This is a genomic window from Enterobacter sp. 01-M-03-SI-ECC (assembly GCF_047530215.1).
GTDB classification, from domain to species: Bacteria; Pseudomonadota; Gammaproteobacteria; order Enterobacterales; family Enterobacteriaceae; genus Enterobacter; species Enterobacter chengduensis.
In genome coordinates this window covers 112,335-167,879 of the sequence record NZ_JBLKDA010000005.1, presented here as the reverse complement: position 1 = coordinate 167,879, position 55,545 = coordinate 112,335, and the positions used below count along the sequence as shown (strand labels likewise).

The following is a 55,545-nucleotide window of genomic DNA, read 5'->3' as shown; positions in this document are numbered from 1 at the left end:
CGGCGCATTCTGACCAGCGTTTCATAGCTGACCTGCGCATATTTATCACCGACGGGGGCTTTCTCCAGCGCATGCGCCATTGCCTGGTCGATATCCGCAAAGCGAACGCTGTTCTCCTCACCGGCAGAAATGTGCACCACTTCCCCCGGACGCGCGTTGCTGTTAAGCAGCATCAACAGCGCATCGGCGCAATAATCCACCGGAACAACGTCGATCCGGTCTTCCATAGAGCACATAAATTTCTGCAGCATCAGGCCCATGCTAAAGACCCAGAAAATGCTGCTCGACGGCGTGCAGCCGTGGCGGGTATGGCCGACAACGATGGACGGGCGGGCGATGAGCAGCGGCAGGTTCGGACACTCCTGGCGCATCAGCTGTTCGATGGTTGACTTCGAAAACGTGTATTCCACCAGGTGTTCAGCATTCTCTCTGAATTCCGCGCTTTCAGCGACCAGTGAATCCTGCTCCGGCGTGCATGACATCGCGGTGCCAACGTGGAGGAAACGCTGCAGTCCTGCGACCTGCTCCATACGGCGCGCGAGCGCGAGCGTACCCTCAACGTTGACCTTCCAGATGAGCGGGTTATTGCCAAATGAGGCAACCGCCGCACTGTTCACGACGTGCGTGACCCGATCCAGACGGGGATCGTTCAGGAAGGCTTCAGGCTGGCTGAGGTCGCCAATCAGAATATTATCCACGTTCAGAGAGGCCAGTTTCTCCTCGGGAACGTTGAACTTACGCATGTTCTCCAGCACGCGCTCCAGCCCGCTCTGCGGGTCGCCGGCACGCGCGAGCAAAAGGAGTTTAACGGATTGATCGCTGGTCAGGATTTTTTCAAGTACTGCACCGCCCAGAAATCCGGTCACGCCTGTAATCAATAGCATCTTCATTAATACCGTCTCATTATGATTGATGAGGCGGATTGTAGGCGCGCAAAAGTAAACGGCGTTTAAATAATAAATCGCCGGAATCAATGGCATCTTAAGCTTATTTTAAGGAAAGGAAATCGGCTGGATATTTTGGACAATATCGGAAAGACAAAAATTCACTTTATTAAAAATTAAATTCTAACTTTTTGAATGTAATGGTTTTTATGGAAGGCTATCCAAATAGCTCACGTAATACAAAATGTAATAAATATAATAATTTGTTACACCAAACATTTACCAAATAAATGCGTTAAACCTCACTTAACAAAAATCAGACGACAGACGTCGCAGGCTATTTTATTTAGCCTGCGAAGGGTTTTCTTAAAGTAACAGGGGAAGCGTGGCGCTGGCTGTTTGTTGGCTAACGTCGCCGTAATGCCCGTCCAGCGCAATCATAGAGGTGGTCAGCAGCTCGACCAGCAGCATGACTCCAACCTTAGCATTGAGCGCACCCGCGCTGAGGGGCCCCTCTGGTTTGGCGGCAACCAGCTGCATGTCGCTCAGGGACGCCAGCGGGCTGCGGGGCGTATTGCTGAGCGCCAGAACCTTGACGCCGCGCTTGCGGGCAAGCTTTACCACGTGGAGTAAATCCCGCGTTGAACCCGAACTGGAGATGGCCACAACCAGCGTCTCTTTTGAAAGCGTTGTCGCGTTCATGGCCGCGCGGTGCATATCGCTAAACAGCTGGGCAGGCTTACCCAGACGCAACAGCTTGTAGTGCAAATACTCCCCGAGGATCGCGCTGGCCGCAACGCCATAAATCTGCACGGACTGCGCCTGATGAAGCGCCAGTGCGGCCTTTTCAAGCAGCGTGCGGTCGAGGAGCCGGGCGGTATCCTGCAAAGCCTGCACCGACTCATCCACCACGCTATCAATTTCATCCCCCGCCTGGCGGACGGGCTGACCCTGCTGAATATCCAGCGCAAGCGCCATTTTAAATTCGTTATAGCCTTTGCAGCCCAGCGTGCGGCAAAGACGCGTGACGCTGGCCTCGCTGGTGTGGCTCTCGCGCGCCAGCTCGGTGATCGTCAGGTAGAGCACCCGGGCTGGATCGCTGAGGACAAACTCACCAAGTTTTTGTTGCGTTGGGCTGTACCCGGAAGCCTCCTGGCGTAGCTTCAGCAGCAGGTTTTCATGGTCTGACATGCTCGATCCTTAATGCGTTTCTCTGCGACTAGTGTGGCGGAAAGCGGGGGAGAGATGCCAGTCATTTTGAAAAAGTATGATCGTCGTCCTGGTTTTTGATGATAATTTTCACTATTAAGTATTTATGTGGTAAAAATTTTCATCTAATTATGGGGAGATGAAAAAATGATGCAAATGTTCAGTGGCGCTTCTTCAGGGGGATGGTTTGAAAAAGCGCAGCGCTTTGGCAAATCCTTTATGTTGCCCATCGCCGTGCTGCCGGCGGCGGGTCTGCTGCTGGGGATAGGCGGCGCGTTATCCAATCCCAATACGCTGGCGGCTTATCCGTTTTTAGACGTAGGCTGGCTGCAGGCCATTTTCACCATCATGAGCAGTGCGGGTTCGATCGTGTTTGCGAACCTCTCGGTGCTGTTTGCGGTGGGTGTTGCCGTCGGGCTGGCAAAAAGCGATAAGGGGACGGCTGGGCTGGCGGCGCTGCTCGCATTTCTGGTGATGAATGCCACCATTAACGCGCTGCTGATCCTTACCGGCACGCTGGCGCATGAGAACCCTGGCGCCGTGGGGCAGGGCATGACGCTGGGCATTCAGACGCTGGAAACCGGCGTGTTTGGCGGCGTGGTGATTGGGCTGGTGACCTGCGCGCTCCATCATCGGTTTAATAAAATTGCGCTTCCGCAGTTCCTCGGGTTCTTTGGCGGCTCGCGCTTTGTCCCGATTATCAGCTCGCTGGCGGCGATCCTCGTCGGCGCGCTCATGACCGTGGTCTGGCCGCATTTTCAGAAGCTGATTTTTGGTCTGGGCGGGCTGGTGGACGCCACCGGCTATCTGGGTACCCTGCTGTACGGCTTTATTCTCCGCATGCTGGGCCCGTTTGGTTTGCACCACATCTTCTACCTGCCGTTCTGGACCACCGCGCTTGGCGGGAGTGAAATCGTCAACGGACACCTCGTGGAAGGTACGCAGCGGATTTTCTTCGCCCAGCTAGCCGACCCGACAACGCGTCAGTTTTATGAAGGCACGTCGCGCTTCATGTCAGGGCGCTTTATTACGATGATGTTTGGCCTGCTCGGCGCGTGCCTGGCGATGTACCACACCGCCAGGCCCGAGAACAAAAAGCGCGTTGCCGGGCTGCTGCTCTCTGCGGCGTTAACCTCGTTCCTGACCGGGATTACCGAGCCTATCGAGTTCTCGTTCCTGTTTATTGCGCCGGTGCTCTACGTCATTCATGCGCTGTTTGACGGGCTGGCCTTCATGCTTGCGCACATGCTGCATATCACCATCGGACAAACCTTCTCCGGCGGCTTCATCGACTTCGTGCTGTTCGGCATTTTGCAGGGCGAAGCCAAAACCCACTGGATGTTCGTTCCGCTGGTCGGCGTACCGTGGTTCTTCCTTTACTACTTCACCTTCCGCTACCTGATTAACCGCTTTGATTTCGCCACGCCGGGCCGTGAAAAGACGGCGATGGTTGATGAAGTGAGCCTGCCGCAAAGCGAGCGCGCTGCGGCGGTGATCGCCGGATTAGGCGGAAAGGACAATCTGGACGAGGTGGACTGCTGCGCCACGCGCCTTCGCGTTACGGTCAAAGACGGCAGCAAGGTGAATGAGGTGGCACTGAAAGCGACCGGCGCGCGCGGCGTTATCGTGCGCGGCAACGGTGTTCAGGTCATTTATGGCCCGCACGTCACCATTATCAAAAATGAAGTGGAAGAGAGCTTATCGTAATGAAAACTGTACTGGATAACCTGAAGGGAAAGCTGGTCGTCTCCTGTCAGGCGCTGGAAAATGAACCGCTGCACAGCCCGTTTATTATGTCGCGAATGGCGCTCGCTGCCGCGCAGGGCGGGGCCGCGGCTATCCGCGCTAACAGCGTGGTGGATATTGTGGCCATTAAGGAGCGGGTGTCTTTGCCGGTTATCGGCATCATCAAGCGTGACTATCCCGGTAGCGACGTGTTCATCACCGCGACGATGAAAGAGGTGGATGAGCTCATGACGGTTGCGCCGGAAATCATTGCCCTTGATGCCACGGCGCGGGAACGTCCCGGTGGGGAATACCTTGAAGCACTGGTCAGGCGGATCCGCTCACGCTATCCCGCGGTATTGCTGATGGCGGATATTGCCACGGTCGAAGAGGCCGTGACGGCGCAGGCGCTGGGCTTTGACTGCGTCGGCACCACGCTCTACGGCTATACGGCGGGAACGGCGGGCCATTCGCTTCCGGAGAATGACTGCGCGTTCCTGAAGGCAGTGCTCGCTGCCGTGACGGTGCCAGTGGTGGCCGAAGGCAACGTCGATACGCCTGAACGCGCGGCCAGATGTCTGGCGCTGGGCGCGCATACGGTCGTTGTCGGCGGGGCGATCACCCGTCCGCAGCAAATCACTGAACGGTTTATGGCGGCGATTGGCGCGCAAAGCACCGATGGAGCATGACCATCCGGCGGGGATCTGCGATACTTATCGTTTATCCCCTTAACTGAGATGACTATGCAGTACCCGATTAACGAGATGTTCCAGACCCTGCAAGGCGAGGGTTACTTTACCGGCGTTCCCGCTATTTTCATTCGCTTACAGGGATGCCCGGTTGGCTGTGCCTGGTGTGATACCAAACATACGTGGGATAAGCTCGCAGATCGGGAAGTGTCGCTGTTTAGCATTCTGGCGAAAACCAAAGAGAGCGATAAGTGGGGCGCGGGCAGTTCAGAAGATCTGCTGGCCATTATTGGCCGTCAGGGCTGGACGGCTCGCCACGTCGTGATCACCGGCGGTGAACCCTGCATTCACGACCTGACGCCGCTGACCGAGCTGCTTGAAAAGAACGGCTACAGCTGCCAGATTGAAACCAGCGGGACCCATGAAGTGCGCTGTTCGCACGCGACCTGGGTGACGGTATCACCAAAAGTGAATATGCGCGGCGGGTATGACGTGCTGTCTCAGGCGCTGGAGCGCGCGGATGAGATCAAGCACCCGGTAGGGCGCGTGCGCGATATCGAAGCGCTGGATGAACTGCTGGCCACGCTGACGGATGAAAAGCAGCGGGTGATTGCCCTGCAGCCGATCAGCCAGAAAGAGGATGCAACGCGTCTGTGCATTGAAACCTGCATAGCGCGCAACTGGCGCCTGTCGATGCAGACGCACAAGTATCTGAATATTGCATAAAAAAAAGCCCGGTGGCGCGAGCGCTTACCGGGCGTACGGTTCTGGGCACTTGTAGGCCGGGTAAGCGTCAGCGCCACCCGGCAAGCATCACTCTCCGCGATACACGCAGCCCGCGGTGCAGGTCTCTTTGATCATCACCGCGCTCAGCAGCGGTACCAGCGGCTTCATCTGATCCCAAATCCATTTTGCCAGCACTTCGCTGGTCGGGTTTTCAAGACCCGGGATCTCATTCAGGTAATAGTGATCCAGACGATCGTAGGTCGGCTTAAACGCCGCCTTCAGCTCGGCAAAATCCATGATCCAACCGGTATGCGGATCAACTTCACCGGTGATCTCAAGACGCACCATGAACGAATGCCCGTGCAGACGGCCGCATTTGTGCCCTTCTGGTACATGCGGAAGGTGGTGGGCGGCTTCGAAGGTGAAATCTTTAAACAGTGTGGTGGACATGATCGCTCTCAGTAATGCGGAAAAAACCGCCGCATAGTACCGGAAAGCACAATTTTTAGCATTAACTAAAACGGCTCTGAAGCCTGGCGTCTCGTTAATGGGCGTTTTTTGGTGCTTTTAGTGATATTTTTCAGTGGGTTAATTAATCGGTTTTATCGCTAAGCGTGACAACCAAAACAGGTTAGTCCATTTGGTTATTTATTATTTCCATCCCTTCTTTAATTGTTATTATCCTCGCCGTTAACCTTATCTTCAGTTTGGATTTATTCGCTTAAAGTCCGCTTGGCTACTGGAACATAACGACGCATGACAACACAGGCCCCACCTTCAAATTTGCTTCCCCTGAACCCGGAGCAACTGGCGCGCCTTCAGGCTGCCACCTCTGATTTTTCGCCCACTCAGCTTGCCTGGGTCTCCGGTTATTTCTGGGGAATGCTCAATCAGCAGCCTGGCGCTGTGGCGGGCGCACCGGCAACGGCTGTGGAAATTCCGGCCATTACCCTGATTTCCGCCTCGCAGACGGGCAATGCCCGCCGCGTGGCCGAGCGGCTTCGCGATGACCTGCTGGCCGCCAAACTGAACGTGAACCTCGTCAACGCCGGGGATTATAAATTCAAGCAAATCGCGTCGGAAAAACTGCTGGTGGTGGTGGCCTCCACGCAGGGTGAAGGTGAACCTGCTGAAGAAGCGGTGGCGCTGCACAAGTTTCTGTTCTCGAAAAAAGCGCCGAAGCTGGACGGTACGGCGTTTGCCGTGTTTGGCCTGGGCGATACCTCCTATGAATTCTTCTGCCAGTCCGGCAAAGACTTCGACAGCAGGCTGGCGGAGCTGGGCGCAGAGCGCCTGCTGGATCGCGTTGACGCGGATGTCGAATACCAGGCCGCCGCCGATGAATGGCGTGCGCGCATCGTTGAGGTACTGAAAGCGCGCGTGCCGAAAGAGACGTCGGCGCAGGCCGCGTTCACCGCAACGGGAGCCGTCAACGATATCCACACCAGCCCGTACACCAAAGAGGCGCCGCTGACGGCGAGCCTGTCGGTGAACCAGAAAATTACCGGCCGCGACTCCGAAAAAGACGTCCGCCATATCGAAATCGATCTCGGCGACTCCGGCCTGCGCTATCAGCCCGGCGATGCGCTCGGCGTCTGGTATCAGAACGATCCGGCGCTGGTGAAAGAGCTGGTTGAGCTGCTGTGGCTGAAGGGCGACGAGCCCGTCACCGTCGACGGCAAAACCCAGCCGCTTTCCGACGCGCTGCAGTGGCACTTCGAGCTGACGGTGAACACCCCGAATATCGTTGAAAATTATGCCACCCTCACGCGCAGCGAATCCCTGCTGCCGCTGGTGGGCGACAAAGCGAAGCTGCAGCATTACGCCGCGACGACGCCGATTGTCGATATGGTGCGCTTCTCTCCGGCGCAGCTGGATGCCGACGCGCTGGTCGGCCTGCTGCGTCCGCTGACCCCGCGCCTGTACTCCATTGCTTCTTCTCAGGCCGAGGCGGAAAGCGAAGTGCATATCACCGTGGGCGTGGTGCGCTACGACATCGAAGGCCGCGCCCGTACGGGTGGGGCGTCAGGTTTCCTGGCGGACCGCGTGGAGGAAGAGGGCGAAGTGCGCGTCTTTATCGAGCACAACGATAACTTCCGCCTGCCGACAAACCCGGAAACCCCGGTCATTATGATTGGCCCGGGCACCGGCATTGCGCCGTTCCGCGCCTTTATGCAGCAGCGTGCGGCAGACGAGGCGCCGGGTAAAAACTGGCTGTTCTTCGGCAACCCGCACTTCACCGAAGATTTCCTCTACCAGGTTGAGTGGCAGCGCTATGTGAAAGAAGGCGTGCTGACCCGCATCGATCTGGCCTGGTCCCGCGACCAGAAAGAAAAAGTCTACGTACAAGACAAACTGCGCGAACAGGGCGCAGAGCTGTGGCGCTGGATCAATGACGGTGCCCACATTTATGTCTGCGGCGACGCTAATCGCATGGCGAAAGACGTTGAGCAGGCACTGCTGGAAGTGATTGCCGAATTCGGCGGTATGGATGCCGAAGCGGCGGACGAATTTTTAAGTGAGCTGCGCGTTGAGCGCCGTTATCAGCGAGATGTCTACTAATGAGCGAAAAACATCCAGGGCCACTGGTGGTCGAAGGTAAACTGACAGACGCCGAGCGCATGAAGCTGGAAAGCAACTACCTGCGCGGCACCATTGCTGAAGATCTGAATGACGGTCTCACCGGCGGCTTCAAAGGCGACAACTTCCTGCTGATCCGCTTCCACGGCATGTACCAGCAGGACGATCGCGACATCCGCGCCGAGCGTGCGGAACAGAAGCTGGAGCCGCGTCATGCGATGCTGCTGCGCTGCCGCCTGCCGGGCGGGGTGATCACCACGAAGCAGTGGCAGGCCATCGACAAGTTCGCGGGTGAAAACACGATTTACGGCAGCATCCGCCTGACCAACCGTCAGACCTTCCAGTTCCACGGCATTCTGAAGAAGAACGTGAAGCCGGTGCACCAGATGCTGCACTCCGTCGGGCTGGACGCGCTGGCGACCGCCAACGACATGAACCGTAACGTGCTCTGCACCTCGAACCCGTACGAGTCCGAGCTGCACGCCGAAGCGTACGAGTGGGCGAAGAAGATCTCCGAGCACCTGCTGCCGCGCACTCGCGCCTACGCAGAGATTTGGCTCGATCAGGAGAAAGTCGCGACCACCGACGAAGAGCCGATTCTCGGCCAGACCTATCTGCCGCGTAAGTTTAAAACCACGGTCGTGATCCCGCCGCAAAACGATATCGACCTGCACGCCAACGACATGAACTTCGTGGCGATTGCCGAAAACGGCAAACTGGTCGGCTTTAACCTGCTGGTAGGCGGCGGCCTGTCCATCGAGCACGGTAACAAGAAAACCTACGCCCGCACCGCGAGCGAGTTCGGCTTCCTGCCGCTGGAGCACACGCTGGCCGTGGCCGAAGCGGTCGTGACCACGCAGCGCGACTGGGGCAACCGCACCGACCGTAAAAACGCGAAGACCAAATACACCCTGGAGCGCGTGGGCGTCGAGACGTTCAAAGAAGAAGTGGAGCGTCGTGCGGGCATCAAGTTTGAGCCGATCCGTCCTTACGAATTCACCGGCCGCGGCGATCGCATTGGCTGGGTGAAAGGCATCGACAATAAGTGGCACCTGACGCTGTTTATCGAAAACGGCCGTATTCTGGACTATCCGGGCCGTCCGCTGAAAACCGGCCTGCTGGAAATCGCGAAGATCCACAAAGGCGAGTTTCGCATTACCGCCAACCAGAACCTGATTATTGCCGGCGTGCCCGAGAGCCAGAAGGCGAAAATCGAGAAGCTGGCGCGCGATCATGGGTTGATGAACGCGGTGAAGCCGCAGCGTGAAAACTCGATGGCCTGCGTGTCGTTCCCGACCTGCCCGCTGGCGATGGCCGAAGCGGAACGTTTCCTGCCGTCATTCACTGACAAAGTGGAAGCGATTCTGGAAAAACACGGTATTCCGGACGAGCATATAGTGATGCGCGTTACCGGCTGCCCGAACGGCTGCGGTCGCGCGATGCTGGCCGAGCTGGGGCTGGTAGGGAAAGCCCCGGGTCGCTACAACGTACACCTCGGCGGTAACCGTATGGGGACGCGCATTCCGCGGATGTATCGCGAAAATATCACGGAACCGGAAATTCTCGATTCCATCGACGAGCTTGTCGGGCGCTGGGCGAAAGAGCGCGAAGCGGGTGAAGGCTTCGGCGACTTTACGGTGCGTGCGGGCATCATTCGCCCGGTGCTCGATCCCGCCAGGGATTTCTGGGAGTAACATCCCGACGGTTTTACAGGTGTTGTAGGCCGGGCAAACGCAGTGCCGCCCGGCAAAACTGGCAAACGAGGTTCTTATGTCCGTACTCGATCTAAACGCGCTTAACGCATTGCCAAAAGTCGAACGCATTCTCGCACTCGCAGAAACCAATGCACGCCTTGAAAAGCTGGACGCGGAAGGGCGCGTGGCGTGGGCGCTGGAAAACCTGCCGGGAGACTATGTGCTCTCGTCGAGCTTTGGTATTCAGGCGGCGGTCAGCCTGCATCTGGTGAATCAGATCCGTCCGGACATTCCGGTGATCCTCACCGACACCGGCTACCTGTTCCCGGAAACCTACCAGTTTATTGACGAGCTGACGGACAAGCTTAAGCTGAACCTCAAGGTCTTCCGCGCGACGGAAAGCGCGGCCTGGCAGGAGGCGCGCTACGGCAAGCTGTGGGAGCAGGGCGTTGAGGGCATTGAGAAATACAATGAGATCAACAAAGTTGAGCCGATGAACCGAGCGCTGAAGGAGCTTAACGCGCAGACGTGGTTTGCGGGGCTACGCCGCGAGCAGTCCGGCAGCCGCGCCACGCTGCCGGTGCTGGCAGTTCAGCGCGGGGTCTTCAAAGTGCTGCCGATTATCGATTGGGATAACCGGACGGTGTATCAGTACCTGCAAAAACACGGGCTGAAGTACCATCCGCTGTGGGAGCAGGGCTACCTGTCGGTGGGCGACACCCACACCACGCGCAAATGGGAACCGGGAATGGCGGAAGAAGAGACGCGATTCTTTGGGCTGAAGCGCGAGTGCGGATTGCACGAAGGGTAATACGCTCGTTTTTATTATTGTGTCTTTCCACTCGCCCGGTTCAACCGGGCGAGTGTTTTTTTATTACCGTAAATCATCGCCTTTAATGAAAGATATTTTCTATCCTTGTTTGAGTTTTGCTCTGAAATATAAATAAAGGAAATGATCAATAATAAATTATTGATGGCATTTATTTTATATTCCTCAGGCGATATTAGCTTTGTGATAGCTATCACCGAATAGCATATAAATGCGTGTGATGATTTCTCCTGAAACATGAAGTGTTCTGCTGTCACTTTATTGATGGAGTTTCTGGGCATGTTTAAATACTGGGGAAAGAGTCGTCTCTCTGATAAAGAAGGTGGCGATGACTACCATTTACTTTGCTGGCACGCATTAGATGTTGCCGCATGTGGTTACTGGATAGTGCAGCAAAATGTTTATGGTGTCGCTAATCTCTTTTGCCAGTCAGGCTTGCCGAATCGCGAGCAGGCAGCACAATTTTTTGCGTGGTTATTATGCTGGCATGATACCGGTAAATTCGCGCATTCTTTTCAGCAACGCTACGTTCATCCGGCACTCAATAATCACAGTGAGAAGCCCCACTATTACGAAGATATTCATCATACGACGCTAGGCTACTGGTTATGGCAAAATACACTGCGGGAAAAGTATGAATTATTTCCCGCGTCTGCATTAACGCCACGAAAGTTGCGCAGAGTACTTGAGCGATGGATGCCGCTAACGCTTGGGCACCATGGCCTGCCGCCCGGTATGGCTGACGAACTGATTCATTTCCGTCAGGAGGATAAAAATGCCGCCTGTGATTTTTTGCAGAGCATCAAGACACTCTTTCCACTGCTCAATATTCCGAAACGTTGGGATCGCGAAGCCGAAAGCGCGCGGTTTCCTTCATTATCCTGGAGCTTTTCTGGCGTTATTGTTCTCGCCGACTGGCTGGGGTCTTCCACTCATTATTTTCCGCGCATCGCCAGTGAAATGCCGCTCGATAGTTATTGGCGGCAGGCGCTCGCTAAAGCCGAACGTGCAGTAAAGTCTTTACCCACATCGGCAAAGGTTGCCCCCTTTGGCGGTATAAATCGTCTATTCCCCTTTATTCAACATCCGACCCCTTTACAGCAAAAAGCGCTCGAACTGGATATCAGCGCCGAGGGGCCACAGCTGTTTATTCTGGAAGACATTACCGGCGCGGGGAAAACGGAAGCCGCGATGATTCTGACCCATCGGCTAATGGCGGCCGGAAAGGCGCAGGGTATCTATTTTGGTTTGCCAACGATGGCAACAGCGAATGCGATGTTCAGACGTATGTCTGAATCCTGCCTTGCGTTATATCAGCCCGGCTCGCGCCCGAGCCTGATGCTGGCGCACAGTGCCCGAAATCTGGTCTCCGAATTCAATTCGTCATTATGGTCTGTTGATGCTTCAAATGAAGAAGACAGGGACGGTAGCCAAAGCCAGGGCTGCGCGGCCTGGTTTGCAGACAGTAATAAAAAAGCGCTGCTGGCGGATATTGGTGTGGGCACGCTGGATCAGGCGATGATGGCCGTGATGCCCTTCAAACATAACAACCTGCGCCTGCTGGGGCTTCACCGTAAAGTGTTGTTGGCCGATGAGATCCACGCTTGCGATGCCTACATGTCGTTCATTCTGGAGTGTTTAATCGAAAAGCAAGCTCGCGACGGCAACCCCACTATTTTGCTTTCGGCAACGCTTTCGCAACAGCAGCGTGAACGGCTGGTGACCGCGTTTCTTCGCGGCACGGGCGGTGCAGGTGAGGCACCGCGGCTGGGGCATGATGACTATCCCTGGCTGACGCAGGCAACCGCCGCAGAGGTGATCTCCACCCGCGTGGGCGCGCGGAAGGAGGTAGAACGCAGCGTCTCCGTGGCGTGGCTGTATAGCGAGCAGGATTGCATCACCCTGATTCAACAGGCCGTGCGCAATCGAAAATGCGTGGCCTGTGTGCGCAACTCGGTGGATGATGCCATTCGCTCACGGCGTCAGCTTATTGCCAGTGGCGCGCGAGAGGACGATACGCTGCTGTTTCATAGCCGCTTCGCCTTCCACGATCGTCAGCGGATTGAAAACCAGACGCTGGACTTCTTTGGTAAACACAGCGGCCCGGAACGGGCGGGTAAAGTCATTATTGCCACCCAGGTTATTGAGCAGAGTCTTGATATTGATGTTGATCTGATGATTTCGGATCTGGCTCCCGTCGATTTACTGATCCAGCGGGCGGGGCGATTGCAAAGGCATATCCGTGATTGTCACGGAAGAATAAAAGAGACGGGGCGTGACGAGCGCCCCGCACCGGAACTGTTTATTTTGGCCCCTGAGTGGAATGACAACCCCACCGAAACATGGTTTTCGGGCGCGATGCGCAACAGCGCTTACGTCTATCCCGATCACGGCAAACTGTGGCTAACCCAGCGCATTTTACGCACGCTGGGTGAAATCCGTATGCCTCAGGCTGCCCGGCAGCTTATTGAATCGGTGTATGGAGACGAGACAGACATACCCGATGGCCTGGTGAACACCAGCGACCGTTCGCTGGGGAAATATTACTGCGATCGCGCCATCGCTTCTCAACGCACGCTTAATCTTGCCGCCGGGTATCTGCCCGGTATTCATGACTATCTCCCGGAAAAACTCTCCACCCGGCTGGCGGAAGAGTCTGTCCTTCTGTGGCTGGCAAAAAAGGCTGATGACGAGGTTGTTCCCTATGCACCCGGAGAAAACGGCTGGGAGATGAGTGCATTAAAGGTACGTGAAAGCTGGTGGAGAAAGCACCGCAGCCAGTTCAGCCTGCTTGAGGGTGAGGAGCTGCAGGCATGGTGCGCAGGGCAGCGCAAAGACCCTGAGTTTGCCGTCGTGATTGTGGTGTCAGATTCACCCGCATGCGGCTACTCGTCGCATGAGGGGCTGACGTTTGAAATATGACGGGATGCCCGGAGCCTATTGGCTCCGGGGCTTATCCCCGCTGTCGCGGGGAACGCTGTACCCATTGAACGCAGGCACTAGCTCGGTTTATCCCATCAAGGGAACTTTGAGATTTTACCAAAAGCGAGAGTTGATGAAAATTTATGAAAACATAAGAGCTAATGCCTTTGTTCATAATCAGGCTTGTTGGAGCGGTTAACGAAGCGTATCCTTTGATTTCCACATTAATGACAAGGATAAATTGGAATGATTGTTGGCACTGTTTTGATGACTTTGCTTCAACGTGTAAGCAATTTTTTTAAGTTAAATCGAACATTGGATTGTCTTCTGAGGTTCCAGTTCTGCTTCATAGGAAGAATGAAATTCTCATTCCATATTCGTGTGAAAATGTCATGACAGATCGTATGCCATGTATGACTGCCTGAGAAAGGAGCTGTAAAATTGTTTTCACTCTTAACCACACCCTGGCTGCCCGTCCGTTTTAAGGACGGTTCTACCGGGAAGTTTGCGCCAGCCGATCTGGCTGACGAAAACGTGATAGATATTGCTGCAACGCGCCCCGATTTACAGGGCGCGGCCTGGCAGTTTCTGCTGGGGCTGCTGCAAAGCAGCCTCGCGTCCAGCAATCGCGAGAGCTGGGAGGACATCTGGGAAGACGGGCTAACGCCGGAGGCGGTGCAAAAGGCTTTCGCTCCGCTGGATGCAGCGTTCCAGTTCGGCAGCGAGTCGCCCTCTTTCATGCAGGATTTTGCCGCCCTCGACGGTGAAAAAATCGCTATTGCTTCACTGCTGCCGGAGATCCCCGGTGCGCAAACGCTCCGGCTCAACAAAGATCTGTTCATCAAACGCAACGTCACTCAGCGTTTCTGCCCACACTGCGCCGCGCTGGCACTGTTCTCGTTACAGCTGAATGCGCCTTCCGGTGGTAAAGGTTACCGCACCGGGCTGCGCGGCGGTGGCCCCCTGACCACGCTGATTGAACTGCAGTCATATAGGGGAGAGCGGCAAACGCCGCTGTGGCGAAAGCTGTGGCTGAACGTGATGCCGCAACTGGAGTCTGGTCTGCCACTGCCAACACGGTTCGATGACGCTATTTTTCCCTGGCTCGCGCCTACGCGAACCAGCGAGCGGGCAAGCGCGCTGGTGACCGAGGAGCAGGCGAACAAGCTTCAGGCGTACTGGGGGATGCCGCGCCGCATTCGTCTGGATTTTAGCGCCGTGCAGTCTGGGTATTGCGATCTTTGTCTGGCGCCGAGTGATGAACTGCTGCATTCGATGACGGTAAAAAACTACGGCGTTAACTATGCCGGATGGGTGCACCCGCTTACGCCTTATCGGCTCGCGTTAAAAGGTGAGGCGGAAAAGTACTCTGTCAAACCCCAGCCCGGTGGGCTGATATGGCGAGACTGGCTGGGGCTATCTCAGCATATTGCCGGCGAGAGTAATAACGAATTTCCTGCTCAGGTGGTGAGCCTGTTCTCTCTTTATCGTCCGGCACACACCGTTACCGGAATGTGGGGCTTTGGCTTTGATTTCGACAACATGAAAGCACGCTGCTGGTATGAACACCATCTGCCGCTGTTATTAAACGCAGAAATCAAGCCCCATTTACGACAGGCTGCCCAGACCGCCTCCCGCATCCTTAGCCAGCTTCGAAGCGCATTGAAAGAAGCCTGGTTTTCCGACGCCAGGGGAGATTTCAGCTTTATCGACAGTGATTTCTGGAATCAGACCCAGGGGAAATTCCTGACATTTATCAGCGAAATCGAGAACGGTGCAGATCATGACAGCACGCAACGCGAGTGGCGCGCCATGCTCTGGCGGTATGCGCGGGATGAATTCGATCGCCGCGTATTCACTCACCCTCAGGAGAGCGCGGATCTGAAGCGCTGCATGTCCGCGCGCAAAAAATACTTTACCTCATCGGCGGGCCGGTAATCCACGAATGCCGCCAGAACATCAAGCAGGAGGCTGCGAATGAATATAGTGAAGGACGACCATCACGCAACGCTTAGCGCGTGGCATCAAATGCTGCAGGAAAAGCGTGGCCTGCGCGCCAGCCTGCGGCGCTGCGTAGCCGTTAATGAAATTTGCCTCAGCGACGGGTTCCGATCGTTGCTCATGCAAACCCATACGCTCTGGAAAAGAGAACATCAGGAATGGCGTTTTACCGCGCTGGCGATCGTAGCGGGTCTGGCTGCCCATATTCGGCCTAATGATGAAAAGCTGAATTTTGCTGCACAGCTTGGCCAGTTATCGGGCAACAACCCGGCGATGTCAGTGCTGCGATTTAAACGTCTTTCTGCCACCCGAACGCCGGATGACCTCCTGCGCCAACTGCGTCGTGCCATCAGGCTGCTTGATGGCAAAGCCAATCTGCAGTCGCTGGCTGAGGATATCTTCGTCTGGTGTCGCGAACAGGATGAACTGAAAAACCATATTCGCCGCCCGCAGCAGCCAACCGAATTTATTCGTGTTCGCTGGGCGATGGACTATTACCAGGCGGGAAGCGTGGATGAACAGCACTCTACCGAAAAAGAAAAAGGATGATCCTATGACAACATTTATTCAGCTTCACTTACTGACAGCATACCCGGCAGCCAACCTTAACCGCGACGATACAGGCGCACCGAAAACGGTGATGCTGGGCGGTGCAACGCGTTTGCGTATCTCATCACAAAGCCTGAAGCGCGCGTGGCGCACGTCGGAACTTTTCGAAGCGGCGCTCGCGGGGCATATCGGTACGCGAAGCGGGCGTATTGGACGCGAGGCGGCGCAAATTCTGAAAGACAGCGGCATTGACGAGAAAAAAGCGATTGAATGGGCGAAGGATATCGCTGCCTGTTTCGGCAAAGTCAAAAGTGAAAAGAAACCCAGGGATGTGCTGATCAACACCGAAACAGAGCAACTGGTGCATGTCAGTCCGGCGGAGCTTGAGGCGGTGAGAGCGCTGGCGCATAAGTTAGCGGAAGAAAAACGCCCGCCAACGGAAGACGAGGTCGCGTTGCTCCGCCGCGATCGCATGGCGGTGGATATTGCCATGTTTGGGCGCATGCTGGCCGATAAGCCTGAGTATAACGTTGAAGCAGCCTGCCAGGTCGCCCACGCATTTGGCGTAGGGGAAACCCTCGTCGAAGATGATTTTTTTACCGCCGTTGATGATTTGCGACAGGCGGCAGAAGATGCTGGCGCGGGCCATCTGGGCGAGGCGGGATTTGGGTCAGGCCTGTTCTATACCTACATTTGCATTGACCGCGATCTGCTGCTGAAAAATCTCAACGGTGATGACGCGCTGGTCAATCGCACGCTGCGAGCGTTTACCGAATCGGCACTGAAGGTTTCCCCGACCGGCAAACAGAACAGCTTTGCCAGTCGCGCCTTCGCCAGCTGGGCGCTGGTGGAAAAGGGCGAAGAGCAGCCGCGCTCCCTGGCAACCGCGTTTTACAATCCGATCAACGGTACCGATCAGCTCGGCGTTGCTATCAGCCGTATCACAACGCTGCGGGAGAACATGAACAAGGTCTACGATCAGAACGCGGCGTTCACCGGGTTTAACGTGTTGAGCGGACAGGGCAGCATCAATGACGTGCTTGATTTTATCTGCGCGTAAGGGGCGGATATGAGCCAATACCTGGTGTTTCAGTTACACGGGCCGATGGCCTCCTGGGGCGTAGATGCACCTGGCGAAGTGCGTCACACCCATGCGTTACCCTCGCGCTCAGCCCTGCTAGGGCTGTTGGCTGCGGCGCTGGGTATCCGTCGTGAAGAAGAGGCGCGCCTGAATCAGTTTAATGAGCATTACGCTTTTGTGGTTTGCGCCAGCAAACATTCGCACTGGGCAAGAGATTTCCATACCGTCCAGATGCCCAAAGAAGCGCGAAAAATACGCTATTTCAGCCGTCGGGAGGAGCTGGGCAATCCCAACCGTTTGGGTACCTTAATTTCGCGCCGAGACTATTACACCGATGGCTGGTGGATGGTGGCGCTGAAGGCTACGCCGGGCGCGCCGGTTGCGCTGGATACGTTACGTGATGCCTTATGCCGTCCCGTTTTCCCGCTCTGTTTAGGCCGTAAGAGTCATCCACTGGCGCTCCCGGTTTTGCCGTTGCTGCTGGAGGGCCCTTGTCCGGAAGTGCTGCATGCTGCGCATGGTTTTTACCGTGAAAAGCTGGCGGCGTTGGGCAAGGGAAACGAAAAATTGGCAGCGCTCCAGCCTGAATGCTGTTGGGAAGGGGAACACGACGGGCTGCATGAAACGAAGGTACACCGTCGTCGCGACAGACCTTTAAGCCGCCAGCACTGGCTTTTTGGCGAGCGTATCGTTAGTCAGGGACCGCTTCCCCTGCTCAAGGAGGAATCATGTATCTCTCAAAAATAACGTTAGATACCACCAGGCTTGCTCCAGAGCAGCTACTCCAGCTCGTGGAGCAAGGTGAATATGCCATGCATCAGTGGTTGTGGCGGTTATTCCCCGGTACAGAACAACGGTCGTTTCTTTACCGTCGTGAGGAGCTTCAGGGGGCGTTTCGTTTTTTTGTGCTTTCGCCTCATATACCGGCCAGCCAGGACATTTTTACGGTGGAGTCTCGTCCGTTTGAACCTGTTTTCAGCCCAGGATTACGCTTGCGCTTTACCCTGCGGGCTAATCCGACTCTGTGTAAGGAAGGGAAACGCCACGATCTTCTCATGGAGGCGAAACTCAGGGTGAAAAATAAGGTAGAGAAAGCGGAAATCTGGCCTGTTCAACAACAGGCGGCGCTGGAATGGTTACAACGGCAGGGGGAGCGTAGCGGTTTTTCGCTGGTCACTGCGCAGGTTGAGGGCTATCGGCAACAGCTGATTGTCAGAGCGAAAAATCGGCAACGTATCCAGTTTAGCACCGTCGATTATTCCGGCGTCATTGACGTTCGCGATCCTGCACGCTTTCACGAGCAGCTAACTCTGGGCTTCGGTAAAAGCCGCGCTTTTGGTTGTGGATTGATGCTCATAAAGCCGGAGATCGCTGCATGAGCTTTGTGCCGTTAGGACCGATTCCGTTAAAAGATCGTACCTCGATGATTTTTCTCCAGTACGGTCAATTGGATGTTCTGGACGGTGCATTTGTGCTGATCGATAAGACCGGGGTACGCACACATATCCCGGTTGGCAGCGTAGCCTGCATTATGCTGGAGCCAGGAACACGAATTTCCCATGCAGCAGTCAGGCTTGCCTCGACGGTAGGGACGCTTCTGGTGTGGGTAGGAGAAGCTGGAGTGCGTCTTTATGCGTCGGGTCAGCCCGGCGGCGCGCGCGCGGACAAGCTGTTGTATCAGGCAAAACTGGCGCTGGATGACGATCTGCGGCTAAAGGTGGTGCCCAAAATTTATGAGCTACGTTTTTGTGAGCCACCTCCAGCGCGCCGCTCGGTCGAACAATTACGGGGAATTGAAGGCGCACGAGTTCGCCAGACTTACGCTCTGCTCGCACAACGCTATGGCGTGAAATGGCATGGACGAAAGTACGATCCTAAAGACTGGGAAAAGGGCGACGTGGTGAATCAATGCATCAGTGCGGCAACCTCGTGTCTGTATGGCATAACGGAGGCGGCGGTGTTAGCCGCGGGCTATGCGCCCGCGATTGGCTTTATTCACAGCGGTAAGCCTCTCTCGTTTGTTTATGACATCGCCGACATCATCAAATTTGATACGGTGGTGCCAAAAGCATTCGACATTGCTGCCCGCAACCCCTCCGCGCCGGACAGAGACGTTCGGCTGGCCTGCCGGGATATTTTTCGCACCACTAAAATGACCGGCAAACTGATTCCACTCATAGAGGAGGTTCTTGCTGCCGGAGAGATTGCGCCGCCGCAGCCCGCAGCGGACATGCTTCCGCCTGCCATTCCGGAGCCGCAGGCGCTCGGAGATGAGGGGCATCGGGGAGGTGGAGGATGAGCATGGTCGTGGTGGTTACCGAGAATGTACCGCCTCGTTTGCGTGGCAGGCTGGCCATTTGGCTACTGGAGATCCGCGCAGGGGTATATGTCGGTGATGTTTCGAAACGGATACGTGAAATGATCTGGCAGCAAGTGACGCTACTGGGTGGTGAAGGCAATGTCGCAATGGCCTGGGCCACGAATACCGAATCTGGTTTTGAGTTCCAGACCTGGGGGGAAAACCGTCGTATTCCGGTAGATTTGGATGGTCTTCGATTAGTGTCTTTCTTTCCTGTTACTATTCAATAGGTTACCTGCTCTTTAACATTGTATATTTGTGATCGATATGTTGGTAGGATGTTTTTTCTGTGTAAGTTGTTGATTTATAAGATTGTATATTTAGGGTGTTCCCCGCGTGAGCGGGGATAAACCGAAGATATCTCGTTTTGCTCATAGCGTAGGTGGGTGTTCCCCGCGTGAGCGGGGATAAACCGGGTGGCTGGGAGACTGCAAGCGACGAAGATATGTGTTCCCCGCGTGAGCGGGGATAAACCGATCTGCGCGCTGCCGGTGGCGACACGCGTCACGTGTTCCCCGCGTGAGCGGGGATAAACCGTCAGGCTTTAACATTTATATAGTTTCCCTATTGTGTTCCCCGCGCGAGCGGGGATAAACCGGGGTCGTCTAAGCCGCTGGTCATGACCGGGATGTGTTCCCCGCGCGAGCGGGGATAAACCGGGATTACCTGTGCCGCAATCCAGCCCTGGTGGGTGTTCCCCGCGTGAGCGGGGATAAACCGTTGTTTTAATGGAGGCGAATCCCGATAACTGGGTGTTCCCCGCGTGAGCGGGGATAAACCGTCTCCGCGCCTCCATGCGCTTACAGCGCATCTGTGTTCCCCGCGTGAGCGGGGATAAACCGTGCCAGCGGTTCATTGTCAGCTTGTCGCGCGGGTGTTCCCCGCGTGAGCGGGGATAAACCGTGAGTTGTTTGGCATATAAAGACCCTATCATTGTGTTCCCCGCGTGAGCGGGGATAAACCGGATTTACTCATTTCAATTATTGAAATGGTAGGGTGTTCCCCGCGTGAGCGGGGATAAACCGAGAAACCGTATATCGCAGCCGCGGCCGCTGGAGTGTTCCCCGCGCGAGCGGGGATAAACCGGGATTACCCCTGAAGTGCTGAATTTCATCAAGGTGTTCCCCGCGCGAGCGGGGATAAACCGGGTGTGCCGTCCAGCTGGCGCCAGCTGGTCAAGTGTTCCCCGCACGAGCGGGGATAAACCGTCAGCAAATCGTTCGTTGCAGCGCTTCTGCGCGTGTTCCCCGCGCGAGCGGGGATAAACCGTTCCCTCCTCGTTTTCCTGTTTTTTACAACAAGTGTTCCCCGCGCGAGCGGGGATAAACCGGTGAGGAGTTCAGATTGTGTTCGAATTTAAGTATGTTCCCCACATCAGCGGGGAAAGCCCGCTATTTCCCCGCTTTTGCCAGCTCCTTCACCAGCGGCAGCATCACCTTCACCACATCACGGCTGCGGTGCTCAATTCGCTGCGGCAGTGCGCTGTCGATGTGCTGCTGATTATCCAGCATCACGTTGTGCCAGCTTGTCCCGTCCGGGAAGGCCTTCGTTTTCGCCCGCTGCTGGTAGCCATCTTTATTGCCCAGCGCCCAGTTTGTCGCTTCCACGTACAGCACCGGAATGCCCGCCTTATCGAACACTTCGCCGTCGTTGCAGCAGCCGGTGCCTCGCGGATAATCCGGGTTCCCGCCGGGATTACTGGTGGCATAAACGCCATGGCTGCGGGCAATGGCCAGCGCCCGGTCGCGCGTCAGTTTTCGCACGGTACCCGGCGTACTCTGCCCGCTGTTGAAATAGAGCTTGTCGCCGACGATCAGGTTATCGAGGTTGATCACCAGCAGCGTATTTTTCTTCTCCTCTGCGCTCATGCGCTTAAGGAGATTCTCAGCGCCGAGCTTGCCCTCTTCTTCACCGCTGGTGGCTACAAAACGAATGCCATATTGGGTGGGGACATTTTTCATCCGCTCTGCCAGTTCGAGCATCACGCCCAGGCCTGCCGCGTTATCGTCCATGCCCTGCAGCGTCAGCCCGCCAAGATTGTTGTCCGTATCGGCATCGCTCAGCGGGGCGTAGGTATCAAGGTGCGCCATAATAATAATTTGCTCTTTTGCGCTACCTTCGTGCGCCGCAATCACCGTACTGCCGGTCACGTTATGCCAGTTTTTCGTTTTATTTCGTGAGGTATACACGTAGCGGCTGTGAAACGACCGGATGTCGCTCTGGTAACCCATGTCGGCAAACTGCTGGCGAAGATAGTCGGCGGAGAGCATTTCCGCAGGCGAGCCGGTCATGCGGCCAGGGAAGACGGTGGCAATATGCCGAGCCTGCATATTGGCGATGTCACCATAAGGTGGGTTTTTTGCCTGAGCGGGAAGAATAAAGCAAACGCCGAGCGCCAGGGCAGCAATACGGTGGCGCATTGCGGAAAACATAGTGAGTCCTTAAAAACAGAGCAAAATAATAACCCGTCTAGTATGAAACTGTGATCGTCCATACACAATTTGAATTGTTCTTAAATGCCCGAAATGTCGCGCGTTAAGCACTTTTTGGTATTAGCATTTTCAGGGCGTTATTCCATTGAGTAACTACTCATTCCAATTCGTAATTTCATTCGATCTAAGCCGCCCCCTATAGTCCCTTTATTCCTCGTTGTTAGTGAGTTGTTGCTTGTGGACTATCTGCCCTTATTTGCCGCGATAAAAGAGAAGCCGGTGCTGGTTGTTGGCACGGGTGAAATCGCCGATCGCAAAATCGCGTTTCTTCATCGCGCAGGGGCGCAGGTGCGGGTAGTTGCAGAGGCGGATTTTGACGAATCACACATCGACAGCGTCGTGCTGGTCATTGCGGCGACCGAAGACCGCGAACTGAACCGGCGGATCTCCGACGCCGCTCAGGCCCGTTACCGCCTGGTGAACGTGGTGGACGACCAGCCTTTATGCTCGTTTATCTTTCCGTCGATCGTTGACCGTTCGCCGCTGCTGGTGGCCATCTCCTCCGGCGGTACCGCGCCGGTGCTGGCGCGCGTGCTGCGGGAAAAAATCGAAGCGCTGCTGCCGACCAGCCTCGGACGCATGGCGGAGAAGGCCAGCTACTGGCGCAACCACCTGAAAACCCGCCTGACCAGCGTGACGGAACGCCGTCGCTTCTGGGAACGCGTGTTTCGCGGCCGCTTTGCCAGCCTGATGCAGGCCGGCAATGAGACCGCGGCGCAGAAAATCCTCGAGGACGAACTGGATAACCCCGGCAGCACGGGCGGGGAGATCATTCTGGTGGGCGCGGGGCCGGGCGATGCCGGGCTCCTGACGCTGCGCGGCCTGCAGGTGCTGCAGGACGCGGACGTGGTGTTTTACGATCATCTGGTCACCGACGGCGTGCGCGAGCTGATCCGTCGCGACGCGGAGCAAATCTGCGTCGGAAAACGGGCTGGCGAGCACTCTGTGCCGCAGCACGACACCAACCAGATGCTGGTTGACGCCGCCAAAGCGGGTAAAACCGTGGTGCGCCTGAAGGGGGGCGATCCGTTCATTTTCGGTCGCGGCGGCGAAGAGCTGCAGGCGGCAGCCGAAGCGGGCGTACCGTTCCAGGTGGTGCCCGGCATTACGGCGGCTTCTGCGGTAACGGCCTATGCCGGTATCCCGCTCACCCATCGCGATTATGCTCAAAGCGTCACCTTTGTGACCGGCCACTACAAGGCCGACAGCGCGCCGTTTGACTGGTCGCATCTCGCCCAGAGCCGCCAGACGCTGGCGATATACATGGGCACGATGAAGGCGGCAGACATTAGTGAACAGCTTATTCAGCACGGCCGCGAGGCGACGACGCCCGTTGCCGTCATTTCTCGCGGCACCCGCGTCGATCAGCACGTTGCGACGGGCACCCTGGAACATCTTGCAGCCCTGGCGAAAGACGCCCCGATGCCCGCCCTGATCGTGGTGGGGGAAGTGGTGCATCTGCACAGCACGCTCGCCTGGTTTCAGCACACAACCGATACAGAAGGCTTTGGTTCTTCTGTTGTAAATTTGGCTTAAGGAACGGTTATGGACCAAAAACGTCTTACACACCTGCGGCAGCTCGAAGCGGAAAGTATCCATATTATCCGCGAAGTGGCCGCCGAGTTTTCTAACCCGGTGATGATGTACTCCATCGGTAAAGATTCCAGCGTCATGCTGCATCTGGCGCGTAAAGCGTTTTATCCGGGTACGCTGCCGTTCCCGCTGCTGCACGTGGACACCGGCTGGAAATTCCGCGAAATGTACGAGTTCCGCGACCGTACCGCGAAAGCCTACGGCTGCGAGCTGCTGGTGCATAAAAACCCGGAAGGGGTGGCGATGGGCATTAACCCGTTCGTGCACGGCAGCGCCAAGCACACCGATATCATGAAAACCGAAGGGCTGAAGCAGGCCCTGAATAAATACGGTTTTGACGCGGCCTTCGGCGGCGCGCGTCGTGACGAAGAGAAGTCCCGTGCCAAAGAGCGTATCTACTCCTTCCGCGACCGCTTCCACCGCTGGGATCCGAAAAACCAGCGTCCGGAGCTGTGGCACAACTACAACGGCCAGATTAACAAGGGCGAAAGTATCCGCGTCTTCCCGCTCTCCAACTGGACCGAGCTGGATATCTGGCAGTACATCTATCTGGAAAACATCGAGATCGTTCCGCTGTACCTGGCCGCCGAGCGTCCGGTGCTGGAGCGCGACGGCATGCTGATGATGATCGACGACGATCGCATCGACCTGCAGCCGGGCGAAGTGATTAAAAAACAGATGGTGCGTTTCCGTACTCTCGGCTGCTGGCCGTTGACCGGCGCGGTGGAATCCAGCGCGCAGACGCTGCCGGAGATCATTGAAGAGATGCTGGTGTCCACCACCAGCGAGCGACAGGGGCGCGTGATTGACCGCGACCAGGCAGGCTCCATGGAGCTGAAGAAACGTCAGGGTTATTTCTAAGGAGCCGCCATGAACACCACTATTGCTGAACAAATTGCCAACGAAGGCGGCGTGGAAGCGTACCTGCACGCGCAACAACACAAAAGCCTGCTGCGTTTTCTGACCTGCGGCAGCGTGGATGACGGGAAAAGTACCCTGATTGGCCGCCTGCTGCACGATACGCGCCAGATTTACGAAGATCAGCTCTCTTCTCTGCACAACGACAGCAAGCGTCACGGCACCCAGGGTGAAAAGCTCGACCTGGCCCTGCTGGTGGACGGCCTGCAGGCGGAGCGCGAGCAGGGCATCACCATCGACGTGGCCTACCGCTACTTCTCTACCGAGAAGCGCAAATTTATTATCGCCGACACCCCGGGGCACGAGCAGTACACCCGTAACATGGCGACCGGCGCGTCCACCTGCGACCTGGCGATCCTGCTGATGGACGCGCGTAAAGGCGTGCTGGATCAGACCCGTCGTCACAGCTTTATCTCGACGCTGCTGGGGATCAAGCACCTGGTGGTGGCGGTCAACAAGATGGATCTGGTGAACTTCAGCGAAGAGACGTTCGAGGAGATCCGCCAGAGCTACCTGACCTTTGCCGAACAGCTGCCGGGCAACCTGGATATTCGCTTTGTGCCGCTCTCGGCGCTGGAAGGGGATAACGTCGCCTCCCAGAGCGCGAACATGCCGTGGTACAGCGGCCCGACGCTGCTGGAGGTGCTGGAAACCGTTGAGATCCAGCGCGTGGTCGACACCCAGCCGATGCGCTTCCCGGTGCAGTACGTGAATCGTCCAAACCTCGATTTCCGCGGCTTCTCGGGCACCCTTGCGTCAGGCTCCGTGAAGGTCGGCCAGCGCGTTAAGGTGCTGCCGTCCGGCGTGGAATCGACCATTGCCCGCATCGTCACCTTCGACGGTGACCTGCAGGAAGCGGGCGCCGGTGAAGCGGTTACGCTGGTGCTGAAAGACGAAATTGATATCAGCCGGGGCGACCTGCTGGTCGACGCGCAGGAAACGCTGGCGGCGGTTCAGGGCGCTTCCGTGGACGTGGTGTGGATGGCGGAACAGCCGCTGACCGCTGGCCAAAGCTACGACATCAAAATTGCGGGCAAGAAAACCCGCGCCCGCGTGGACGGCATTCAGTTCCAGGTGGACATCAACAACCTGACCCACCGTGACGTGAGCGAGCTGCCGCTGAACGGTATTGGTCTGGTCGATCTGACCTTCGACGAACCGCTGGTGCTGGACCCGTATCAGCAGAACCCGGTCACGGGCGGGCTGATTTTTATCGACCGTCTGACTAACGTTACCGTCGGCGCGGGGATGGTTCGTGAGCCAAACGAGCAGGCGACCGCTGCTTCTGAATTCAGCGCCTTTGAGCTGGAGCTGAACGCGCTGGTGCGTAAACACTTCCCGCACTGGGGCGCGCGCGATCTGCTGGAGGGCAAGTAATGGCCGCCCATGATGAGAACGTCGTCTGGCATCCTCATCCGGTCACCGTCGCCCAGCGCGAAAAGCTCCACGGTCACCGTGGGGTGGTGCTGTGGTTTACCGGGCTGTCCGGCTCGGGTAAATCAACGGTGGCGGGCGCGCTGGAAGAGGCGCTCTATCAGCAGGGCGTCAGTACCTACCTGCTGGATGGCGACAACGTGCGCCACGGCCTGTGCAGCGATTTAGGGTTTAGCGACGACGACCGCAAAGAGAACATTCGTCGGGTGGGCGAAGTCGCCAGCCTGATGGCTGACGCGGGGCTGGTGGTGCTGACCGCGTTTATCTCTCCGCACCGCGCCGAGCGCCAGATGGTGCGCGAACGCGTGGGCCAGGATCGCTTTATCGAGGTGTTTGTCGATACGCCGCTGGAAATTTGTGAAGCGCGCGACCCGAAAGGGCTGTACAAGAAAGCGCGGGCCGGAGAACTGCGCAACTTCACCGGCATTGACGCGGTATACGAAGCGCCTGAATCGCCTGAAATTCACCTGGAGGGTCAACAATTGGTAACAAATTTAGTAAGCCAATTATTAGACCTGCTCAGACGGGACGATATTATCAGATCCTGAGGCGGTATCGTTCGGGAGCTGTCTTCCCGAACGATGAGTCACGGTCACAGGACTAGCTATGCGCAACAGTGAACATTACATCACCACCAGGTCGGAGCCGCTCGCGACCGACGACGAAACGACCTGGTCATTTCCTGGGGCCATCATTGGCTTCGTCGCATGGCTGCTGGCGCTGGGCATTCCGTTTCTCATCTACGGCGGCAACACGCTGTTCTTCTTTCTCTACACCTGGCCTTTCTTTCTGGCGCTGATGCCCGTGGCGGTTGTCGTCGGCATTGCGCTGCACTCGCTGCTCAACGGCAAGCTCCTCTACAGCACCGTGGTCACGATTGTGACGGTGGTTCTGATGTTTGGTCTGTTATTTTTGTGGCTCATGGGCTAACTTCAGCCATAATTCAAACCGTAACCAACTGTGTAACGATATTGTGCAGGACGATTCTGCGGAAAAAATGTGGTACATTTGCCCGCGATGTTGCGGCATCTCTGTTACCCCGGCGTAGTGCTCTGGGGAAGTCTTGGGATGATGATGCCGTTTTTCAGGGGGCAGGATGGGTAAACTAACGCTGCTGTTGCTGGCTTTGCTAATCTGGCTGCAATATTCGCTGTGGTTCGGTAAGAACGGACTGCACGACTACAGCCGGGTGAGCGATGACGTCGCGGCTCAGCAGGCAACAAACGCCAAACTTAAGGCGCGAAACGATCAACTCTTCGCTGAAATTGATGACCTCAATGGCGGGCAAGAGGCGATTGAGGAACGCGCACGCAATGAACTCAGTATGACTAAGCCGGGCGAAACCTTTTATCGTCTGGTACCGGATGCGTCTAAACGCAATCAGGGCTCAGCACAAAACAATCGATAATCAGGCCCAGGATTACGACATGGCAGTAACTTTTTCGGACGTATGCGCCGTGGTGCCGGCCGCAGGTTTTGGCCGGCGCATGCAGACAGAATGTCCCAAGCAGTACCTCTCTATTGGCGATAAAACGATCCTCGAGCACGCCGTGGCGGCGCTGCTGGCGCACCCGCGGGTGACGCGTGTGATCATCGCTATCAGCCCTGGCGATGCGCGCTTCGCGCAGCTGCCGCTGGCAAATCACCCACAGATTACCGTCGTTGACGGCGGTACCGAGCGCGCCGATTCCGTTTTGGCGGGCATTCAGGCTGCCGGAAACGCGCCGTGGGTGCTGGTGCATGACGCGGCGCGTCCATGCCTGCATCAGGACGACCTTGCGCGCCTGCTGGCGCTGAGCGAAACCAGCAAGGTGGGCGGCATTCTGGCCGCGCCGGTGCGCGACACCATGAAGCGCGCCGAGCCGGGCAAACAGGCTATCGCCCACACCGTCGATCGCGTCGATTTATGGCACGCGCTGACGCCCCAGTTTTTCCCCCGCGAATTACTCCACGACTGCTTAACGCGTGCGCTTAACGAAGGTGCGACCATTACGGACGAAGCCTCTGCGCTGGAGTATTGCGGCTTCCACCCAACGCTTGTTGAAGGACGTGCTGATAATATTAAAGTGACGCGTCCGGAAGACTTACAGCTCGCGGAATTTTATCTTACCCGTTCGACCCATCAGGAGAAGGCATAATGCGAATTGGACACGGTTTTGATGTACACGCCTTTGGCGGAGAAGGCCCAATTATCATTGGCGGCGTGCGTATTCCTTACGAAAAAGGTCTGCTGGCGCATTCTGATGGCGACGTGGCGCTGCATGCGCTGACCGACGCCCTGCTTGGCGCGGCCGCGCTGGGTGATATCGGCAAGCTGTTCCCGGACACCGATCCGGCATTTAAAGGCGCCGACAGCCGCGAGCTGCTGCGCGAAGCGTGGCGCCGCATCCAGGCGAAAGGCTATACCCTCGGCAACGTCGACGTGACGATTATTGCCCAGGCTCCCAAAATGCTGCCGCACATTCCGCAGATGCGCGTGTTTATTGCAGAAGATCTGGGCTGCCATATGGACGATGTGAACGTCAAAGCGACGACGACCGAAAAGCTGGGCTTTACCGGTCGCGGCGAAGGGATTGCCTGTGAGGCCGTAGCGCTGCTGCTGAAGGCGAGCAAATGACGGACTTCGACAATCTGACCTACCTGCACGGCAAACCGCAGGGGAACGGCGTGCTGAAAGCCAGCCCTGAAGATTTCCTCGTGGTCGAGGATTTGGGGTTTGAGCCGGATGGCGAAGGCGAACATATCCTGGTGCGTATTCTGAAAAATGGCTGCAATACCCGCTTTGTGGCCGACGCGCTGGCAAAATTCCTCAAAATTCATGCCCGAGAAGTGAGCTTTGCCGGGCAGAAAGATAAACACGCCGTCACGGAACAGTGGCTCTGCGCGCGCGTTCCCGGCAATACGATGCCTGATTTAAGCAAATTTGAGCTTGAGGGCTGTAAGGTACTGGAGTTTGCCCGCCACAAGCGCAAGCTGCGTCTGGGGGCGTTGAAAGGTAACGCGTTTACCCTCGTGCTGCGCGAAGTGACAAATCGCGAAGACGTTGAAAAACGTCTGAACGCTATCAATGAACGCGGCGTACCGAACTACTTTGGCGCGCAGCGCTTTGGCATTGGCGGCAGCAACCTTCAGGGCGCGCTGCGCTGGGCGCAAAGCGACGCGCCGGTGCGGGACAGGAATAAACGCAGTTTTTGGTTGTCGGCGGCCCGCAGCGCGTTGTTTAATCAGATTGTGAGCGAAAGGCTGAAAAAACCGGACGCGAATCAAGTTGTTGTTGGCGATGCGCTACAATTAGCGGGACGCGGAAGCTGGTTTGTGGCAACGGCCGAAGAGATGGCCGATGTGCAGTCGCGCGTGGACGCAAAAGCGCTGATGATTACCGCCGCGTTGCCCGGTACGGGCGACTGGGGAACGCAGGGCGATGCGCTGGCCGCCGAGCAGTCAGCCGTGGCGGATGCGCCAGAACTGCAATCCTTGCTGGTGCGGGAAAAAGTTGACGCGGCGCGCCGCGCGATGCTGCTCTATCCGCAGCAGCTAGGCTGGAACTGGTGGGATGACGTGACCGTCGAGTTACGCTTCTGGCTACCGGCAGGTAGCTTTGCCACCAGCGTTGTCAGGGAAATTATCAACACGTCGGGTGATTATGCGAATATTGCTGAGTAACGATGACGGGATCCACGCGCCGGGCATTCAGACCCTGGCGAAACACCTCCGCGAATTTGCGGATGTGCAGGTCGTGGCGCCCGATCGTAACCGCAGTGGAGCGTCTAACTCTTTGACGCTGGAGTCGTCGCTTCGCACCTTTACCTTTGAAAATGGCGATATTGCCGTGCAGATGGGCACGCCGACCGACTGCGTCTTTTTGGGCGTGAACGCGCTGATGCGGCCGCGCCCGGACATCGTCGTCTCCGGCATTAACGCCGGGCCTAACCTCGGCGATGACGTGATTTACTCCGGCACCGTGGCTGCCGCAATGGAAGGGCGCCACTTGGGGTTCCCGGCGCTGGCGGTCTCGTTAAACGGCCACACGCACTACGACACCGCCGCCGCGGTCACCTGTTCGATCCTGCGGGCGCTCGGCCGCGAGCCGTTGCGGACCGGACGTATCCTCAATATCAACGTGCCGGATCTTCCTCTCGATGAAATTAAAGGCATTCGCGTCACGCGCTGCGGAAGCCGACATCCTGCCGATCAGGTGATCCCACAGCAGGATCCTCGCGGCAACACGCTTTACTGGATTGGTCCTCCCGGCGATAAGTGCGATGCGGGCCCGGATACCGACTTCGCCGCCGTGGATGAAGGCTATGTTTCGGTTACTCCGCTGCACGTAGATTTAACCGCGTATAGCGCGCATGATGTGGTGTCGGGCTGGCTGGAACGCGCAGGAGTGAACGCGCAATGGTAAACAAACGTGTACAAACTCTTCTGGAACAACTGCGCACGCAGGGGATACGCGACGAGCACGTGCTTGAAGCGCTTGCTCAGGTTCCGCGTGAGAAATTTGTAGACGAGGCGTTTGAACACAAAGCGTGGGAAAACGTGGCGCTGCCCATCGGGCAGGGCCAGACGATTTCGCAGCCTTACATGGTGGCACGCATGACGGAGCTGCTGGAGCTAACGCCCGACTCCCGCGTGCTGGAGATTGGCACCGGGTCGGGGTATCAGACCGCGATCCTGGCGCATCTGGTGCATCACGTCTGCTCCGTTGAGCGAATCAAAGGTTTACAGTGGCAGGCGCGTCGTCGCCTGAAACAACTGGATTTACATAATGTTTCGACACGACACGGTGATGGATGGCAGGGTTGGAAGGCGCGCGCCCCGTTTGACGCAATCATCGTGACGGCGGCCCCGCCTGAAATTCCAGCAGCCCTGTTGTCGCAGCTGGATGAGGGGGGCATTCTGGTTCTGCCTGTCGGGGACGAGCAGCAGCTGTTAAAGCGCGTTCGTCGGCGCGGCGGCGAGTTTATTATCGACACCGTGGAGGCCGTGCGCTTTGTGCCTCTGGTGAAGGGGGAGTTGGCCTGAGACTCGGATTTATCCAGGGTTATTAAGGCAAATTCAGCGTATGGTGTGGCGCGAAAGATTCGTGCCATCACGGTAAATTTTAAGTCACTGGTAGTTAACACATTCCTGGGGGATAAATGAGCGCGGGAAGCCCTAAATTCACCATCAGCCGTGTTGCGGCATTATCACTGGTTTCGCTCTGGCTGGCAGGCTGTACAAGTTCTAACAACGCGCCTGCGCCCGTCAGTTCCGTCGGTGGAAACAGCGGCTCCGGTAACACGTCCAGCGGAATGTTAATCACGCCGCCGCCTAAAATGGGCACTGCTGCGCCGCAGCAAACACCACAAATTCAGCCTGTGCAACATCCTGTTACACAGCCAATGCAGGTTCAGCCAGTTGAACAACCTGTTCAGACCCAAAATGGCCGCATAGTCTATAACCGGCAGTATGGGAACATTCCGAAAGGCAGCTACACCGGCGGCAGCACTTATACCGTCAAGCGTGGCGATACGCTGTTCTACATTGCCTGGATCACCGGGAACGATTTCCGCGACCTCGCGCAGCGCAATAACGTCCAGGCCCCGTATGGTCTGGAGGTCGGGCAAACGCTTCAGGTAGGCAACGCGACGGGCACGCCGCTGACGCCTGGCAACACCGTTTCAGCGGCCGACGTAACGGCTCAAAATAACAGCGTTAAGCCTGCACAAAAATCCACCACGGTGGTTGCTTCACAACCTGTAATTACGTATTCTGAGGACTCAGGTGATCAGACTGCTAACAAAATGTTGCCGAATAATAAAGGGACTGCGACTACTGTCACAGCACCGGTTACGGCACCTGTGGTTAGCTCTACTGAACCGACTGCCAGCAGTATGACCTCCAGTTCGCCAATCTCTGCATGGCGATGGCCAACTGACGGCAAGGTTATCGAGAACTTCTCTTCCTCCGAAGGGGGAAATAAAGGGATCGATATCGCAGGGAGTAAAGGACAGGCTATCATCGCGACCGCAGACGGGCGCGTTGTGTATGCCGGTAACGCTCTGCGCGGTTACGGTAATCTTATTATCATCAAACATAACGATGATTACCTGAGTGCCTACGCCCATAACGACACAATGCTGGTCCGGGAACAACAAGAAGTTAAGGCGGGGCAAAAAATCGCTACCATGGGTAGCACCGGAACCAGTTCTACACGCTTGCATTTTGAAATTCGTTACAAGGGGAAATCCGTAAACCCGCTGCAGTATTTGCCGCAGCGATAATTTGACGGGGCATGCCAGCCAGGGTGTCTCGTTCAGGGATCACGGGTAGGAGCCACCTTATGAGTCAGAATACGCTGAAAGTTCATGATTTAAATGAAGACGCGGAATTTGATGAGAACGGAGTAGAGGCTTTTGACGAAAAAGCCTTAGTAGAAGAGGAACCCAGTGATAACGATTTGGCTGAAGAAGAGCTGTTATCGCAGGGCGCCACACAGCGTGTACTGGACGCGACTCAGCTTTACCTTGGGGAGATTGGTTACTCCCCACTGCTAACGGCCGAAGAAGAAGTCTATTTCGCACGTCGTGCTTTGCGTGGTGATGTGGCCTCGCGCCGTCGCATGATTGAAAGTAACCTGCGACTGGTCGTGAAAATTGCCCGCCGTTACGGCAATCGTGGTCTGGCTCTGCTGGATCTGATTGAAGAGGGCAACTTAGGTCTCATCCGCGCAGTTGAGAAGTTTGACCCGGAACGCGGGTTCCGTTTCTCAACCTACGCGACCTGGTGGATTCGTCAGACCATCGAACGGGCTATTATGAACCAGACCCGTACGATCCGCCTGCCGATCCACATCGTCAAAGAGTTGAACGTGTATCTGCGTACCGCGCGCGAGTTGTCCCATAAGCTGGACCACGAGCCAAGCGCAGAAGAAATTGCCGAACAACTCGATAAACCGGTTGATGACGTGAGCCGTATGCTGCGTCTCAACGAGCGCATTACCTCGGTTGACACCCCGCTGGGTGGCGACTCCGAAAAAGCGCTGCTGGACATCCTGGCCGATGAAAAAGACAACGGCCCGGAAGACACCACGCAGGACGATGACATGAAGCAGAGCATCGTCAAATGGCTGTTCGAACTGAACGCCAAACAGCGTGAAGTGCTGGCACGTCGTTTCGGTTTACTGGGGTATGAAGCTGCGACACTGGAAGACGTCGGCCGTGAAATTGGCCTGACCCGTGAACGTGTTCGTCAGATTCAGGTTGAAGGTCTGCGCCGCCTGCGTGAAATCCTGCAGGGGCAAGGTCTGAATATCGAAGCGCTGTTCCGCGAATAAGCAACCCTTCGTCAAAAAAGGCCCGTCGTGAGACGGGCCTTTTTCTTTTGCGCTACGGCTGCGCCGTTTCGTGCAGCAAACGCCAAACTATCCGATCGCCTTCCTGATTGAGCACCGCGGTTGACCAGCGCACGTTGACGGGCAGCTCTGGCCGGGTTTGCGTCTCCCGGTAGTGAAGCACCGCGCCCCCCTCCCAGTGCTGGATCGTGGAGAGTTCATCAATGACGATCTTCAGTCCGGGACGGCTTCCGCGCTGGTTTTTCAGAAAGCTGGCCAGGCCGCTATAGTCGATATGAGCACCGCCCGGCGGGAGCATCAGAAAATCTGGACTGAAGCGGGCGAGCAGGGCGTCGGAATTGCCTTCACCCTTGCCTAACCACTCTTCAAGCGCAATGTGGAGGTCGATAATGTCGTGTTCGAAAGGCGTCATGAATTCTCCTGTCGCAGCTGGCTCAGCACCTGCGTATTGTTAAGACGAAAAGCATACAGTACAGGCAGCAAGGTCATGCCTGCGGCAAAAATAAACATCTCGTGCCAGGCGGCGAGCGGCGTTAGCCAGGCCTGCGCCAGGTTCAGCGCCTGCGCCAGCAGCAGGGCTCCGGCAAAAAAGCTCAGTTGACGATTCAGATTCCACAGCGCGCTGGCATCCGGCATCTCATCCCGGCGCGTTGTCAGAAACGCGCTGCTCTGTGCCGTACTGCTGCACAGGCTTCCCCCCGCGCCCATCAGGGTAAACGCAACGGCAGGGAGCAGCGCTGACGAGCTGACGTCAATCAAAAGCAGAATACCCGCCGCCTGCAGCAGGCAGCCGATGACGATCAGCGGGCCGGGGCCGATACGGTTAAAATAGCGTCCCGTTGCCGTGATGGCGATAAACGAAGCTATGGACCACGGCAGCATCAGCATCCCCGTTGCGGCCGGGCTCATGTGCGCCACCTGCTGAAGATAAAACATTCCCGTGACGTTCACCCCAATAAACATGCCGGGTACGCATAAATAGACAAGCATGGAAAAACGCAAAAGCGGGTTCGCGAGTAACGGCAGGTTTAGCAGTCTGGCCGTTTTCATCGCGGGCATTTCGTGTTTCAGCCACAGGCAGGCCAGCGCAAAGGTCACAACCGCGACCGGCAGCGTGGCGAAAAATATCCACCGCCAGCTTAGCGCCTGCACCAGCAGGCCCCCGATAGCAGGGGAGCAGGCGGGAGCAAGCAACGCGACCAGCATCACCGCCGAGGAGAGTTTGGCGCGCTCGTGAGGCTTAAACTGTTGCCAGGTCAGCGCCTGTCCGACGGGGATCAATAACCCCCCTCCCACGCCCTGCAGCACTCGCCAGGCGATAAGACCTTCAAGCGTAGCAGACAGGCCCGCCGCCGCAGAGGCTGCGCTGAACAGAAAGAGCGAAAGCAGGATGACGCGCTTTGGTCCGATGCGGCGCGTGAGGATGCTGCTGAACGGGATCACCAGCGTCAGGCCGGCAATGTACCCGTTACTGACCCAGGCAAGGGCTGAAGGCGTGGTGTTAAAGGCGTGGGCCATTGCCGGGAAGGCGACGCTGGCAATAAACATGTTGATCAAATCAAGAAAAAAGCCCAGCAGATAAACAGCGGCGACTTTGCTGCGATACGTCATGGTGGATCCTCCGGTGAGGTGGGGTATCGTATCGATCCGGGAAGCACGGATAAACGCGACAAAGCGCGATATACTGTCAAAAATATTTTGACGGTTTAGGACGTGAAGATGATTAACCTCCAGCGGACGCAGATGTTTGTCGCGGTGGCCGATACCGGCAGTTTTACGGCGGCCGCCGAGGCTATGGGACTGACAAAAGCCGTGGTCAGCTTCAATATTCGCCAGCTTGAAGATGAGCTGGGCGTTACGCTGCTGCTGCGCTCCACCCGTCGCCTGACGTTAACCGAGGCGGGCGCGCTTTTTCATCAGCGCAGCGTGGCGCTTCTGAAGGATGCAGAGCGGCTGCAGGATGATGTCCGCGCCAACCATGCGGGGCTCACCGGTGAACTGCGGATCACGACCACGCCCGAATATGGCGCAAAGGTGGTGGTGCCGCTACTGGCCGAGTTCAGCCAGCAGCATCCGGATCTTCGCGTGCGGCATGTTTCGTCGTCCCTGCACGCCGACCTTATCTCGGAGCGCTTTGACGTGGCGATCCGGCTAGGGACGCTTGCCGATTCGCGCAACCACGCCGCGCTGATTTCGCACTTCTCGATTCTCCCCGTCGCGATGCCCGAGTGGCTTGTGAGAAATCCGATCGCATCGCTTTCGCAGCTGGCCCACGCGGACTGGATTATCCACGAGCGCCTGGCCTCGCCGCTGCGCTGGCAGGTGAAAGATGCCGGCGGTGCGACTGAAACGCTGGAGATAAAAAAAGCGCCGCGCCTGTTTGCCGACAGCGCTCAGGCCCTGATGGCCTTTGCGCTCGCTGGCGGTGGCGTGGCGTTGCTGCCGGAATGGCTGGCGCGCGATGCGCTTGATGCGGGGAAACTGGTCCCGGTTTTACCGGAATATACTTTTGCGCGGCAGGGCATCTATGCGGTTTATCCCGATGCCCGGCATGTGTCAGCGAAAGTGCGCACCTTTATCGATTTTATGCGCACCCGCGTGAATTAATCGTGCATCATCTTTTTGATGAGCGCAGAGAACTGCTCCCGCTCGGCCTTGCTAAGACGGCCTAAAAACGCCTCATCCACCTCGTTGCCAACCGGTTGACAGCCTGCAAGCAGGGCTTCTCCTTCCGGCGTCAGGAAGACAAACCGGCGGCGCTTGTCGGCGGGATCGTGCTCGCGTTTGACCAGCCCGCGCGCCTCCATCCGGCTGAGCATCTCCGCCAGGGTCGCTTTGGTGCTGACCGCCACTTCGGTCAATGCCACCTGTTCAATGCCCGGATGCTCGGCAATGGAGCGCATAACCGCATACTGTGGCTTGGTCAGTTCAGGTAAGGCATGTTGCCACTGCGCGGTATGCTGTTGAAAAAGCTGACGTAACAGGTGGAACGCCTCTTGTCTTAGTTTCATGAACACTCCGACAGAAAAAATCTCCCCCTATGATAGCCGCTAACGCACAGGATGATAACGCGGCAATTTTTAGCTATTTGTGTGATCGTGTACGAACGATCTTGTCAGGAAAGTAATCCGGGAGTAGTTTATCTACAATGTTCGTACACGAACAAATTGATTGAGGTGATAAATGAGATTGATAGTCGGAATGACGGGGGCAACGGGTGCTCCGCTGGGCGTGGCGCTGCTGCAGGCGCTGCGGGAAATGCCGGAGGTGGAGACGCATCTGGTCATGTCGAAGTGGGCAAAAACCACCATTGAGCTGGAAACGCCCTACAGCGCGCAGGACGTTGCCGCGCTGGCTGACGTTGTCCACAGCCCGGCCGATCAGGCCGCCACCATCTCCTCCGGCTCGTTTCGTACCGACGGCATGATCGTCATTCCCTGCAGCATGAAAACGCTGGCGGGGATCCGCGCGGGCTACGCCGAAGGGCTGGTGGGCCGTGCGGCGGATGTGGTGCTGAAAGAGGGGCGCAAGCTGGTGTTGGTTCCCCGTGAAACGCCGCTCAGCACCATTCATCTGGAGAACATGCTGGCGCTTTCCCGCATGGGCGTGGCGATGGTGCCGCCCATGCCTGCCTATTACAACCATCCGCAAACCGCCGATGACATTACCCAGCATATCGTGACCCGCGTGCTCGACCAGTTCGGTCTGGAGCACAAAAAGGCGCGCCGCTGGAACGGATTGCGCGAGGCGAAACATTTTTCACAGGAGAATAAAGATGGCATTTGATGATTTGAGAAGCTTCCTGCAGGCGCTCGATGAGCAAGGGCAACTGCTGAAAATTGAGGAAGAGGTCAACGCCGAGCCGGATCTGGCGGCGGCAGCCAACGCGACCGGCCGCATCGGCGACGGCGCGCCCGCGCTGTGGTTCGACAACATTCGCGGGTTTACCGATGCCCGCGTGGTGATGAACACCATCGGCTCCTGGCAGAATCACGCCATTTCGATGGGGCTGCCGGCGAACACGCCGGTGAAAAAGCAGATCGACGAGTATATCCGCCGCTGGGATAAATTCCCGATTGCGCCAGAACGCCGCGCCAACCCGGCCTGGGCGGAGAATACGGTCGACGGTGACGACATTAACCTGTTCGACATTCTTCCGCTGTTTCGCCTGAACGATGGGGACGGTGGTTTCTATCTTGATAAAGCCTGCGTCGTTTCACGCGATCCGCTTGACCCGGATAACTTCGGCAAGCAGAACGTCGGCATCTACCGCATGGAAGTGAAGGGCAAGCGCAAGCTCGGCCTGCAGCCGGTGCCGATGCACGATATCGCCCTGCACCTGCACAAAGCGGAAGAGCGCGGCGAAGACCTGCCGATTGCGATTACGCTCGGCAACGACCCGATTATCACCCTGATGGGCGCCACGCCGCTGAAATACGATCAGTCCGAGTATGAAATGGCTGGCGCGCTGCGTGAAAGTCCGTACCCGATTGCCACCGCGCCGCTGACCGGTTTCGACGTGCCGTGGGGTTCTGAAGTGATCCTGGAAGGGGTGATTGAGGGCCGCAAGCGCGAAATTGAGGGGCCGTTCGGCGAGTTTACCGGACACTATTCCGGTGGCCGTAACATGACGGTTGTCCGCATCGACAAGGTTTCTTATCGCACCAAACCGATTTTCGAATCCCTTTATCTCGGCATGCCGTGGACCGAGATTGACTATCTGATGGGGCCAGCCACCTGCGTGCCGCTCTACCAGCAGCTGAAAGCGGAATTCCCGGAAGTGCAGGCGGTAAACGCGATGTACACCCACGGTCTGCTGGCGATTATCTCCACCAAAAAACGCTACGGCGGTTTTGCCCGCGCGGTCGGCCTGCGCGCCATGACCACGCCGCACGGCCTGGGCTACGTGAAGATGGTGATCATGGTGGATGAGGATGTGGATCCGTTCAACCTTCCGCAGGTGATGTGGGCGTTGTCATCGAAAGTGAACCCGGCAGGGGATCTGGTGCAGCTGCCGAACATGTCGGTGCTTGAACTTGACCCAGGCTCCAGCCCGGCGGGCATTACCGACAAGCTGATTATCGATGCCACCACGCCCGTCGCGCCGGACACCCGGGGCCACTACAGCCAGCCGGTACAGGATCTGCCTGAAACCAAAGCCTGGGCTGAAAAACTGACCGCGATGCTGGCAGCACGTCAATAAGGAGGAAAAGATGATTTGTCCACGTTGTGCCGATGAGCATATTGAAGTAATGGCGACATCGCCGGTGAAAGGCGTCTGGACGGTTTACCAGTGCCAGCATTGTTTGTATACCTGGCGCGATACCGAACCGCTGCGCCGAACCAGCCGCGAGCATTACCCGGAAGCGTTCCGCATGACGCAGAAGGATATTGACGAGGCGCCGCAGGTGCCGACGATCCCGCCGCTGCTGTAGAAAAGCCCGGTAGATAATATCGTGCGCTTTGTTTTGCCGGGTGGCGGCTACGCCTTACCCGGCCTACAAAACCCGTAGGCCCGGTGGCGCAGCGCTTGCCGGGTGGCGGCTACGCCTTACCCGGCCTACAAAACTCGTAGGCCCGGTAAGCGCAGCGCTTGCCGGGTGGCGGCTTCGCCTTATCCGGCCTACAAAACTTGTAGGCCCGGTAAGCGCAGCGCCACCGGGCAAAAGACCGCAGAGAACTAAACCAGACTCTTCAACCGATAAATCCACTCCAGCGCCTGACGCGGCGTCAGGGAGTCCGGGTCGAGGTTTTCCAGCGCTTCCACTGCTGGCGACGTCTCCTCTGCAGGCGCCAGCAGCGACATCTGCGTACCATCAATCTGCGTCGCCGCCGCATTCGGTGACAGGCTTTCCAGCTCACGCAGTTTCTGACGCGCGCGCTTGATCACCTCTTTCGGTACGCCTGCCAGCGCCGCTACGGCCAGACCATAGCTCTTGCTCGCCGCGCCATCCTGCACCGTGTGCATGAAGGCGATGGTATCGCCGTGCTCCAGCGCATCAAGGTGGACGTTTGCTACCCCCTCCATTTTCTCCGGCAGTTGCGTCAGCTCGAAGTAGTGGGTAGCGAACAGCGTCATGGCCTTGATTTTATTCGCGAGGCTTTCCGCACACGCCCACGCCAGCGACAGGCCATCGTAGGTTGACGTGCCGCGCCCGACTTCGTCCATCAGCACCAGGCTGTGCTCCGTCGCGTTATGCAGAATGTTTGCCGTTTCGGTCATTTCGACCATGAAGGTTGAGCGACCGCTCGCCAGATCGTCCGCCGCCCCGACGCGGGTAAAGATGCGGTCGATAGGGCCAATCTCCACATTCTGCGCCGGAACGTAGCTGCCGATATAGGCGAGCAGCGCAATCAGCGCCGTCTGTCGCATATAGGTACTCTTACCGCCCATGTTCGGGCCGGTAATGATCAACATTCTTCTCTGCGGCGACAGGCTCAGCGGGTTGGCGATGAACGGCTCGTTCAGCACCTGCTCGACCACCGGGTGACGACCTTCAGTGATGCGAATGCCAGGCTTGTCGGTAAAGGTCGGGCAGGTGTAGTTCAGCGTTTCCGCGCGTTCTGCCAGATTCACCAGCACGTCCAGCTCCGCCAGCGCGCTGGCGCTCAGCTGCAGATCGGCCAGGTGCGGCATCAGCATGTCGAACAGCTCGTCATAAAGCTGTTTTTCCAGCGCCAGCGCTTTGCCTTTCGAGGTGAGGACTTTGTCCTCGTACTCTTTCAGCTCGGGAATAATATAGCGTTCGGCATTTTTCAACGTCTGGCGACGCACGTAGTGAATCGGCGCCAGATGGCTCTGCCCGCGGCTGATCTGAATGTAGTAGCCGTGAACCGCGTTATACCCCACTTTCAGGGTGTCGAGCCCCAGACGCTCGCGCTCGCGGATCTCCAGCTTATCGAGATAGTCCGTCGCACCGTCGGCCAGCGCGCGCCATTCGTCCAGCTCTTCATTGTAGCCGGGGGCAATCACGCCGCCGTCACGTACCAGAACCGGAGGCGCATCGATAATGGCGCGCTCCAGCAGTTCGCAAAGTTCGGTAAACTCGCCCATAGTTTCACGGAGTTTCTGTACCGGCGCGCTGTCAACTCCGCTCAGCTGCGCACGCAGTTCCGGCAACTGCTGGAAAGCATGGCGCATCCGCGCGAGATCGCGTGGGCGCGCGGTGCGCAAGGCCAGACGAGCAAGGATACGCTCCAGATCGCCCACCTGGCGCAGAACCGGCTGCAGTTCGGTATAGCGATCCTGCAATGCAGCTATCGTCTGCTGACGGCAAACCAGCGTATTGGTATCGCGGATCGGCATATGCAGCCAGCGTTTCAGCATGCGGCTGCCCATTGGCGTGACCGTACTGTCGAGGACCGACGCGAGCGTATTTTCTACGCCGCCCGCCAGGTTCTGCGTGATCTCCAGGTTACGGCGCGTGGCGGCATCCATGATGATGCTGTCCTGCTGGCGCTCCATGGTAATCGAGCGGATATGCGGCAGGGCCGTGCGCTGGGTGTCTTTCACGTACTGCAGGAGACAGCCTGCCGCACACAGCCCGCGCGGCGCATTTTCAACGCCAAAGCCAATCAGATCGCGGGTGCCAAACTGCAGATTCAGCTGCTGGCGCGCGGTATCAATTTCGAATTCCCACAGCGGGCGACGGCGTAAGCCACGACGACCTTCAATCAGCGCCATTTCGGCGAAATCTTCGGCATAGAGCAGTTCGGCCGGGTTGGTGCGCTGCAGTTCGGCCGCCATGGTTTCCCGGTCAGCCGGTTCACTCAGACGAAAACGTCCGGAGCTGATGTCCAGCGTGGCATAACCAAACCCTTTGCCGTCCTGCCACAGCGCCGCCAGCAGGTTATCCTGACGCTCCTGAAGCAGGGCTTCATCACTGATGGTGCCCGGCGTGACGATGCGCACCACTTTGCGCTCCACCGGGCCTTTTGAGGTTGCCGGATCGCCGATCTGCTCGCAAATGGCGACAGATTCACCCTGATTCACCAGTTTCGCCAGGTAGTTCTCTACCGCATGGTGCGGAATACCTGCCATAGGAATAGGTTCACCTGCCGATGCGCCACGTTTGGTCAGCGAAATGTCGAGCAACTGCGATGCACGCTTAGCATCGTCGTAAAACAGCTCGTAAAAATCGCCCATACGGTAAAACAGCAGGATTTCCGGATGCTGTGCCTTCAGCTTCAGATACTGCTGCATCATTGGCGTATGCGCGTCGAAATTGTCGATTGTGCTCATGGAGTTATGATGTCCATTTCTTTGAAAATAAAACGTTTTGATCGGCTCGGTGGCCGCTTGTTCCTTCTATTGTCGCATGAAAAAAAGGTACGGCGCAGAAAAATGTCGTGGCTTTACGAGGTACCTTCCGGCATTAATTCGATGACGATTTTTCCATGCTCTACGCCCACCCGAACCCTGGAATGGGTCGTAAACCCAGCCTTTTCAAGCCAGTCGCCTTTTAAGCTCAGCGCAGCATGCACGCTGTAGCGCTTAGGTATCTTGGTATTACGGTCTTCATGGCGTTTTCTGAAATATCCCACGGTTAAATGGCGATAGGGTTTGTTGATAGCGAGTTCTTGCATGGCGTCTCCTGGCAACACGGATAAAAGTCATTACTGATGCCTGTATAAAATACCAGTAATTATGGGGCGATGCCGGGCTAAAACTGGAATCAGGCTTCAGAAAACGACATGCAATCGCTGAAATTCCATGCTGAAAGGTGTATTGTTAATACACTTTATTATTCGGTAAGCCGATATGTCCGGTAAACGCATCTCACGAGAAAAAGAGACCATCGCGAAGATGATCGCGTTGTATGAAAAGCAGTGCCCGCAGGCGTCTCAGGAGGAAGGGCACTATCAGGCGCTCAACGCCTATGCCGATAAGCGCCTGGATAAGTGTGTTTTTGGTGAGGAAAAGCCTGCCTGTAAACAGTGTCCGGTGCACTGCTACCAGCCCGCAAAGCGGGAGGAGATGAGGCAGATTATGCGCTGGGCGGGGCCGCGCATGCTATGGCGTCACCCCATACTGACCGTTCGCCATCTGATTGATGACCGCCGCCCGGTGCCTGAATTACCGGAAAAATACCGTCCCAAAAAATAGCGGCAGCTATGCGTCCAGGCTCTCTTTATCAATGCCCAGCCGCTTCATGCGCGACAGCAGCGTGGTGCGTTTTAGCCCCAGGCGCTGCGCGGCACCTTTCGGCCCGGCGACCACGCCGTTAGTCTCTTTTAGCACGCGCACGATCAGCTGATACTCATCTTCTCCCTCTTTCGCCATCTCGGCCTGCGGTGCCGGGGTATCTGACGCGATCGTTTCCGGTAAAGAAAGCTGCAGCACATTCCCGCGCGTCAGCAGCACCGCGCGTTCGATGACGTTTTCCAGCTCGCGCACGTTGCCGGGCCACTCCATTGATGAGAGAACACGCAGCGTCTCGGCAGGAATACTGTCGATATTTCGCCCCATCCGGCGGGCAATCTTCGCGGTAAACGCTTTGACCAGCAGAGGGATATCTTCCGGACGTTCGCGCAGCGGCGGCAGGAAGATCGGGAAGACGTTCAGGCGATAGTAGAGATCGCTGCGAAACTCGCGGTCGGCGACCATTTTTTTCAGGTCGCGGTTGGTGGCGGCAATCAGCCGCACGTCGGTCTGGATAAGCTTGTTGCTGCCAAGGCGCTCAAACTCCTGCTCCTGCAGGACGCGCAGCAGCTTCGGCTGCAGCTCCAGCGGCATATCGCCCACTTCGTCGAGGAACAGCGAACTTTTGTCCGCCAGCTCAAAACGCCCCAGCCGCTGGCTGCTGGCGCCGGTGAATGCGCCACGCTCGTGGCCGAAGAGATCGCTTTCCAGCAGCCCCGCGGGCATTGCGGCGCAGTTCATCTTCACCATCCGTCGGCTGTTGCGGTTGCTCAGGTTGTGGATAGCGCGGGCAATCAGCTCTTTCCCCGTACCGGTTTCGCCCAGAATCAGCACCGTGCTGTCGCTTTGTGCCACCATCTCAACCTGCTTGAGGACGCTGTACATGGCGTCGCTGCGGCCGATGATTTCACCAAACTCGCTGTCCACGTTGTTGAGCTGTTCGGTCAGGGCCAGGTTTTCATCCACCAGCCGCTCTTTCAGGCGGTGGATCTCCTGATAGGCGAGGGCGTTATCCAGGGCAATGGAGATACGCTCGGCGATCTGGCGCAGCAGCTTCAGGTTGGCGGTGGTAAATACCCCTTCCTCGCACTGCGCCAGCTTGAGCACGCCCAGCATGGTGTTGCCGGACATCAGCGGCAGCAGGCACAGGGTCTGGATCTTATTGCCCCAGGTGTTGAACAGCATCCGCTCGTAAGGCGCAACCGGGTCCTGCTCGCTCAGGTTGAGCAGGAGGATCTCTTTGCTTTTGAAGACCCGCTCCGAAAGGGTGCCCGCTTCGTCCACTTCGCTCTGCTCGTGTGCCGGGTTGGCTTCATCGAGGTAGTGGGTGGAGTAGATGTTCAGCTTGCCCTTGCGGTGGCCGCGCAGCGCGATGCTGATGGCGTCGATTTTGAAATAGTGGTGGATCTCTTTCGAGACTTCGCTGACCAGCTCATCCATGTCGAGCCGTGACAGCACGGCGTTGGTGATGGCGACCAGAATGCGGAAGTTATCGCGCTCGCGGCTCAGCAGGTCGTAATCGACATTATTGGTGACGCGGCTTTGGATCTGCTCCGCCACCACGGCCACAATCTGAGTAAAGGTGTGCAGGCGCTCGTATTCCGCCTCGCTCCACGGCTGGTCGGTGGTGCGGATAAACTCGCATCCGCCAAAAATCTGCCCCTCTGCCGCCAGCGGCAGCATGCAGTAGTGCCCGAAAGGCTGATAGAGGTTGCTCTGTGCCAGCCTCGGCCACGCCTGGCGGAATTGCGCAAAGTTGCAGTGCAGCACTTCTGGCCGGGAGAGAATGCGGCGCACCGGGCCGTGTGCCAGATAGGTTTCGTCTTCGTATTCAAACGGCTTGCCATCATCCCGCGCGGAGTAGTAGCTCGCGCGCTGCGTTCCGCTATGCCACAGTACAATCGCGGCGCTGTCCGCCAGCGCCGATTGCCTGACCAGCCGCGTCAGGGCATCGCTCAGCGCACCGAGGTCGGGCTGCTGTAAAAGTGTGCGCGTAATGTCAAACAGGCCCTGCTGTCCAAGATCGCTCATCGGTGTATACGGCATAGTGCTTTCCAGTAGAAACGAGCAAAAAAATTCTATGCTGGCCGCTTGTGGCGCGGCCTAGCAAATACGGGGTAAAGGTTCAGCGTGCGGCAGATCCAGCGTGCGCTGCACGCCGTAAAGCCCGGTCAGGCGCACCCCTTTGCGCTCAACCACTTCACCAATCATCGCCGCCTCTTTTCCTGACGGATGTGCCCGCAGCTGCTCCAGAACGGCTTCGGCTGCGGCACGTTCGACGCCAATGACCAGCTTGCCTTCGTTGGCGAAGTTAAGCGGGTCAAGCCCCAGCAGTTCGCAAAGCCCGCGCACGGCAGGCTTAACGGGCAGGCTGCGCTCGGTGAGTTCAATCCCGTAACCGCAGCTTGCCGCAAACTCATGAACCACGGCATTCACGCCGCCTCGGGTGGCGTCCCGCAGGGCCTTCACGCCGGGTATAGCGCGCAGCGTTTGGATCAGCGGGGTGAGCACCGCGCAGTCGCTGCGCAGTTCCCCGTCCAGCCCCAGACCTTCACGCAGGTTCAGGATGGTGGCACCGTGGCAGCCCAGCGTGCCGGTCACGATCAGCACGTCGCCCACGCTGAGGCGCTGCGCCCCCCAGTGAATATCGGCAGGGATCGCCCCCATGCCCGCGGTGTTGATGAACAGCTTGTCGGCCGCGCCGCGCTGCACCACTTTGGTATCGCCGGTGACGATGGCGATCCCCGCCTCGCGCGCGGTCTGCGCCATGCTGTTGACCACCGCCGTGAGCGTCGCCATCGGCAGCCCCTCTTCGAGGATAAACCCGCAGGAGAGGTAGCGCGGAACGGCACCGCTGACGGCAACGTCGTTGGCCGTGCCGCAGACGGCGAGCTTGCCGATATCGCCGCCCGGGAAAAACAGCGGATCAATCACGTAGCTGTCGGTGGAGAAGGCCAGCCTGTCGCCCTGCGCGGTCAAGGTGGCGAGGTCAATGCGCGCCTGGTCTTCCTGTTCGGCGAGCCAGGGGTTGTTGAAGGCTTCCATAAACAGCCGGTTAATCAGCTGCTGCATCGCCTGTCCGCCGCTGCCGTGCGCCATTTCAACCGTATTCATGCTTCACTCTCCTGGTTGCGATACTGATACCACGCGGCACACGCCCCTTCGGAGGAGACCATCAGCGCGCCAAACGCCGTCTGCGGGTTACAGGTGTTGCCAAATAACGGGCACTGATGCGGTTTGCATTTGCCGGTGAGCACCTCGCCGCAGCGGGCCCGCGGATCGTCGCAAACCTCTTGCGGCTGCGGGCGGAAATGCGCTTCGGCGTCGAACGCGCGATAGGCTGGCGTCAGGCGCACGCCGGATTCGGCAATCAGCCCCAGGCCGCGCCACTCGCTGTCGCCCTCAACGCTAAACACGTCGGCTATCGCCCGCTGTGCCCGTTCATTTCCCGCATCCGGCACCACGCGGCGGTACTGGTTTTCCACGCTGCTCAGGGCCGCTATTTTCTGCTCAACCAGCATGGTCACACCTTGTAGTAGATCAAGTGGTTCGAAACCAGCCACCACTAACGGACGATTGTACTGTTCAGCGATAAAACCGTAGGCATCTGTGCCAATCACCATGCTGACGTGACCCGGCGCCAGAAAGGCGTCAATGCCGTTTCCCGGCTCTTCCAGCAGGCTGCGCAGAGTGGGGATGAGCGTAATGTGCTGACAGAAGAAGAAAAAGTTACCGACGCCGCGCGCTTTCGCCTGCTGCAGCGTGATGGCGGTGGCGGGCATGGTGGTTTCAAATCCCAGGCCAAAAAACACCACCTTGCGCGCGGGGTGGTTCTCTGCCAGCGTCAGGGCATCCATCGGCGAATAGACGATCCGCACGTCCGCGCCGCGCGCTTTCGCCTGCAGCAACGAGCCGTTTTTACCCGGCACGCGCATCGCGTCGCCAAAGGTGCAGAAAATGACGTCGGGCCGGCTGGCAATTTCAATACAGCTGTCGATGCGCCCCATCGGCAAAACGCACACCGGGCAGCCGGGGCCGTGGATAAACTCGATGTTCTCCGGCAGCAGCTGGTCGAGGCCAAATTTGAAGATGGCGTGCGTATGACCGCCGCACACCTCCATGATCCGCAGCGGTCTCTCTTTGGTGTAGTCCAGCAGCGCCGCGCGCGTTTTCAGGTGGCTGATTAGCTTTAGCACCTGCTCCGTGGCGCGGTATTCATCAACGTAACGCATGTGCTACCGCTCCTCGCCAAATAGCAGCGCGCCCACGTCAGGCTCCACGTCGAACATGTTTTGCAGGGCGTCGAGCGTGTCGCGGGCTTCCGCTTCGTTAATCACGCTCATGGCAAACCCCACGTGGACCAGCACCCACTGGCCGAGACGCGATGCGCCCGCCTCATCGGTGCTGCCTACCAGCGTCAGGTCTACGTCGCGCAGAATGCCGCAGACCTCGACTTTGGCCTGATTACCGTCGATAGAGTGAATTTGTCCCGGCACGCCTATGCACATCGTTCGTTCTCCAGCCACTGTAGCCAGCCGTCCATGCCGTCGCCGCGCGTGGCGGAGACCAGCAGGATCTCAATCTCCGGGTTCACCTCGCGGGCGTACGCCAGGCACTTGTCCACGTCAAAATTAAGGTACGGCAGCAGGTCGACTTTGTTCAGCAGCATGATCGACGCGGCGGCAAACATGTGCGGGTACTTCAGCGGTTTGTCCTCGCCTTCGGTTACCGACAGCACCGCCACCTTGTGTCGTTCGCCAAGATCGAAGCTCGCCGGGCAGACCAGGTTGCCGACGTTTTCAATAAACAGGATGCCGCTATCTTCAAGCGGCAGGCGCGGGGCCGCATCGGCAATCATCTGCGCATCCAGGTGACAGCCTTTACCGGTGTTGACCTGAATCGCCGGGGTGCCGGTTTCACGAATGCGCGCGGCGTCGTTTACCGTCTGCTGATCGCCCTCGACTACCGCGCAGGAGACGCGCCCGTTCAGGCGTTTGAGCGTTTCCGTTAACAGCGTCGTTTTGCCGGAGCCGGGGCTGGACACCAGGTTCAGCACCAGCTGTTTGCGGGCTGCAAAGCGCGCGCGGTTGCGGGCGGCGATCTGGTTATTTTTGTCCAGCACGTTAATTTCGACGTCCAGCATCTGCCGCTGGCTCATGCCCGGCGCATGAGTGCCCGCTTCGCCGTGGCCGTAATGCAGATCGCCCGCATCGGAGCGTTGCTGCGCAAAGGTGATGCCGGTCAGGGCAGCCGCAGGGCGCGGGGCGGGGGAAAAGGGCGCCGAGCGAAACGCGGAGTGAGGGCGATGTTCATCCCCTTCTATATACAGGTTGCCTTCGGCGCAACCGCAGGTGCTACACATACTTTACTCCTTCTCGATTTCGAGGCGTTGGATCTGCATGCCGTCATCCGCCACGATGCGAAGACCCGTGCACTGACACTGCGGACAGCGCTGAACCTTTGATGACAGCAGGGTGACGTACTGTTGGCACTGCCCGCACCAGCACTCCGCCTGCTGTTCTTCAATATGGAGCTCGCAGCCTTCCGCCAGCGTGCCGCGGCATACCAGCTCAAAGCAGAAGGTCAGGGCGCTGGTCTCAACGCAGGAAAATGCCCCAACCTTCAGCCAGACGCCGGTGACGCGCTTCGCGTTGTTTTGCACTGCCTGCTGTTCGATAAGTTCCAGAGCCCGCTGGCAGAGGGTGATTTCGTGCATGACGCCTCCTCAATGAATTGCGCCATTGGAATGCAATAACGGTGCCAGCTTGATTTCTGTTAAGGCGTGACGATGTCAACGCTGTCGAAATGACACGTCGACACCGCGCCGGTGACAGCGTTTATGTGATTAAATGTATTTAAAATCAATGTGATAAAAACTGGCATGGAATCTGCTTAACAGCCGCTATCTCCATTAACCGGATACCTTCTATGACTATTTGGGAAATCAGCGAAAAAGCGGATTACATCGCGCAACGTCATCAGCAGCTGCAGGACCAGTGGCACCTCTACTGCAACTCTCTGGTTCAGGGCATTACCCTCTCGAAAGCGCGTCTTCATCACGCGATGAGCTGCGCGGCGCAGGGCGACATGCGCTTTGTTCTGTTCGGCCATTTCACCATCAACGTGACCCTGGCGGATAACTTCAACAGCCACACCATTGAGTATCACCTCGAGACAAAAGACGGCGAAAAACAGTGTATTGCGAAGGCGCAGCTGATGGCCGACGGCATGGTCGACGGCCACGTCAGCAACCGCGATCGCCAGCAGGTGCTGGAGCACTATCTGGAAAAAATCGCGCCGGTCTATAACGGCCTGTACGCCGCCGTTGAACACGATCTCCCGGTCAACCTGACGCAGCTGATGGGTGGCAACGCCTCAGCGAACGTGGCCTGACCCCTGCGTGTCGAGAAGTGTCGACAAGACAGTTTTTCGACAAAAATGACTATCACCAGAGGATAACCCGGTGAACCGTTTTGTAATTGCTGACTCGACGGTCTGCATTGGCTGTCGAACCTGCGAGGCGGCGTGTTCGGAAACGCATCGCCTGCATGGGCTGCAGTCCATGCCGCGCCTGCACGTCATGCGTAATGAAAAAGAGTCTGCCCCGCAGCTCTGCCATCACTGTGAAGATGCCCCCTGCGCGGGTGTCTGCCCGGTGAATGCCATCACCCGCCTGGATGGCGCGGTCCAGCTGAATGAAAGCCTGTGCGTGAGCTGCAAGCTGTGCGGCATCGCCTGCCCGTTTGGCGCGATCGAATTTTCCGGCAGCCGTCCGCTACACGTTCCGGCGAACGCCAACTCGCCAAAAGCGCCGCCCGCGCCACCGGCGCCTGCACGCGTCAGCACGCTGCTGGACTGGGTACCCGGCATCCGCGCCGTGGCGGTGAAGTGCGACCTGTGCAGCTTCGACGAGCAGGGCCCGGCCTGCGTGCGGACCTGTCCGACGAAAGCGCTAATTCTGGTTAACATTCGCGACATCGCCCGCACCAGCAAGCGTAAACGCGAGCTGACCATCAACAGTGATTTTGGCGACCTTTCCCTGCTACAGGCGCTTAACGAGGGGGCGAAATGAACGCGGCAATGATGATGACCAGCGCGGTAGCCTGTTTTGCGGCCGCCGCTGTTCTGGCGCTTCTCTTCTCATTCCATAAAACCCTGAGCGGCGCGATAGCCGGGATCGGCGGGGCAGCAGGTAGCCTGATGACGCTTGCGGCAGGCGGCGCTGTCCTGCTCGGCGGCCAGTCCGTTGAGGCCGTGATGCCGCTGATTCGCCACAGCGTTGCGATGACGCCGCTGAACGCCATCTGGCTGGTGACCTTTGGCCTGTGCGGGCTGTTTATCAGCCTGTTCAATATCGACTGGCACCACCATCCGCACGCCAAAGCCAACGGCCTGCTGGTGAACCTGCTGATGGCAACGGCGGTCTGCACCGTTATTGCCAGCAACCTCGGGGCGCTGGTGGTGATGGCGGAGATTATGGCCCTGTGCGGCGTGTTCCTGACGGGCTGCAGCGCCTCCGGCAAGCTGTGGTTTGCGCTCGGCCGCCTTGGGACGCTGCTGCTGGCGCTGGCCTGCTGGCTGGTGTGGCAACGCTTTGGCACGCTGGATTTCTCCGCGCTCAACGGCCATCCGCTGGGGAATGACGTCTGGCTGCTGGGCGCGATCGGCTTTGGCCTGCTCGCCGGGATTATCCCGCTGCACGGCTGGGTGCCGCAGGCGCATGCGAACGCCTCTGCGCCCGCCGCCGCGCTGTTTTCTGCGGTGGTGATGAAGGTCGGCCTGTTCGGCATTCTGGCGATTACGCTGACCGGCGGACAGCCGCCGCTGTGGTGGGGCGTCGTGCTGCTGTTAGCCGGCATGATTACCGCATTTGTCGGCGGCCTGTACGCGCTGATGGAGCACAACATCCAGCGCCTGCTGGCGTACCACACGCTGGAAAATATCGGCATCATCCTGCTCGGTATCGGCGTGGGAGTCACCGGTCTGGCGCTTAATCAACCGGCGCTGATCGCCGCCGGGTTTATCGGCGGTCTGTATCACCTCGTCAACCACAGCCTGTTTAAAAGCACCCTGTTCCTTGGGGCGGGAAGCGTCTGGTTCCGCACCGGCCATCGGGATATCGAAAAGCTCGGTGGGATCGGCAAAAAGATGCCGGTGATTTCACTGGCGATGCTGGTCGGGCTGATAGCGATGGCCGCGCTGCCGCCGCTGAACGGCTTTGCCGGGGAGTGGGTGATCTACCAGTCCTTCTTCGCCCTCGGTCAGAGCGATGCCTTTATCGCACGTCTGTTCGGCCCGCTGCTGGCGGTTGGCCTGGCCATTACCGGCGCGCTGGCAGTGATGTGCATGGCGAAAGTCTACGGCGTGACCTTCCTGGGCGCGCCGCGCACCCGCGAAGCGGAAAACGCCTGCTGTGCGCCGGTCTTAATGGGAGTGAGCGTGGTCGCGCTGGCGCTGTGCTGCATCGCGGGCGGCGTGGCCGCGCCGTGGCTGCTGCCGCTGCTGGGCCACGCCATTCCGCTGCCGCTGACCGTGGCGAACACCACCGTTTCCCAGCCGATGATTGCGCTGCTGCTGATTGGCGCGCCGCTGCTGCCGCTCGTGCTGATGCTGTTCTTCAAACGCGACCGGCTCGCCTCCCGCTCGCGCGGAGCGGCGTGGGCCTGCGGCTACGAACACGAGCAGTCGATGGTCATTACCGCCCACGGCTTCGCCATGCCGGTGAAGGAGAACTTCGCCGCCGTGCTGAAGCTGCGCCAGTGGCTCAATCCGGTGGGCTGGGTACCCGGCTGGCAGAGCGCCGCCGCGCCCGCGCTGTTCCGCCGTCTTGCCGTCATCGAGCTGGCGGTGCTGGTGGTCATTATGATTTCACGAGGAGCCTGACATGACTCTGTTACTGGCAATTCTTCAGGCGCTGGTGCTGTTCGCCGCGGCGCCGCTGCTGTCGGGCATTACGCGCGTGGCGCGCGCCCGGATGCACAACCGTCGCGGGCCTGGCGTGCTCCAGGAGTACCGCGATCTCTTCAAGCTGCTCTCTCGCCAGAGCGTCGCGCCCGACGCCTCAGGCTGGGTCTTCCGCCTGACGCCGTTTGTGATGGTGGGCGTAATGCTCACCATCGCCACCGCGCTGCCGGTGGTCACGGTGGGGTCGCCGCTGACGGTGCTCGGCGATTTGATCACGCTTATCTACCTCTTTGCCATCGCCCGCTTCTTCTTTGCGATTGCGGGTCTCGACACCGGGAGTCCGTTTACCGGCATCGGCGCCAGCCGCGAGGCAATGCTCGGCGTGCTGGTTGAGCCGATCCTGCTGCTGGGAATGTGGGTCGCCGCGCAGGTCGCGGGCTCTACCCACATCAGCGCTATCACCGATACCGTTTATCACTGGCCGGCTGCCCGCTCCATTCCGCTGGTACTGGCGCTGTGCGCGTGCGCGTTCGCGACCTTTATTGAGATGGGCAAACTGCCGTTTGACCTCGCGGAAGCCGAGCAGGAGCTGCAGGAAGGGCCGCTCACCGAATACAGCGGCTACGGCTTTGCGGTGCTGAAGTGGGGCATCAGCCTCAAACAGCTGGTGGTGCTGCAGATGTTTGTCGGCGTCTTCTTCCCGTGGGGCCAGATGACGCATTTCTCCGCGGGCGGACTGGTGCTGGCCGTCGTGGTTACCGTCCTCAAGCTGCTGGTCGGCGTGCTGGTGATTGCCCTGTTTGAAAACAGCATGGCGCGCCTGCGTTTTGTCGAAACGTCGCGCATCACCTGGGCCGGTTTTGGTTTTGCATTTTTAGCGTTCGTCTCCTTGCTGGTGGCGTGATTAAAGAGAGTGTTTATGTCTGAAGAAAAGAAAGGCCAGCAGTATCTCGCCGCGTTGCATCAGGCCTTCCCCGGCGTGGTGCTGGATGAAGGCTGGCAAACCAAAGACCAGATCACGATTACCGTGAAGGTGAACTACCTGCCGGAAGTGGTGGAGTTTCTCTATTACCAGCAGGGCGGCTGGCTGTCGGTGCTGTTCGGCAACGACGAGCGCCAGCTGTGCGGCAATTACGCCGTGTACTACGTGATGTCGATGGAGCAGGGCGAGAAGTGCTGGCTCACCGTGCGGGTTGAAGTCGACCCGAATAAGCCGGAATACCCGTCCGTCACGCCGCGCGTGCCCGCTGCCGTTTGGGGCGAGCGCGAAGTGCGCGACATGTACGGCCTGGTGCCGGTCGGCCTGCCGGACGAGCGCCGTCTGGTGCTGCCGGACGACTGGCCGGACGAGCTCTATCCGCTGCGTAAAGACAGCATGGACTATCGCCAGCGCCCGGCGCCGACCACCGACAGCGAAACCTACGAGTTCATCAACGAACTCGGCAGCAAGAAGAACAACGTGGTGCCGATCGGCCCGCTGCACGTTACCTCCGACGAGCCGGGCCACTTCCGCCTGTTCGTCGACGGCGAGAACATTATCGACGCCGACTACCGCCTGTTCTACGTCCACCGCGGCATGGAAAAGCTGGCGGAGACCCGCATGGGCTACAACGAAGTGACCTTCCTCTCTGACCGCGTGTGCGGCATCTGCGGCTTCGCCCACAGTACCGCCTACACCACCTCGGTGGAGAACGGTATGGGGATTGTGGTGCCGGAACGCGCGCAGATGATCCGCGCCATTCTGCTGGAGGTGGAGCGCCTGCACTCGCACCTGCTGAACCTCGGCCTGGCCTGCCACTTTGTCGGCTTCGACTCCGGGTTTATGCAGTTCTTCCGCGTGCGCGAAGCGTCGATGAAGATGGCGGAGATCCTCACCGGGGCGCGCAAAACCTACGGCCTGAACCTGATCGGCGGGATCCGCCGCGACCTGCTGAAAAACGACATGATCCAGACCCGCCAGCTGGCGCAGCAGATGCGCCGGGACGTGCAGGAGCTGGTGGATATGCTGCTCAGCACGCCCAATATTGAACAGCGCACCGTGGGGATTGGCCGTCTCGATCCGGAAATTGCCCGCGACTTCAGCAACGTCGGCCCGATGGTGCGCGCCAGCGGCCACGCCCGCGACACGCGTGCCGATCACCCGTTCGTCGGCTACGGCCTGCTGCCGATGACCGTGCACAGCGAGCAGGGATGCGACGTCATTTCGCGCCTCAAGGTGCGCATCAACGAGGTGTTCACCGCCCTGAACATGATCGACTTCGGTCTCGACAACCTGCCGGGCGGCCCGCTGATGGTGGAGGGCTTCACCTACATTCCGAACCGCTTTGCGCTCGGCTTTGCCGAAGCGCCGCGTGGGGATGATATCCACTGGAGCATGACCGGCGACAACCAAAAGCTCTACCGCTGGCGCTGCCGCGCGGCGACCTACGCCAACTGGCCGACCCTGCGCTACATGCTGCGCGGCAACACCGTGTCTGACGCGCCGCTGATCATCGGCAGCCTCGACCCGTGCTACTCCTGCACCGACCGCATGACCGTGGTGGACGTGCGCAAGAAGAAAAGCCAGGTGGTGCCGTACAAAGAGCTTGAGCGCTACAGCATCGAGCGTAAAAACTCGCCGCTGAAATAAGGACTCGCCATGTTTACCTTTATCAAAAAAGTGATCAAAACCGGCACGCCCACCAGCCGCTATCCGCTGGAGCCGATGCCGGTCGATAAAAACTTTCGCGGCAAGCCGGAGCACAACCCGCAGCAGTGCATTGGCTGCGCGGCGTGCGTCAACGCCTGTCCGTCGAACGCCTTAACGGTGGAAACGGATCTCAAAACCGGCGAGCTGGCCTGGCAGTTTAACCTTGGGCGCTGCATCTTCTGCGGCCGCTGCGAGGAGGTCTGCCCGACGGTCGCCATTCGCCTGTCGCAGGAGTACGAGCTGGCGGTGTGGAAGAAAGAAGACTTCCTGCAGCAGTCGCGCTTTGACCTTTGCCACTGCCGCGTCTGCCGGCGTCCGTTCGCCGTGCAAAAAGAGATCGACTACGCCATCGCGCTGCTGCAGCACAACGGTGACGTCCGCGCGGAGCATCATCGTGAAAGTTTTGAGACCTGCCCCGAGTGCAAACGGCAGAAATGCCTGCTGCCGTCCGACCGCATTGATATCACCCGCCACATGAGAGAGGCCAGCTGATGGAAAATTTACTCGGCCCGCGCGACGATAACGGCATTCCGGTGCCGATGACGGTGGACGAATCCATCGCCAGCATGAAGGCGTCGCTGCTGAAAAAAATCAAACGCTCGGCCTACGTCTACCGCGTGGACTGCGGCGGCTGCAACGGCTGTGAGATTGAGATCTTCGCCACCCTGTCGCCGCTGTTTGACGCCGAGCGCTTCGGCATCAAGGTGGTGCCGTCCCCGCGTCATGCGGACATTTTGCTGTTCACCGGGGCGGTCACCCGCGCCATGCGCTCGCCCGCGCTGCGCGCCTGGCAGTCCGCGCCGGATCCGAAAATCTGCATCTCGTACGGTGCCTGCGGCAACAGCGGCGGCATCTTCCATGACCTCTACTGCGTCTGGGGCGGCACCGACAAAATCGTGCCGGTCGACGTCTACATTCCGGGCTGTCCGCCAACGCCTGCCGCGACGCTGTACGGTTTTGCCATGGCGCTCGGCCTGCTGGAGCAGAAAATCCACGCCCGCGAGCCGGGCGAGCTTGACAACCAGCCGGCGGCCATTCTGCACCCGGACATGGTCCAGCCGCTGCGGGTGAAGGTCGACCGCACGGCGCGCAGGCTGGCGGGCTACCGCTACGGCCGCCAGATTGCCGACGACTATCTGCGCCTGCTGAGCCAGGGTGAACATCAGGTGGCGCGCTGGCTGGAGGCGGAAAACGACCCGCGTCTCAATGAGATTGTGGCGAACCTGAACAGCATTGTGGACGAGGCGCGTATCCGATGAGTGAAACGGTGGTGTTCAGCCAGCTGAGCCGTAAGTTTATTGATGAGAACGATGCCACGCCGGATGCGGCGCAGCAGGTGGTCTATTACAGCCTGGCGATTGGGCACCACCTCGGGGTGATTGACTGCCTGGAGGCGGCGCTGAGCTGCCCGTGGCCGGATTACCTGGCGTGGATTGCCACGCTGGAGGAGGGCAGCACGGCGCGGCGCAAGATGGAGGGCGTACCGAAGTACGGCGAGATCGTGATCGACGCCAACCACATTGCGATGCTCGCCAACGCCTTTGACGCGGCGCTCGGCAGGCAAACCCCGGAGCAGCAGGCGTGGAGCAAAACGCTGCTCGGCATGCTGCACGATATTCATCAGGAGAGCGCCATCTACCTGATGGTGAGGAGATTACGTGACTGACGTTTTACTGTGTGTCGGCAACAGCATGATGGGCGACGACGGCGCGGGCCCGCTGCTGGCCGGGATGTGCGCCGCGAACCCGCAGGGCGGCTGGGTGGTGATTGACGGCGGCAGCGCGCCGGA

General features: G+C 58.2%; 57 protein-coding genes and 1 CRISPR repeat array (2 of these 58 running past the window's edge). Of the genes, 41 read left to right on the top strand and 16 right to left on the bottom strand.

From position 1 onward, the window contains the following. Together ACMWKK_RS07315 and ACMWKK_RS07310 are read right to left on the bottom strand one after the other, a co-directional pair. Positions 1-890, bottom strand: partial view of an SDR family oxidoreductase gene (locus tag ACMWKK_RS07315; protein ID WP_112780975.1) — the 5' portion only. 220 nt of this gene lie to the left of the window's left edge; the window shows 890 of its 1,110 coding nt (coding positions 1-890); the start codon lies at positions 888-890; the stop codon falls past the left edge of the window. Positions 891-1,250: 360 nt separating this feature from the next. Beyond that, positions 1,251-2,075: a MurR/RpiR family transcriptional regulator gene (locus ACMWKK_RS07310; RefSeq protein ID WP_045330588.1), complete on the bottom strand. Its 825-nt coding sequence runs from the start codon at positions 2,073-2,075 to the stop codon at positions 1,251-1,253. A gap of 165 nt (positions 2,076-2,240) precedes the next feature. Here ACMWKK_RS07310 and ACMWKK_RS07305 point away from each other — a divergent pair, with 165 nt between their 5' ends. The 3 genes from ACMWKK_RS07305 to queE are packed head-to-tail and all read left to right on the top strand — an operon-like array spanning position 2,241 to position 5,233. Then, positions 2,241-3,800, top strand: a complete 1,560-nt coding sequence (locus ACMWKK_RS07305; protein ID WP_112780974.1) for a PTS transporter subunit EIIC — start codon at positions 2,241-2,243, stop codon at positions 3,798-3,800. Next, complete coding sequence (locus ACMWKK_RS07300; protein ID WP_112780973.1) at positions 3,800-4,507, top strand: N-acetylmannosamine-6-phosphate 2-epimerase; 708 nt, start codon at positions 3,800-3,802, stop codon at positions 4,505-4,507. The genes ACMWKK_RS07305 and ACMWKK_RS07300 overlap by 1 nt, the downstream gene beginning before the upstream one ends. A 54-nt stretch (positions 4,508-4,561) precedes the next feature. Continuing rightward, positions 4,562-5,233, top strand: coding sequence for a 7-carboxy-7-deazaguanine synthase QueE (gene queE, locus ACMWKK_RS07295; protein WP_032643113.1), 672 nt, complete (start codon positions 4,562-4,564; stop codon positions 5,231-5,233). A gap of 87 nt (positions 5,234-5,320) precedes the next feature. Here the strand turns inward: queE and queD are convergent, their stop codons facing one another. Continuing rightward, the gene (gene queD, locus ACMWKK_RS07290; protein ID WP_014885039.1) at positions 5,321-5,683 is read right to left on the bottom strand and encodes a 6-carboxytetrahydropterin synthase QueD; all 363 of its coding nucleotides are present in this window, start codon (positions 5,681-5,683) and stop codon (positions 5,321-5,323) included. A gap of 306 nt (positions 5,684-5,989) precedes the next feature. Between queD and cysJ the strand changes: the two genes are divergently transcribed. The 11 genes from cysJ to cas2e all read left to right on the top strand — a co-directional run bounded on the left by cysJ (position 5,990) and on the right by cas2e (position 19,478). Continuing rightward, on the top strand, positions 5,990-7,795 hold the full coding sequence (gene cysJ / locus ACMWKK_RS07285; protein WP_045330594.1) for an NADPH-dependent assimilatory sulfite reductase flavoprotein subunit: 1,806 nt from the start codon (positions 5,990-5,992) through the stop codon (positions 7,793-7,795). After that, a complete protein-coding gene (gene cysI / locus ACMWKK_RS07280) occupies positions 7,795-9,507 on the top strand; it encodes an assimilatory sulfite reductase (NADPH) hemoprotein subunit (protein WP_023333234.1) in 1,713 nt (570 codons plus the stop codon). The genes cysJ and cysI overlap by 1 nt, the downstream gene beginning before the upstream one ends. Positions 9,508-9,583: 76 nt before the next feature. Further along, positions 9,584-10,318, top strand: a complete 735-nt coding sequence (gene cysH, locus ACMWKK_RS07275) for a phosphoadenosine phosphosulfate reductase (RefSeq protein WP_112780972.1) — start codon at positions 9,584-9,586, stop codon at positions 10,316-10,318. A gap of 297 nt (positions 10,319-10,615) precedes the next feature. Then, a complete protein-coding gene (gene cas3 / locus ACMWKK_RS07270; RefSeq protein ID WP_112781001.1) occupies positions 10,616-13,258 on the top strand; it encodes a CRISPR-associated helicase Cas3' in 2,643 nt (880 codons plus the stop codon). A 441-nt stretch (positions 13,259-13,699) separates the two neighbouring features. Continuing rightward, positions 13,700-15,196 (top strand): type I-E CRISPR-associated protein Cse1/CasA, encoded by a 1,497-nt coding sequence (gene casA, locus ACMWKK_RS07265; RefSeq protein WP_112780970.1) that lies wholly within the window; start codon positions 13,700-13,702, stop codon positions 15,194-15,196. Between the two features lie 39 nt (positions 15,197-15,235). Next, positions 15,236-15,808 (top strand): type I-E CRISPR-associated protein Cse2/CasB, encoded by a 573-nt coding sequence (casB, locus tag ACMWKK_RS07260; RefSeq protein WP_112780969.1) that lies wholly within the window; start codon positions 15,236-15,238, stop codon positions 15,806-15,808. A 4-nt stretch (positions 15,809-15,812) separates the two neighbouring features. After that, positions 15,813-16,868, top strand: coding sequence for a type I-E CRISPR-associated protein Cas7/Cse4/CasC (cas7e, locus tag ACMWKK_RS07255; RefSeq protein WP_112780968.1), 1,056 nt, complete (start codon positions 15,813-15,815; stop codon positions 16,866-16,868). Between the two features lie 9 nt (positions 16,869-16,877). Continuing rightward, a complete protein-coding gene (gene cas5e / locus ACMWKK_RS07250) occupies positions 16,878-17,636 on the top strand; it encodes a type I-E CRISPR-associated protein Cas5/CasD (RefSeq protein WP_112780967.1) in 759 nt (252 codons plus the stop codon). Beyond that, positions 17,618-18,268, top strand: a complete 651-nt coding sequence (gene cas6e, locus ACMWKK_RS07245; RefSeq protein WP_112780966.1) for a type I-E CRISPR-associated protein Cas6/Cse3/CasE — start codon at positions 17,618-17,620, stop codon at positions 18,266-18,268. Before cas5e ends, cas6e begins: the two co-directional genes overlap by 19 nt. After that, complete coding sequence (gene cas1e / locus ACMWKK_RS07240) at positions 18,265-19,188, top strand: type I-E CRISPR-associated endonuclease Cas1e (RefSeq protein WP_406542769.1); 924 nt, start codon at positions 18,265-18,267, stop codon at positions 19,186-19,188. Before cas6e ends, cas1e begins: the two co-directional genes overlap by 4 nt. Then, the gene (cas2e, locus tag ACMWKK_RS07235; RefSeq protein WP_112780964.1) at positions 19,185-19,478 is read left to right on the top strand and encodes a type I-E CRISPR-associated endoribonuclease Cas2e; all 294 of its coding nucleotides are present in this window, start codon (positions 19,185-19,187) and stop codon (positions 19,476-19,478) included. The genes cas1e and cas2e overlap by 4 nt, the downstream gene beginning before the upstream one ends. 95 nt (positions 19,479-19,573) lie before the next feature. Beyond that, positions 19,574-20,578: a CRISPR direct-repeat array (repeat unit 29 nt; unit sequence GTGTTCCCCGCGTGAGCGGGGATAAACCG). Positions 20,579-20,639: 61 nt separating this feature from the next. On the opposite strand, the gene ACMWKK_RS07230 is transcribed toward cas2e, so the two are convergent. After that, positions 20,640-21,680 (bottom strand): aminopeptidase, encoded by a 1,041-nt coding sequence (locus ACMWKK_RS07230; protein ID WP_112780963.1) that lies wholly within the window; start codon positions 21,678-21,680, stop codon positions 20,640-20,642. Positions 21,681-21,917: 237 nt separating this feature from the next. On the opposite strand from ACMWKK_RS07230, the gene cysG reads away from it, so the two are divergent. The 11 genes from cysG (at position 21,918) to ACMWKK_RS07175 (ending at position 30,710) form a co-directional block, all read left to right on the top strand. Then, on the top strand, positions 21,918-23,276 hold the full coding sequence (cysG, locus tag ACMWKK_RS07225; RefSeq protein WP_112780962.1) for a siroheme synthase CysG: 1,359 nt from the start codon (positions 21,918-21,920) through the stop codon (positions 23,274-23,276). A gap of 9 nt (positions 23,277-23,285) precedes the next feature. After that, positions 23,286-24,194 (top strand): sulfate adenylyltransferase subunit CysD, encoded by a 909-nt coding sequence (gene cysD / locus ACMWKK_RS07220; RefSeq protein ID WP_006811770.1) that lies wholly within the window; start codon positions 23,286-23,288, stop codon positions 24,192-24,194. A gap of 9 nt (positions 24,195-24,203) precedes the next feature. Beyond that, entirely contained in the window at positions 24,204-25,628 is a 1,425-nt protein-coding gene (gene cysN / locus ACMWKK_RS07215) for a sulfate adenylyltransferase subunit CysN (RefSeq protein WP_112780961.1), read from the top strand. Next, the gene (cysC, locus tag ACMWKK_RS07210; protein WP_045330602.1) at positions 25,628-26,233 is read left to right on the top strand and encodes an adenylyl-sulfate kinase; all 606 of its coding nucleotides are present in this window, start codon (positions 25,628-25,630) and stop codon (positions 26,231-26,233) included. The genes cysN and cysC overlap by 1 nt, the downstream gene beginning before the upstream one ends. Positions 26,234-26,291: 58 nt before the next feature. After that, positions 26,292-26,615, top strand: coding sequence for a DUF3561 family protein (locus tag ACMWKK_RS07205; protein ID WP_045330604.1), 324 nt, complete (start codon positions 26,292-26,294; stop codon positions 26,613-26,615). 166 nt (positions 26,616-26,781) lie between these two features. Next, positions 26,782-27,093, top strand: coding sequence for a cell division protein FtsB (gene ftsB / locus ACMWKK_RS07200; protein ID WP_008499609.1), 312 nt, complete (start codon positions 26,782-26,784; stop codon positions 27,091-27,093). A gap of 19 nt (positions 27,094-27,112) precedes the next feature. Beyond that, entirely contained in the window at positions 27,113-27,823 is a 711-nt protein-coding gene (gene ispD, locus ACMWKK_RS07195; RefSeq protein ID WP_112780960.1) for a 2-C-methyl-D-erythritol 4-phosphate cytidylyltransferase, read from the top strand. Then, positions 27,823-28,302: a 2-C-methyl-D-erythritol 2,4-cyclodiphosphate synthase gene (ispF, locus tag ACMWKK_RS07190; protein WP_029741541.1), complete on the top strand. Its 480-nt coding sequence runs from the start codon at positions 27,823-27,825 to the stop codon at positions 28,300-28,302. Before ispD ends, ispF begins: the two co-directional genes overlap by 1 nt. Next, entirely contained in the window at positions 28,299-29,348 is a 1,050-nt protein-coding gene (gene truD, locus ACMWKK_RS07185) for a tRNA pseudouridine(13) synthase TruD (protein ID WP_112780959.1), read from the top strand. The genes ispF and truD overlap by 4 nt, the downstream gene beginning before the upstream one ends. Next, a complete protein-coding gene (surE, locus tag ACMWKK_RS07180) occupies positions 29,329-30,090 on the top strand; it encodes a 5'/3'-nucleotidase SurE (RefSeq protein WP_029741539.1) in 762 nt (253 codons plus the stop codon). The genes truD and surE overlap by 20 nt, the downstream gene beginning before the upstream one ends. After that, complete coding sequence (locus ACMWKK_RS07175) at positions 30,084-30,710, top strand: protein-L-isoaspartate(D-aspartate) O-methyltransferase (protein WP_045330610.1); 627 nt, start codon at positions 30,084-30,086, stop codon at positions 30,708-30,710. The genes surE and ACMWKK_RS07175 overlap by 7 nt, the downstream gene beginning before the upstream one ends. 94 nt (positions 30,711-30,804) lie before the next feature. Here the strand turns inward: ACMWKK_RS07175 and ACMWKK_RS07170 are convergent, their stop codons facing one another. After that, positions 30,805-30,936: a peptidase gene (locus tag ACMWKK_RS07170; RefSeq protein WP_369751013.1), complete on the bottom strand. Its 132-nt coding sequence runs from the start codon at positions 30,934-30,936 to the stop codon at positions 30,805-30,807. Here ACMWKK_RS07170 and nlpD point away from each other — a divergent pair. Then, entirely contained in the window at positions 30,878-31,951 is a 1,074-nt protein-coding gene (gene nlpD, locus ACMWKK_RS07165) for a murein hydrolase activator NlpD (RefSeq protein ID WP_404851921.1), read from the top strand. The two genes, ACMWKK_RS07170 and nlpD, sit on opposite strands and share 59 nt — an antisense overlap. Before the next feature lie 59 nt (positions 31,952-32,010). Then, entirely contained in the window at positions 32,011-33,003 is a 993-nt protein-coding gene (gene rpoS, locus ACMWKK_RS07160) for an RNA polymerase sigma factor RpoS (protein WP_008499600.1), read from the top strand. Positions 33,004-33,055: 52 nt separating this feature from the next. On the opposite strand, the gene ACMWKK_RS07155 is transcribed toward rpoS, so the two are convergent. Continuing rightward, entirely contained in the window at positions 33,056-33,433 is a 378-nt protein-coding gene (locus ACMWKK_RS07155; protein ID WP_112780958.1) for a DUF4440 domain-containing protein, read from the bottom strand. Further along, positions 33,430-34,632 (bottom strand): MFS transporter, encoded by a 1,203-nt coding sequence (locus ACMWKK_RS07150; protein WP_112780957.1) that lies wholly within the window; start codon positions 34,630-34,632, stop codon positions 33,430-33,432. Before ACMWKK_RS07150 ends, ACMWKK_RS07155 begins: the two co-directional genes overlap by 4 nt. 108 nt (positions 34,633-34,740) lie before the next feature. Between ACMWKK_RS07150 and ACMWKK_RS07145 the strand changes: the two genes are divergently transcribed. Continuing rightward, a complete protein-coding gene (locus ACMWKK_RS07145) occupies positions 34,741-35,628 on the top strand; it encodes a LysR family transcriptional regulator (RefSeq protein WP_112780956.1) in 888 nt (295 codons plus the stop codon). On the opposite strand, the gene ACMWKK_RS07140 is transcribed toward ACMWKK_RS07145, so the two are convergent. Then, positions 35,625-36,032 carry a MarR family winged helix-turn-helix transcriptional regulator gene (locus ACMWKK_RS07140; protein ID WP_045330623.1) on the bottom strand — a complete coding sequence of 136 codons (408 nt, stop codon included), beginning with the start codon at positions 36,030-36,032 and terminating at the stop codon, positions 35,625-35,627. The two genes, ACMWKK_RS07145 and ACMWKK_RS07140, sit on opposite strands and share 4 nt — an antisense overlap. 172 nt (positions 36,033-36,204) lie before the next feature. On the opposite strand from ACMWKK_RS07140, the gene ACMWKK_RS07135 reads away from it, so the two are divergent. Genes ACMWKK_RS07135 through ACMWKK_RS07125 form a run of 3 tightly spaced genes read left to right on the top strand, consistent with a single transcriptional unit; the run spans position 36,205 to position 38,456 of the window. Further along, entirely contained in the window at positions 36,205-36,807 is a 603-nt protein-coding gene (locus ACMWKK_RS07135) for a non-oxidative hydroxyarylic acid decarboxylases subunit B (protein ID WP_112780955.1), read from the top strand. After that, positions 36,797-38,224: a non-oxidative hydroxyarylic acid decarboxylases subunit C gene (locus ACMWKK_RS07130; RefSeq protein ID WP_112780954.1), complete on the top strand. Its 1,428-nt coding sequence runs from the start codon at positions 36,797-36,799 to the stop codon at positions 38,222-38,224. The genes ACMWKK_RS07135 and ACMWKK_RS07130 overlap by 11 nt, the downstream gene beginning before the upstream one ends. A gap of 10 nt (positions 38,225-38,234) precedes the next feature. Beyond that, positions 38,235-38,456 carry a non-oxidative hydroxyarylic acid decarboxylases subunit D gene (locus tag ACMWKK_RS07125; RefSeq protein WP_003862116.1) on the top strand — a complete coding sequence of 74 codons (222 nt, stop codon included), beginning with the start codon at positions 38,235-38,237 and terminating at the stop codon, positions 38,454-38,456. A gap of 245 nt (positions 38,457-38,701) precedes the next feature. On the opposite strand, the gene mutS is transcribed toward ACMWKK_RS07125, so the two are convergent. Both mutS and ACMWKK_RS07115 read right to left on the bottom strand, forming a co-directional pair. Continuing rightward, a complete protein-coding gene (mutS, locus tag ACMWKK_RS07120; protein ID WP_112780953.1) occupies positions 38,702-41,263 on the bottom strand; it encodes a DNA mismatch repair protein MutS in 2,562 nt (853 codons plus the stop codon). A 113-nt stretch (positions 41,264-41,376) separates the two neighbouring features. Then, positions 41,377-41,607, bottom strand: coding sequence for a SymE family type I addiction module toxin (locus ACMWKK_RS07115; RefSeq protein WP_112780952.1), 231 nt, complete (start codon positions 41,605-41,607; stop codon positions 41,377-41,379). A 175-nt stretch (positions 41,608-41,782) separates the two neighbouring features. Here ACMWKK_RS07115 and ACMWKK_RS07110 point away from each other — a divergent pair, with 175 nt between their 5' ends. After that, positions 41,783-42,127, top strand: coding sequence for a nitrous oxide-stimulated promoter family protein (locus ACMWKK_RS07110; RefSeq protein ID WP_112780951.1), 345 nt, complete (start codon positions 41,783-41,785; stop codon positions 42,125-42,127). Between the two features lie 6 nt (positions 42,128-42,133). Here ACMWKK_RS07110 and flhA read toward each other — a convergent pair whose 3' ends face one another. The 6 genes from flhA to hypA are packed head-to-tail and all read right to left on the bottom strand — an operon-like array spanning position 42,134 to position 47,879. Continuing rightward, complete coding sequence (gene flhA, locus ACMWKK_RS07105) at positions 42,134-44,209, bottom strand: formate hydrogenlyase transcriptional activator FlhA (RefSeq protein ID WP_112780950.1); 2,076 nt, start codon at positions 44,207-44,209, stop codon at positions 42,134-42,136. Positions 44,210-44,266: 57 nt separating this feature from the next. Beyond that, the gene (hypE, locus tag ACMWKK_RS07100) at positions 44,267-45,277 is read right to left on the bottom strand and encodes a hydrogenase expression/formation protein HypE (protein WP_112780949.1); all 1,011 of its coding nucleotides are present in this window, start codon (positions 45,275-45,277) and stop codon (positions 44,267-44,269) included. After that, entirely contained in the window at positions 45,274-46,395 is a 1,122-nt protein-coding gene (hypD, locus tag ACMWKK_RS07095) for a hydrogenase formation protein HypD (protein ID WP_112780948.1), read from the bottom strand. Before hypD ends, hypE begins: the two co-directional genes overlap by 4 nt. 3 nt (positions 46,396-46,398) lie before the next feature. Next, on the bottom strand, positions 46,399-46,671 hold the full coding sequence (locus ACMWKK_RS07090; RefSeq protein ID WP_045330640.1) for a HypC/HybG/HupF family hydrogenase formation chaperone: 273 nt from the start codon (positions 46,669-46,671) through the stop codon (positions 46,399-46,401). Then, positions 46,662-47,525, bottom strand: coding sequence for a hydrogenase nickel incorporation protein HypB (gene hypB / locus ACMWKK_RS07085; protein WP_112780947.1), 864 nt, complete (start codon positions 47,523-47,525; stop codon positions 46,662-46,664). Before hypB ends, ACMWKK_RS07090 begins: the two co-directional genes overlap by 10 nt. Positions 47,526-47,528: 3 nt before the next feature. Then, complete coding sequence (hypA, locus tag ACMWKK_RS07080; protein ID WP_112780946.1) at positions 47,529-47,879, bottom strand: hydrogenase maturation nickel metallochaperone HypA; 351 nt, start codon at positions 47,877-47,879, stop codon at positions 47,529-47,531. A gap of 212 nt (positions 47,880-48,091) precedes the next feature. Here hypA and hycA point away from each other — a divergent pair, with 212 nt between their 5' ends. From hycA to hycI, 9 genes are all read left to right on the top strand, one after another. After that, positions 48,092-48,556, top strand: a complete 465-nt coding sequence (hycA, locus tag ACMWKK_RS07075; protein ID WP_112780945.1) for a formate hydrogenlyase regulator HycA — start codon at positions 48,092-48,094, stop codon at positions 48,554-48,556. 70 nt (positions 48,557-48,626) lie between these two features. Next, positions 48,627-49,235, top strand: a complete 609-nt coding sequence (locus tag ACMWKK_RS07070; protein WP_112780944.1) for a 4Fe-4S dicluster domain-containing protein — start codon at positions 48,627-48,629, stop codon at positions 49,233-49,235. Further along, the gene (hycC, locus tag ACMWKK_RS07065) at positions 49,232-51,046 is read left to right on the top strand and encodes a formate hydrogenlyase subunit 3 (protein WP_112780943.1); all 1,815 of its coding nucleotides are present in this window, start codon (positions 49,232-49,234) and stop codon (positions 51,044-51,046) included. Before ACMWKK_RS07070 ends, hycC begins: the two co-directional genes overlap by 4 nt. Before the next feature lies 1 nt (position 51,047). After that, positions 51,048-51,971, top strand: a complete 924-nt coding sequence (locus ACMWKK_RS07060) for a respiratory chain complex I subunit 1 family protein (protein WP_112780942.1) — start codon at positions 51,048-51,050, stop codon at positions 51,969-51,971. Between the two features lie 15 nt (positions 51,972-51,986). Then, on the top strand, positions 51,987-53,696 hold the full coding sequence (gene hycE / locus ACMWKK_RS07055; RefSeq protein ID WP_045330653.1) for a formate hydrogenlyase subunit HycE: 1,710 nt from the start codon (positions 51,987-51,989) through the stop codon (positions 53,694-53,696). Between the two features lie 9 nt (positions 53,697-53,705). After that, the gene (locus ACMWKK_RS07050; RefSeq protein ID WP_112780941.1) at positions 53,706-54,248 is read left to right on the top strand and encodes a formate hydrogenlyase complex iron-sulfur subunit; all 543 of its coding nucleotides are present in this window, start codon (positions 53,706-53,708) and stop codon (positions 54,246-54,248) included. Continuing rightward, entirely contained in the window at positions 54,248-55,015 is a 768-nt protein-coding gene (locus ACMWKK_RS07045) for an NADH-quinone oxidoreductase subunit B family protein (protein ID WP_045330658.1), read from the top strand. The genes ACMWKK_RS07050 and ACMWKK_RS07045 overlap by 1 nt, the downstream gene beginning before the upstream one ends. Further along, positions 55,012-55,422 carry a formate hydrogenlyase maturation HycH family protein gene (locus tag ACMWKK_RS07040; RefSeq protein WP_112009676.1) on the top strand — a complete coding sequence of 137 codons (411 nt, stop codon included), beginning with the start codon at positions 55,012-55,014 and terminating at the stop codon, positions 55,420-55,422. Before ACMWKK_RS07045 ends, ACMWKK_RS07040 begins: the two co-directional genes overlap by 4 nt. After that, positions 55,415-55,545 carry the start of a hydrogenase maturation peptidase HycI gene (hycI, locus tag ACMWKK_RS07035; RefSeq protein WP_045330663.1) on the top strand. It continues 325 nt past the right edge of the window, so the window shows 131 of its 456 coding nt (coding positions 1-131); it begins with the start codon at positions 55,415-55,417; its stop codon lies off the right edge, out of view. Before ACMWKK_RS07040 ends, hycI begins: the two co-directional genes overlap by 8 nt.

Bases quoted from the DNA above. Each gene is read 5' to 3' on its own strand.
- ACMWKK_RS07310 (WP_045330588.1), bottom strand. From the start codon at position 2,075: ATGTCAGACCATGAAAACCTGCTGCTGAAGCTACGCCAGGAGGCTTCC.
- ACMWKK_RS07305 (WP_112780974.1), top strand. From the start codon at position 2,241: ATGATGCAAATGTTCAGTGGCGCTTCTTCAGGGGGATGGTTTGAAAAA.
- ACMWKK_RS07300 (WP_112780973.1), top strand. From the start codon at position 3,800: ATGAAAACTGTACTGGATAACCTGAAGGGAAAGCTGGTCGTCTCCTGT.
- queE (WP_032643113.1), top strand. From the start codon at position 4,562: ATGCAGTACCCGATTAACGAGATGTTCCAGACCCTGCAAGGCGAGGGT.
- queD (WP_014885039.1), bottom strand. From the start codon at position 5,683: ATGTCCACCACACTGTTTAAAGATTTCACCTTCGAAGCCGCCCACCAC.
- cysJ (WP_045330594.1), top strand. From the start codon at position 5,990: ATGACAACACAGGCCCCACCTTCAAATTTGCTTCCCCTGAACCCGGAG.
- cysI (WP_023333234.1), top strand. From the start codon at position 7,795: ATGAGCGAAAAACATCCAGGGCCACTGGTGGTCGAAGGTAAACTGACA.
- cysH (WP_112780972.1), top strand. From the start codon at position 9,584: ATGTCCGTACTCGATCTAAACGCGCTTAACGCATTGCCAAAAGTCGAA.
- cas3 (WP_112781001.1), top strand. From the start codon at position 10,616: ATGTTTAAATACTGGGGAAAGAGTCGTCTCTCTGATAAAGAAGGTGGC.
- casB (WP_112780969.1), top strand. From the start codon at position 15,236: ATGAATATAGTGAAGGACGACCATCACGCAACGCTTAGCGCGTGGCAT.
- cas7e (WP_112780968.1), top strand. From the start codon at position 15,813: ATGACAACATTTATTCAGCTTCACTTACTGACAGCATACCCGGCAGCC.
- cas5e (WP_112780967.1), top strand. From the start codon at position 16,878: ATGAGCCAATACCTGGTGTTTCAGTTACACGGGCCGATGGCCTCCTGG.
- cas6e (WP_112780966.1), top strand. From the start codon at position 17,618: ATGTATCTCTCAAAAATAACGTTAGATACCACCAGGCTTGCTCCAGAG.
- cas1e (WP_406542769.1), top strand. From the start codon at position 18,265: ATGAGCTTTGTGCCGTTAGGACCGATTCCGTTAAAAGATCGTACCTCG.
- cas2e (WP_112780964.1), top strand. From the start codon at position 19,185: ATGAGCATGGTCGTGGTGGTTACCGAGAATGTACCGCCTCGTTTGCGT.
- ACMWKK_RS07230 (WP_112780963.1), bottom strand. From the start codon at position 21,680: ATGTTTTCCGCAATGCGCCACCGTATTGCTGCCCTGGCGCTCGGCGTT.
- cysD (WP_006811770.1), top strand. From the start codon at position 23,286: ATGGACCAAAAACGTCTTACACACCTGCGGCAGCTCGAAGCGGAAAGT.
- cysN (WP_112780961.1), top strand. From the start codon at position 24,204: ATGAACACCACTATTGCTGAACAAATTGCCAACGAAGGCGGCGTGGAA.
- cysC (WP_045330602.1), top strand. From the start codon at position 25,628: ATGGCCGCCCATGATGAGAACGTCGTCTGGCATCCTCATCCGGTCACC.
- ACMWKK_RS07205 (WP_045330604.1), top strand. From the start codon at position 26,292: ATGCGCAACAGTGAACATTACATCACCACCAGGTCGGAGCCGCTCGCG.
- ftsB (WP_008499609.1), top strand. From the start codon at position 26,782: ATGGGTAAACTAACGCTGCTGTTGCTGGCTTTGCTAATCTGGCTGCAA.
- ispD (WP_112780960.1), top strand. From the start codon at position 27,113: ATGGCAGTAACTTTTTCGGACGTATGCGCCGTGGTGCCGGCCGCAGGT.
- ispF (WP_029741541.1), top strand. From the start codon at position 27,823: ATGCGAATTGGACACGGTTTTGATGTACACGCCTTTGGCGGAGAAGGC.
- truD (WP_112780959.1), top strand. From the start codon at position 28,299: ATGACGGACTTCGACAATCTGACCTACCTGCACGGCAAACCGCAGGGG.
- surE (WP_029741539.1), top strand. From the start codon at position 29,329: ATGCGAATATTGCTGAGTAACGATGACGGGATCCACGCGCCGGGCATT.
- ACMWKK_RS07175 (WP_045330610.1), top strand. From the start codon at position 30,084: ATGGTAAACAAACGTGTACAAACTCTTCTGGAACAACTGCGCACGCAG.
- rpoS (WP_008499600.1), top strand. From the start codon at position 32,011: ATGAGTCAGAATACGCTGAAAGTTCATGATTTAAATGAAGACGCGGAA.
- ACMWKK_RS07155 (WP_112780958.1), bottom strand. From the start codon at position 33,433: ATGACGCCTTTCGAACACGACATTATCGACCTCCACATTGCGCTTGAA.
- ACMWKK_RS07150 (WP_112780957.1), bottom strand. From the start codon at position 34,632: ATGACGTATCGCAGCAAAGTCGCCGCTGTTTATCTGCTGGGCTTTTTT.
- ACMWKK_RS07145 (WP_112780956.1), top strand. From the start codon at position 34,741: ATGATTAACCTCCAGCGGACGCAGATGTTTGTCGCGGTGGCCGATACC.
- ACMWKK_RS07140 (WP_045330623.1), bottom strand. From the start codon at position 36,032: ATGAAACTAAGACAAGAGGCGTTCCACCTGTTACGTCAGCTTTTTCAA.
- ACMWKK_RS07135 (WP_112780955.1), top strand. From the start codon at position 36,205: ATGAGATTGATAGTCGGAATGACGGGGGCAACGGGTGCTCCGCTGGGC.
- ACMWKK_RS07130 (WP_112780954.1), top strand. From the start codon at position 36,797: ATGGCATTTGATGATTTGAGAAGCTTCCTGCAGGCGCTCGATGAGCAA.
- ACMWKK_RS07125 (WP_003862116.1), top strand. From the start codon at position 38,235: ATGATTTGTCCACGTTGTGCCGATGAGCATATTGAAGTAATGGCGACA.
- mutS (WP_112780953.1), bottom strand. From the start codon at position 41,263: ATGAGCACAATCGACAATTTCGACGCGCATACGCCAATGATGCAGCAG.
- ACMWKK_RS07115 (WP_112780952.1), bottom strand. From the start codon at position 41,607: ATGCAAGAACTCGCTATCAACAAACCCTATCGCCATTTAACCGTGGGA.
- ACMWKK_RS07110 (WP_112780951.1), top strand. From the start codon at position 41,783: ATGTCCGGTAAACGCATCTCACGAGAAAAAGAGACCATCGCGAAGATG.
- flhA (WP_112780950.1), bottom strand. From the start codon at position 44,209: ATGCCGTATACACCGATGAGCGATCTTGGACAGCAGGGCCTGTTTGAC.
- hypE (WP_112780949.1), bottom strand. From the start codon at position 45,277: ATGAATACGGTTGAAATGGCGCACGGCAGCGGCGGACAGGCGATGCAG.
- hypD (WP_112780948.1), bottom strand. From the start codon at position 46,395: ATGCGTTACGTTGATGAATACCGCGCCACGGAGCAGGTGCTAAAGCTA.
- ACMWKK_RS07090 (WP_045330640.1), bottom strand. From the start codon at position 46,671: ATGTGCATAGGCGTGCCGGGACAAATTCACTCTATCGACGGTAATCAG.
- hypB (WP_112780947.1), bottom strand. From the start codon at position 47,525: ATGTGTAGCACCTGCGGTTGCGCCGAAGGCAACCTGTATATAGAAGGG.
- hypA (WP_112780946.1), bottom strand. From the start codon at position 47,879: ATGCACGAAATCACCCTCTGCCAGCGGGCTCTGGAACTTATCGAACAG.
- hycA (WP_112780945.1), top strand. From the start codon at position 48,092: ATGACTATTTGGGAAATCAGCGAAAAAGCGGATTACATCGCGCAACGT.
- hycC (WP_112780943.1), top strand. From the start codon at position 49,232: ATGAACGCGGCAATGATGATGACCAGCGCGGTAGCCTGTTTTGCGGCC.
- ACMWKK_RS07060 (WP_112780942.1), top strand. From the start codon at position 51,048: ATGACTCTGTTACTGGCAATTCTTCAGGCGCTGGTGCTGTTCGCCGCG.
- hycE (WP_045330653.1), top strand. From the start codon at position 51,987: ATGTCTGAAGAAAAGAAAGGCCAGCAGTATCTCGCCGCGTTGCATCAG.
- ACMWKK_RS07050 (WP_112780941.1), top strand. From the start codon at position 53,706: ATGTTTACCTTTATCAAAAAAGTGATCAAAACCGGCACGCCCACCAGC.
- ACMWKK_RS07045 (WP_045330658.1), top strand. From the start codon at position 54,248: ATGGAAAATTTACTCGGCCCGCGCGACGATAACGGCATTCCGGTGCCG.
- ACMWKK_RS07040 (WP_112009676.1), top strand. From the start codon at position 55,012: ATGAGTGAAACGGTGGTGTTCAGCCAGCTGAGCCGTAAGTTTATTGAT.